Raw genomic sequence first — 56,151 nt, 5'->3', positions numbered from 1 at the left:
GATGCGCGCCAGCCGCGCGCGCGTGCACCTGTGCCGCATTTCCTCAAGCGCGGGCCTGGAACTGATCCGCGCCGCCAAGGCCGAAGGCTTGCCCGTCACCTGCGACGTGGGCGTGCACCACGTGCACCTGACGGACGCCGACATCGGCTTTTTCGATCCGAATGCGCGCGTTACGCCGCCGTTCCGCAGCCAGCGCGACCGCGATGCGATCCGCGCCGGCCTGTTGGATGGCACGGTCGACGCCATGTGCTCGGACCATACGCCCGTCGACGACGATGAAAAACTGCTGCCGTTCGGCGAAGCGTCGCCCGGTGCCACCGGCCTGGAACTGCTGCTGTCCCTGGCCCTGAAGTGGGCCGAGGACTATGCGCTGGGCCAGCCACAGGCGGGCGCCCGTCCGCTGGCGCGCGCCGTGGCCAAGGTCACGTCCGAGGCGGCCCGTGTCGCCGGCATCCCGGCCGGCAGCCTGGCCGTGGGCGAAGCGGCCGACATCTGCGTCTTCGATCCCGCCGCGCGCTGGACGGTGTCGTCGGCGTCGCTGGCCAGCCAGGGCAAGCACACGCCTTTCCTCGGCTATGAGCTGAGCGGCATCGTCAAGGCGACCATCGTGGCTGGACAGGTGGCGTTTCAGCGTTAAAAAATCAGATCCATGGGCCGGGGCATGCCGCCCCGGCATCCCTTGTCTGCTTCCGGATTTCGGTTCTGGTTTATTTGTTGGTGACATTTGAAACTTCTGCTTACCTGGCGCCTCGCGCGCATCGCCATGCACCTGAGCTGCGGCATGGCCAAGAGCGCCGTGCTTTTTCCCTGGCTGGACCTGGAAGGGCGCAACCGGCGCATCCGCCGCTGGTCGACGCAGCTGCTCGATATCTGCGGCGTGCATGTGGCGCAGCCGGCAGACAGCGTGCCGGCTCTCGACCATGCGATGGTGGTGGCGAACCACGTGTCGTGGCTCGACATCTTCGTCATCAATGCCGTCCACCCCTGCCGTTTCGTCGCCAAGGCGGAAATCCGCGCGTGGCCTATCCTGGGCTGGCTGGCGGGACGCGCCGGCACCATCTTCATTTCGCGCGGCAGCAAGCGCGACCTGCGCCTGATTTTCCAGGGCCTGGTGGATAAATTGACGGCGGGCGAACGCATTGCGTTCTTCCCCGAAGGCACGACCGCCGCGCAAGGGCGGATCCTGCCGTTTCACGCCAACCTGTTCGAGGCGGCCATCGACGCGCAAGTGCCGGTGCAGCCGTTTGCGCTCGTGTACGTGGATGACAAGGGAGCGCTGCATCACGCCGTCGACTTCATCGGCGAGATGAGCTTTGCGCAGAGCATGGTGGCGATCCTGAGCGGCCCGCCGATCACGGCGCGCCTGACCTGCCTGGCGCCAGTGGCGACGGCCGACGCGCACCGGCGCGAACTGGCGGCGGCAACGCAGGCGGCGGTGGCCGCCGCGCTGCCGCTGGAAAAGGCCGCTTAGCGCATTGGCTTAGGTCTTCACGTGCAGCCAGCGCGCATGCGCGGCGCGGGCCAGGTAGTCGAGGATGAAACCTAACATCCCGATCAGCACGATGGCAGCCATCAGCTCCGAATACGCGAGGCGGTCGCGCGTGTCGAGGATGAAGTAGCCGAGGCCTGCCGACACGCCCAGCATTTCGGCCGGCACCAGCACGATCCAGATGATGCCGATGGCCAGGCGCACGCCCGTCAGGATATCGGCCGTGATGCCCGGCAAAATCACCTTGAAGACGATCTCGCTGCGCGTAGCCGACAGGCTGCGTGCCAGCAGCAGCCAGTTCGGGTCGAGCCGCGCCACGCCGGCCGCCGTATTGAGCAAAATCGGCCAGACGGCCGCGAACGCCAGCAGGAAGTATACGGGCGCGTCGCCCACGCCCAGCACCATCACGGCGATCGGCATCCACGACAGCGGCGAAATCATGCGCAGCAGTTGGAACAGCGGCATGGCCGCGCCGGAAAAGCGCTTCGACATGGCCACCAGCACGCCGAGCGGCACGCCGATGACGATCGCCAGCCCCAGGCCCACGGCCACCCTTTGCAGGCTCAAGACCACGTGCAGCCAGATATCGGCACCGCCCACCATCTCCCTGAACGCCAGCGCCGTGGGCAAGGGCGCGAAGGCGGTGGCGATGGGCGTGGATTTCTCCAGCGCCGCCACGCCCATGGACCACAGCAGCAAGGCACAGGCCAGCCCCACCAGGGGCAGGCCGAATTTCGTGAACAACTTGCTTGCCATCGTCAGACCGCCACGGTTTCGCTGCGCAGCAGGTTGGCCGGCAAGCCGAAGGCGGCCGGGCCGCCGACTGCCGTGATGGCCTTGCGCACGAAGCGGTCGTCAACCAGGTCGCGCGCGGCAAATTTCGGATCGAGATTCGCCAGGAAGCGCGTATCGCCTTCGACCTTGGTGCGGCCGATGGCGCGCACCAGTTCTTCCGTGTACGAGGCAAACGGATACGGCTGGAAGTCGATGCGGCGCTGCTGCCAGTTCTTGTGCACGATCAGGCCCTGCTTTTCATAGCCGGCGTAGTCGGTGGTGGCCAGCACCTTGGTCAGCACCTGCAGCGGATGCGGCGTGTAGCGGTGCTCGCCCACGTTCGACAGCAGCTTGGCCGTGTCGACCTGGTTCGTGCGCGTCCACAGCTGCGCCTTGACGATGGCGTTGGTGACCTTTTGCGCCCATTCCGGGCGCGTATTGATGTCGCGCTCGGACAGGAAGGTGACGCAGCACGCATGGTTTTTCCACACGTCGCCCGAGAAGCGCAGGATCTTGCCGATGCCGGCGTTTTCCGCCGCCGCATTGAACGGCTCGGCCACGATGTAGCCGGCGATCGACTTGGCGGCCAGGGCCGAGACCATTTCGGCCGGCGCCAGCACGATCAGGTTGACTTCATTCGGCTTGATGGCCGCGTTGCGCGCGCGCGTGACCGGGGTCAGGCCGTTCGAGGACAGGATCTGCTGCAGCAGGATGTTGTGGATCGAGTACCAGAACGGGATCGCGACCGTGCGCCCGCCCAGGTCGGAAACCTTGTTGATTTCGTTGGCCACGGTCAGCGCGGAACCGTTGATGTGGTTCCAGGCGACGACCTTCGCCGGGAACTTGGCGCCGTAGCGCACCCACAGGGTGGCCGGCGACAGCAGGTGGATGACGTTCACCTGGCCGGCAACGAAGGCTTCGATGATCTGCGCCCAGCTGCGGAACAGGCGCGGCGTTTCCGCCTGCAAGCCTTCCGCCTCGAACAGCTTGCGCGCGTGAGCGACGAGCAGCGGAGTGGCGTCGGTAATCGGCAGGTAGCCGATCTTTACGGGCTGGTCATCGCCTTTCGGATCTTGCTGGGCCATGGCGTCGCCGGCGAACAGCAGGGGGGAGGCGACGCTGGCCGTGGCCAGGGCCGACATGCGCAGGAAGTCGCGCCGCGTCAGGCCGCAGTCGCAATCGGAGGAGGCGCAGATATGCAGGGGTTTGTTATCGTGTGGGAGGGACATGAAGGTTCCAGTAAAGTGCATTAGTGGGCGGCGTGGGCCTGATCTTGCTGTTGCAGCGCTTGCAGGGCGTCGAGGATGTCCATCTTGAGGGCGATCACGTCGGCGCTGTGGCCGATGCGGGGCTGGTCGATGGCGACGGACCATTCGCGCACGATGTTGCCCGGCTTGCCGCCCATGAGCAGGATGCGGTCGGCGACGAGGATGGCTTCGTCGATATCGTGCGTCACCAGCAGCACGGCCGTGTGCCAGCGGTGCACCACGTCGACCAGCAGCGACTGCATCTCGGCGCGGGTAATGGCGTCGAGCGCGGAAAACGGTTCGTCGGCGAACAGCAGTTCCGGTTCGCGCGCCAGCGCGCGGGCCAGCGCCACGCGCTGCGCCATGCCGCCCGACAGGGCGGACGGATACAGTTTTTCGCGCCCCTTCAGGCCCACCGCTTCGATGGCTTGCGCCACGCGCGCCTCGTGCGCTGCGCGCGTGAGCTGCGGCTGGTGCTTGAAGTCCAGGCCGAAGCCCGCGTTGCCCGTGACGTTCAGCCAGGGCAAAAGGCTCGCTTGCTGGAACACGAGGGCGCTGCGCGGGTCCGGTTCGCGCATGGGCGCATCGAGGAATTGAATGGCGCCCGTCGATGGCGGCTGCAAGCCGGCCAGCACCCGCAGCAGGCTCGATTTGCCGCAGCCGCTGCCGCCCAGCAGGCAGACGATCTCGCGTTTGCGCACGCCCAGCGAGACGTGCTGGAACACGGGCGCGCTGCCCGCATAGGAAAAGCTTAGGTCCTGCGCCTGCAAGGCCCAATCAGCAACGCTCATGCCGATGCTCCCGCCGCTTTCGCCGCCTGCTGGCTGTCGAACAGTTGCAAGGCCGCCTGCAACTGCGTCAGGCTGGGGGTGACGATGGGGATGAAAGACGATTCGCGCCAGCGGCGGGCGAAGCCCTGCTGCTCGGCGTTCAGGTAGGCGCGCCCGCCCATGGCTTGCAGTTCCAGCATCAGCGCCTGCTGCAGCACATCGGCCAGCTGTATGCGCAGGCGGAACATGGCCGGCGCCTGCGTCTTGAAGCGGCCATCGTGCACGCCGGCCAGCAGGGTGGCGACGGCGCCTTCCAGTGTCGTTTGCAGCGTTTCGATGCGCGGCGTGAGCTGGTTGCGCGAGCCGGCGGAAATCTGCGCCGCCTTTGCCAGGCTGGCGCGTGCCAGGCCGATCGACAGGCCGCACTGCATGCCGAGGAACGACGGGCGCACCTGCGGCAGCCAGGCTGGCGCATTGTCGCTGATGATGTCCGCGGCGGGGATGTGCACCTGCGCCAGCTTGACGGAAGCCGTATTGCTGCCGCGCAGGGCGATCAGGTCCAGGTCGTCGCTGCGCTGCACGCCCGCCGTGCCGCTGTCGAAGGCGACGATGACGGGCGGCGCGCCGTCGTTGGGCGCCACGGCCGCCGCCGCGACAAAGCCGGCCTTGCGCAGGTTGGTCACCCAGGCCAGGCCGCCGTCGACCAGCAAGCCGTCATCGTGGCGCGCGCCCGTGATTTGCAGCTGTTCGATGCCGGACAAGAATTTCATCGCGTTCGACAAACCGCTGGCTCCTGCCTGCGTGCCGGCCAGCAGGCCGGGCAAGCGGCGCTCGGCCAGCGCGCGGTTCTCGCTTTGCAGCAGGAATTCGATGAAGCAGCGCTGGCCCCAGAAGACAAAGGCCGCCGTCACCGATTGCTCGGCCACTTTGGCGATGGCCTCGATGGCGTCGCGCACGTCGCCGCCCGCGCCGCCGTGTTCCTGCGGCACGCCGATGGCCAGCAGCTTGTCGCCGGCCAATGCCGGTAATACGGTTTCAGCCAGCTCCGACGATTGATCGAGTTGGTCGGCATGCATGTGCAGCCAGTGAGTGAGGTTCGCCATGTCAGACGGCGCCAGGCAGGTAGGGCGTCAATTGTGGATTGACCGGCGTGCCGGCCAGGCTGTTGGAGAAATTGCACAGGGTGGCCAGGCTGATGCCCAGCACGACTTCCAGCGCCTGTTGCTCGTTATAGCCGGCGGCCAGGAAGGCTTGATAGTCGCTGTCGGCGACGGCGCCGCGCGTGGCGATGACGGCCGTGGCGAAGGCGGCGACGGCATCGAGCTTCGTATCGCCCGTCGGCTGGCCGTGCTGCAGGGCGCGCACCGTGTCCGGTGTCTGGCCCGCTTTTTTCAGCGAGATGGCGCTATGGCCGGCGATGCAGAAATCGCAGCCATGGATGCGCGCGGCCGTGATCTGCACCACTTCGCGTTCCATCAGGCTCAAGCTGGCGCGCGCATTGATGCCGGAGACGGTCAGATAGGTTTCCAGTGCCAGCGGGGCATTGGCCAGCACGCCGATCAGGTTGGGCAGGAAGCCATTGTTGGCGATGGCTTTTTCCACGAAGGGGCGGCTGTCGGCCGGGGCGGTATCGAGAGTGTGCAGCGTCAGACGGGACATGGGGTACCTTGCTAAGTTAGTAAGTCACCCGGTCATTATATCGGCCATGCCGTGCACGCAACAGACGTCAGCGTCGTCCTTTTGTGCTCGTTCGTCTGCGATTGTGGAATGCTTGACGTCAGCTGGCGAGCTGACGCTGGCGCTGGTCGCGCCGGTAGGCGCCCGGCTGCTCGCCCGTGACCCGCTTGAAGGCGCGCGTAAAGGCGGCGTGCGAGCGGTAGCCCACCAGTTCGGCCGCGCGTTCGACGGAGACGCCGTCGTGCAGGCGCCGCGCGGCGATCTTCATGCGCAGCAGGAGCAGGAACTGGGCCGGCGAGTGGCCGCTGGCGCTGGCGAAATGCTTGCAGAAGCTGGCGCGCGACATGCACGCTGCCTTGGCCATGTTCTCGATCGACCAGTCGTCGGCAGGGGCGTCGAGCATGCGTTCGAGCAGCGGCGAAAACGCGGGCTGGTGCAGCAGCGACAGCAGGCCGGCCGCCACCTGTTCGCCCTGCGCCACATGGCGGATCAGGTAAAAGAACAGCAGCTCGACCAGGCGCGCGATGAGCGGTGACGGTTGCTCCGGATCGCCGCCGGCCTCAAGCAGGATCAAGTCGAACAGCGCGGCGGCGGCGCTGAAGGCGGGCGCGTCGCCGCGTATCAGCAGATACGGCGGGAAGGAGTCGACGATCAGCGCGGAGAGGGCGCCGCGAAATTGAAAGAAGCCGCAGGCCAGCGCCGTCGCTGGCTGCTGCGTGGGCGTTTGCAGCGGCAGCATCGCTTGCGCACTCACCGCCTGCAGCGGATCGCTGTGGGGACTGAGGAAGTGCGGCAAGTCGCGCAGCAGGAAGACGCCGTCGCGCGGGCCGAGCGCGATCGGTGCCGCGCCGTCGAGGTGCAAGTAGCAATGGCCGTCGAGCACCAGGTGAAAGCTGCCCAGTTCCCGGCCCGCCGTGGAAGCGCGCCAGCGGCCGCAGTACTGGCCCACATGCAGGACGGCGGTGTCGAGTTCCAGGCTGCCGAGCAGCCAGCGCGCCAGTCTGTCGGTATCAGGATGCATGGGATCGCAAAGGCAAAAGCTGCATCATACGGGCCAGACGCGGCAAGGCCAACGACCGATTTCGACTAAGCATATGCGCGCCAAGCTTGACGCTTACTGCTTGCCGCTGTGCTGCCGGAAGGCGGGACAATCGACTTGCAGCAAGGAGCGGTCTTCCAGGCACACGGCCGAGAGTTTTCCGCCCCAGACGCAGCCGCTATCGAGCCCGATCAGGTGCGGCCGTAGTAGCAGTCCCAGCGCCGACCAGTGGCCGAAGACGATGGTGTCGCCGGCGCTGCGCCGGCCTGGCACGTCGAACCAGGGCAGCAGGCCGGAGCCTGGCGGCGGGCTGCCGCTTTCCTTCACCTTGAAATCCATCACGCCGTCCGGCGTGCAAAAGCGCAGCCGCGTCATGGCGTTGACGATGCAGCGCAGCCGGTCGGCACCCTGCAGGTCGTCGCGCCAGGCGGCCGGCTCGTTGCCGTACATGGTGCGCAGGAACGCCACCCAATCGTCGCTGCGCAGCATGGCGGACACCTCCCCGCTCAGGGACAGGGCCTGGACCGCGCTCCATTGCGGCAGCAAACCCGCATGCACGAGCACATGGCCATCGTGTTCCAGGGCCAGTGGCCGCTGGCGCAGCCAGGTGATCAATTCCTCGCGGTCGGGCGCATCGAGGATGTCGGCGAGGGTGTCGGACGCATGCTCGGGCCGGATGCCGTTGGCCACGGCCAGCAAGTGCAAGTCATGGTTGCCCAGGACGCTGTCGGCCAGGCCTTGCCGCGCCAGTGCGTGCACGTGGCGCAGGGTGGCCAGCGAGGCCGGGCCGCGATTGATCAAGTCCCCCGCGAACAGCAGGCGGTACGGACCGCCCGCTGCCGCCTGGATCCGTTCGATCAATTCGACGGTTTGTGCATGACAGCCTTGCAGATCGCCGATAAAGTAAGTTTTCATATGTGCCGGGGTGAGGTGAACTACGCGCCTGTATTATAAGCATGCCCGCTCTTTGGCGTTGGGGCATTTCTGGCAGGTATCCGATTGCGCGCATGGCCGGCGGGAAGAAAAACGCGGGCGCCGATTATGCTGCATGGGAATTTGATTCAGCGGTATGTCACGCTGCCGTATAGCGATCATAATCGGCCGGCATGCCGGTCAGGCACGCGGGAATGCCATTTTATTCATGGTTATTCATTTTTCATGCGTGCTTCCGGATATTCTTCATTTAATCTTAATGTTGGCCCGCCAAATAAATCGAGGGCCGTGATTCAATTGATGATGGATTATGCGTTGGTGCACAGATATTTATGCAATGTAGTATATTCCACGTGATTTTATTATTTAAATGAATATAAAGGATGTACCAATGGATCTGTCTACGATGACGATGCTGGAATTGCGCAAACTGGAAGATAATGTCAAACAGGAATTGAAAAGCCGCGAGCGCCAAGACTTGAATAAAGCACGCGAACAGATCATGGCCATCGCGCAGCAAGCTGGCATTCCGCTGAAACAGCTGATACTCGATGGCTTGCACCCGCGCACGGGCAAAGTCGCGGTGCGTTACCGCCATCCTGAGAATGCGACCGAGCAATGGACAGGCCGTGGCCGCCAGCCGCTGTGGGTCAAGCAGTGGGTGGAATCGGGCAAGTCGATCGATCTGCTGCGCGTATAATTCGGTATACTCTTGGCACCGTGGCAAGCCGCCAGCCGCGCGCTGCACCTTGCCAGGTACCTTATTGACCCTACTTATACCGGCCACACCATGCTCCCATTGTCCAGAACGATCTTCAAGGCCTACGATATTCGCGGCATCATCGCTAAAACCCTCGATGCCGGCGTGGCATACAAGATCGGTCAGGCATTTGGCCAGGCCGCCTTGGCCAAGGGCGAGCAGCGGGTCGTGATCGGCCGCGATGGCCGTCTGTCGGGACCGGAACTGACGGCGGCGCTGGCGCAGGGCTTGCAAGCGGCCGGCGTCGACGTCATCGACCTGGGCGTGGTGGCCACGCCGATGGTCTATTTCGGCACGAATGTGCTCGACACGCGCTCCGGCATCATGGTCACGGGCAGCCACAATCCCCCCGACTACAACGGCTTCAAGATGGTGCTGGCCGGTGAGGCGATCCACGGCGAAGCGATCCAGGCGCTGTACCACAGCATTATGGCCCACGACGGCAGCGCCAGCGTCAACCGGGGCAGCTATGCCACGCACGATATCCGCGCCGCCTACCTGGAGCGCATCCTGGGCGACGTCAAGCTGGCGCGCCCGATCAAGATCGCCGTCGACTGCGGCAATGGCGTGGCCGGCGCGTTCGCGGGCGACCTGTTCCGCGGCATGGGCTGCGAAGTCATTGAACTGTTCTGCGACGTCGACGGCAATTTCCCGAACCACCATCCGGACCCGGCGCACCCGGAAAACCTGCAGGATCTGATCCGCTGCCTGGCCGAGACGGATGCCGAAATCGGCATCGCCTTCGACGGCGACGGCGACCGCCTGGGCGTGGTCACCAAGGATGGCCAGATCATCTATCCTGACCGCCAGATGATGCTGTTCGCCGCCGACGTGCTGACCCGCCACCCTGGCGCGCAGATTTTGTACGACGTCAAATGCACGCGCCACCTGGCGCCGTGGATCAGCAAGCATGGCGGCGTGCCGCTGATGTACAAGACGGGCCACTCGCTGGTAAAAGCCAAGCTGCGCGAAACGGGTGCGCCGCTGGGCGGCGAAATGAGCGGCCATATCTTCTTCAAGGACCGCTGGTACGGTTTCGACGACGGCCTGTATTCGGCCGCGCGCCTGCTGGAAATTCTCACGCGGGAAGCCGATCCTTCAGCTTTGCTCAATTCCCTGCCGCAGTCAGACAGCACGCCGGAACTGCACCTGGAACTGAAGGAGGGCGAGAACGTCGCGCTGATGGACATGTTGCGCCGCGACGCCGTCTTCCCCGGCAATGAACAGATCATCACCATCGACGGCTTGCGCGTGGAATACGCGGACGGTTTCGGCCTGGCCCGCTCGTCGAACACCACGCCGGTGATCGTCATGCGCTTCGAAGCGGAAACGCCGGCAGCCCTGGCGCGCATCCAGGGGCAGTTCAAGAGCGTGATCCTGGCCGCCAAGCCAGACGCGGTCCTGCCGTTCTGACAGCATGGCCGCTCAACCTGGCGCACAGGCGCCCTTGAAAATCCTGCTGGTGCGCGTGTCCTCGCTGGGCGACGTGCTGCATAACCTGCCGATGGTGGCGGACATCGCCCGCCATTATCCGGATGCGACCATCGACTGGGTGGTTGAAGAGGGCTACACCAGCCTGGTGCGCCTGAACGCGCGTGTCAATACCATTTTCCCGTTCGCGCTGCGGCGCTGGCGCAAGAGCCTGGGCAAGAAAGAGACGCGCGCGGAAATCGCCGCCTTCTTCCGCAGCCTGCGCCAGACGCGCTACGATTATGTGTTCGATACCCAGGGCTTGCTCAAGACGGGCATCATCATGGGCGCCGCGCGCCTGGCGCCGGGCGGACAGAAGGTCGGCCTGGCCAATGGCAGCGAAGGCTCCGGTTACGAAGGTATCTCGCGCCTGTTCCACACCAAAAGCATTCCGCTCGACCCGCGCACGCATGCGGTAGCGCGCGGCCGCCTGGTGGCTGCCGCCGCACTGGGCTACATGGTCGACACGCCGGCCGATTTCGGCTTGCCGGACGTCTCGCGCAGCGAACCGCGCCCGGACTGGATGGGCGAGGCGCCCTACTGCGTGTATTTCCACGGCACGGCGCGCGACGCCAAGAAATGGGCGCCGGAAAACTGGATCGCCCTGGGGCAGGCGCTGGCGCCCATGCCGATTTTGCTGCCCTGGGGTTCGCCCAGGGAAAAGGCGGAAGCCGAGCAACTGGCGGCCGGCCTGCCGAATGCGCGCGTGCTGCCGAAACTGTCGATGGGCGACGCCACCCTGCTGGCGCGCCACGCGGCGCTGGTGATCGGCGTCGATACGGGTCTCACGCATATCGCCGCCGCCTTCGTGCGCCCGACGGTGGAAATCTATGCCGATTCGCCGCGCTGGAAAACGGAAGGCAACTGGTCGCCGAACATCATCAACCTGGGCGACAAGGGCGCGCCGCCCGGCGTGCCGGAAGTGCTGGCCGCGGCACAACGCCTGCTGACCGAACATCCTCCTGCCTGACTTTAACATTCAACAACCATGCGACTTCTTTATACCCTTGCCTGGTGGCTGGCCTTGCCCCTGGTGCTGGCGCGGCTGTGGCTGCGCGGACGCCAGGAACCCGGCTACCGCCAGCACTGGGGCGAGCGCCTGGGCTTTTACGGCCGCCAGCAGACAACGGCTACAGACACCATCTGGCTGCACGCCGTCTCCGTCGGCGAGACGCGCGCGGCCGAGCCGCTGATCGATGCGCTGCTGGCCGCTTGGCCCGATTGCCGCATCGTCCTCACGCACATGACGCCGACGGGGCGCGCGACGGGCAAGGCGCTGTTCGCCAAACACGGCGCGCGTCTCGTGCAAAGCTATCTGCCTTACGACACGGGCGCCATGCCGGCGCGTTTCATCCGTCACTTTGCGCCGCGCATCTGCATTCTGATGGAGACGGAAGTGTGGCCGAATCTGATCCATCAATGCAATCGCTACAAAGTGCCCGTGGTGTTGGCCAATGCGCGCTTGTCGCAGCGGTCGCTGGGCAAGGCGCAGCGTCTGGGCACGCTCATTGCCGACGCGGCGCGCGGCATCACCCTGGTGGCGGCGCAGACGCAGGACGATGCCGACCGCGTGCGCCAGCTGGGTGTGCAGGACGTGGTGGTCACGGGCAGCATCAAGTTCGATGTCGTCGTGCCCGATGCTGCGCTGGCGACGGGGGCGGCGCTGCGCGCCGCGATAGGAGCACGTCCCGTGCTGCTGTGCGCCAGCACGCGCGAAGGCGAAGAGCAGCTGATCCTCGATGCGTATATCCGCGCCAGCTTGCCGGCGAATGCGTTGCTGCTGATCGTGCCGCGTCATCCGCAGCGCTTCGACGAGGTGGAAAAATTGATCGCGGCGCAAGGCCTGGCCGTGCGGCGCAGGTCCGGCCTGGCGCAGGACGATGCCGTGGCGCAGGGCACGCAGGTGCTGCTGGGCGACTCGATGGGCGAGATGTTTGCGTACTACGCGGCCTGCGATTGCGCCTTCGTCGGCGGCAGCCTGCTGCCGCTGGGGGGGCAAAACCTGATCGAGCCGGCGGCCCTGGGCAAGCCCGTGCTGATCGGTCCGCACACCTTCAATTTCGCGCTGGTGACCGAGCAGGCGATTGCCGCCGGCGGCGCCTCGCGGGTGGCGGACGCCGATGCGCTGATGGCGCAGGCGTCGGCCCTGCTGCAGGAGCCGGCGCGTTTATCGTCGATGGGTCAAAAGGCGCTGGCCTTTGCCAACCAGCACCGGGGGGCCACGCCACGCACCATCGCGGCTATCAAACCGCTGCTGGCGTGATGGATGCGCGGCCAACAATGGTGTCGGATTACGGCCTAATCTGGTGATGGAGGTAGGTCGGATTAGCGCAGGGCGCGTAATCCGACAGTGGTGGCCAACAATATTGTTTAGGCGAACAGCACCGGCAGCTCCTGCGAGCGTTTCCTGAGCGCCTGCTTGGCGCCATCGTAATCGGGATAGATCGATTCCACGGTGGCCCAGAAGCGGGGGCTGTGGTTCATTTCCAGCAGGTGCGACAGTTCGTGCGCCACGACGTAGTCGATCAGTGGCAGGGCGAAGTGGATCAAGCGCCAGTTCAGGCGGATCTTGCGCTCGATGGTGCAGCTGCCCCAGCGCGTGCCGGCCGACGACAGCGACAGCGAGTCGTAGCGCACGCCCAGCTTGGCCGCATAGACGTCCAGGCGCGCCTCGAACAGCTGGCGCGCCTCGTGCTGGAACCAGCCCTTTACTTTTTCCTTCAGTTGCTGCTCGCTGCCCGTGGGCGTGACCCATACGTGCAGCTCATTGGTGTCGCGCTGAAAGCTGGCGCGGTGGCGCGGCGCCTGGTGCAATCGCAGGGTGATGTCGCCGCCCAGATAGGGCAGCACGGCGCCATCGACCCAGGCCACGGGCGGGCGCTGCTGGCGCTGCACCTTGCGCTCGCCCCGTTCCAGCAGCTTCGAGACGATCCAGCCTTGCTTGGCGCGGATGGCGTTGTCGATCTCGGCCAGCGTGACGCGTTTGGGGGCCGTGACGCGCAAGCCGTTATCGTCGATCATGAAGCCGATGGAACGGCGCGTGGAACGGCGCAGGGCGAATTCGACGAGGTGGCTGCCCAGCTGCAGCTGGCGCAGCGGCGGGCCGTCGGCGGTGCGCGGCGGGGAAGGCAGGGGAGGCGGGGCGGGGCGAACGATGTGCGGCGCGGGCGCCACTACCGGCGGCGCCACGGGCGGCGCTGGCGGTGCCGTGGGGCGCACCGCCGGGGGCGTGCTGGTCGAGACGTCATGCGCGAACAAATCCAGTTGCTGGTCGCCGACCTTGATGGTCTTCATCTGCTGGCGCAGGGTCGGCTCCTGGATGACCGCGCTGATGCCGTCTAGCCAGCGCTGTAGGCGTGAGGCGAAATGACGCGCATTTCTGATTCTATCCAATTTTCCACCTGTTGCATCATGCTGTCCGGGGTTTGCCCTTCCGGCGAAATCGGTTTGCCTATCGAGACGGTGATCAGTCCCGGGCGTTTGAGGAACGACTGCTTGGGCCAGCACTCGCCTGAATTGTGCGCGATCGGCACCACCACGGCGCCCGTAGCGATGGCCAGACGCGTGCCGCCGCTCTTGTACTTGCCCGTCTGGCCCACGGGAATGCGCGTGCCTTCCGGGAACATGATAATCCATTGGCCATCGGCCAGGCGGCGCTTGCCATGCGCGACCACGCTCTTGAACGCATGTTTGCCCTGCTTGCGGTCGATGGGGATCATGCGCAGCAGCGCCATGGCCCAGCCGAAGAAGGGGATGTACAGGATCTCCTTCTTGAACACATACACGAGCGGACGGGGCAGGCTGGGCAGCAAGAAGATGGTTTCCCATGCCGACTGGTGCTTCGACAGCACGATGGCCGGCGCATCGGGGAAGTTCTCGGCGCCCTTGACTTCATAGCGGATGCCGCAAATGACCTTGGCGCACCACAGGATAAACACATTCCAGCGCGAGGTGACCCAATAGCGCTTGTTGTAGCTCAATGGCGCGGCAAAAAAACACACGCAGGCCCAGACGATGGTGGCCACGATCATGATGATCATGAACAGCAGGGATCGCAGGAACAGGGAAATATTACGCAATGCGGTTCTCCGAAGATTAGATACTGAATGCCACTGCGGGCGCCGCGACGGCGGGCGCCTTGAGCAGGTGGCTGACGACGGCGGCCAGGTCGGGGAAGACCTGGGTGCCGGGCGGCAGGCCGCCTGTTTCGTCGGTTTTTTCGCCCTTGCCCGTCAACACCAGGTAGGGCACGCAGCCGCTGATGAAGCCGGCCTGCAGGTCGCGCAGCGAATCGCCGACCGTGGGCACGCCTTTCAGGCTGGTGTTGTAGCGCTGCGAAATTTCATGGAACATGCCCGGTTTCGGCTTGCGGCAGTCGCAATTGTCCGCGCCCGCGTGCGGGCAAAAGAAGATGGCGTCGATATCGGCGCCCACCTGCTGCGCCAGCGTATGCATCTTCTGGTGGATCGCGTTCAGCACCGTCATGTCGAAGTATTCGCGCGCGATGCCCGACTGGTTCGAGGCGATGACGACGCGATAGCCGGCCTGGTTCAGGCGGGCGATCGCTTCGAGCGAACCGGGGATGGGCAGCCATTCGGCCGGCGACTTGATGAAGTCCGGCGAGTCATGATTAATGACGCCGTCGCGGTCGAGAATAATCAGTTTCAGCGCCGGAGTGCCCATTATGCCGCCAGCTTGGAAATGTCGGCCACGCGGTTCATCATGCCGTGCAAGGACGACAGCAGGGCCAGTCGGTTGTTGCGCAGGGCGACATCCTCGGCCATCACCATCACGTCGTTGAAGAAGCCGTCGACATCATCGCGCAGCTGCGCCAGCGTTTGCAGGGTGCCGGTGAAGTCGCCCTTGGCAAAGGCCGCGTCGACTTCCGGCTGCACGCGCGAGACGGCGGCGGCGAGTTTTTTCTCCGCTTCGTCCTGCAGCAGCGCCACGTTGACGCCGCCGGCGGCGACCTGGCTCACGGCTTCCTCGTTCTTTTTCAGGATGTTCGTGATGCGCTTGTTGGCCGCTGCCAGCGAGGCGCTTTCCGGCAGCGCGGCAAACGCCTGCACGGCTTCCAGGCGCTGCACGATGTCGTCCAGACGGTCCGGATTCTGTGCCACGACGGCTTCGATTTCATTCGGCGAGAAACCGCGCTCGCGCAGGATACCGCGCAGGCGGTCCAGCATGAAGGTGGTCACGTCCGCGACCGGGTCCTTGAAGCCGGGAACGGTTGCGAACTGCGCGGCGGCGTCCGCCAGCAAGCCCGCGATGGACAGCGGCAGGCGTTTTTCCAGCAGCATGCGCAGCACGCCCAGGGCGTGGCGGCGCAGCGCGAACGGGTCCTTGTCGCCCGTCGGCGCCAGGCCGATGGCCCAGATGCCGACCAGGGTTTCGAGCTTGTCGGCCAGCGCCACGGCGGTGCCGGTGGCGGTGGACGGCAGGCTGTCGCCGGCAAAGCGCGGCTGGTAGTGTTCGGAGGCGGCCAGCGCCACTTCTTCCGCTTCGCCGTCATGGCGCGCGTAGTATGTGCCCATGATGCCTTGCAGCTCGGGGAATTCGCCCACCATGTCGGTCAGCAGATCGGCCTTGGCCAGCAGGGCGCCGCGTTCGGCCAGGGCCACGTCGTAGTTCAATTTGGCGGCGATGGCGCCGGCCAGCGCCTTGACGCGCTCTGTGCGGGCAGCTTGCGTGCCCAGCTTGTTGTGGTAGACGACGTTGGCCAGCAGCGGCAGGCGCGATGCCAGCGTCTTCTTCTTGTCTTGCTCGAAGAAGAACTTGGCGTCGGACAGGCGCGGGCGCACGACGCGCTCGTTGCCGCCGATGATGTGCTCGGGCGTGTCCGTCTCGATGTTCGAGACGATCAAAAAGCGCGAGCGCAGCTTGCCGTCGCTGTCCGTCAGGGCGAAGTATTTCTGGTTCGTCTGCATGGTGAGGATCAGGCATTCCTGCGGCACGGCCAGGAATTCTTCTTCGAAGTGGCACTCATATACGACCGGCCATTCGACCAGGGCCGTGACTTCATCGAGCAGCGCTTCGGGCATCAGCACCTGGTCGGCGCCGGCCTTGTCCAGCAGCTGGGCGCGGATGCGCTCCTTGCGCTCCTCGTTGCTGGCGATGACGCTGGCGTTGAGAATCAGCGACGGCGCATAGTTTTCCGCGTGGGCGATGGCGATCGGCGCGCCGTCGGTGAGGAAGCGGTGGCCCAGGGTGGTGCGGCCGGCGTTCAAGCCCAGCAGGGTCAAGGGCAGGATATTGATGCCATGCAGGGCGATCAGGCTGTGGGCCGGACGCACGAATTGCACGGTGGTGCCGTCCGGGCGCTGATAGCTCATCAGTTTTGGAATCGGCAGCTTGGCGCAGGACTCGGTCAAGGCGGCTTGCGCGCCCGTGGCGAGCTGGCTGCCGGGCGCCGTGTAGGTGTAGAAGAAGCTTTCCGCCTTGCCGTCAACGGCGCGTTCCAGGTCGGCGACCGTCAGGTCGGGGAAGCCCAGCGCGGCCAGTTTCTTGGCCAGCGGCGGCGTGCCGTTGCCGTTCGCGTCCAGCGCCACGGAGACGGGCAGGACTTTTTCGCGGATCGATTTATCGGGCGAGACTTCGCGCACGTTGGTGATGGAGACGGCCAGGCGGCGCGGCGAGGCGTAGCTGGTGGCGACGCTGTCGGCTTCCAGGAAGTCGCGCGCTTTCAGGCCGTTGACGATGCCGGCCGTGAAGGCGGCGCCCAGTTTGGCCAGCGCTTTCGGCGGCAGTTCTTCGGTCAGCAGTTCGATGAGCAGTGTTTGGTTCATGGTGTTCTTGTCAGGTACGGCGGTGTAGAGGCTCGAATTAGGCGGCGGCTTGGTCTGCGGCGGGCAGCATCGGGAAACCGAGGCGCTCGCGCGAGTCGTAGTACGCTTGCGCCACCAGGCGCGACAGGGTGCGCACGCGGCCGATGTAGGCGGCGCGTTCCGTCACCGAGATGGCGCCGCGCGCATCGAGCATGTTGAAGCTGTGCGAGGCCTTCATGATTTTCTCGTAGGCGGGCAGGGTCAGTTGCAGCTCGATCAAACGCTTCGCTTCCGCTTCGTAGTTGCCGAACTGTTCGAACAGCAGGTCCGTGTTCGCGTGCTCGAAGTTGTAGGTCGATTGCTCCACCTCGTTCTGGTGGAAGACGTCGCCGTAGGTCAGTTTTTTCGTAATACCGTTTTCTTCCCACTCGGTCCACACCAGGTCATACACGTTTTCCACGCCTTGCAGGTACATGGCCAGGCGTTCGATGCCGTAGGTGATCTCGCCCAGCACGGGCTTGCAATCGAGGCCGCCCACTTGCTGGAAGTAGGTAAATTGGGTCACTTCCATGCCGTTCAGCCAGACTTCCCAGCCCAGGCCCCAGGCGCCCAGGGTCGGGCTTTCCCAGTCGTCTTCGACGAAGCGCACGTCATTCTGTTTCAAGTCCAGGCCCAGCGCGGCCAGCGACCCCAGATACAGGTCGAGGATGTTTTCCGGTGCCGGCTTCAACACCACCTGGTACTGGTAGTAGTGCTGCATGCGGTTCGGGTTTTCGCCATAGCGGCCGTCTTTCGGGCGGCGCGACGGCTGCACATACGCGGCGCGCCACGGTTCCGGGCCGATCGCGCGCAGGAAGGTACCGGTGTGGAAGGTGCCGGCGCCGACTTCCATGTCGTATGGCTGGAGCAGGGCGCAACCTTGCTTGTCCCAATAGGTTTGCAAGGTCAGGATAATTTGTTGAAATGTGAGCATCGTATGAGTTCGCCGCGCGGGAGACTGCGCGCTGTTAAGGTTTGCTTGAAGCCCGCACGCTGCTAACAAGCGCGTCCGGGCCGGGGTTTTGCTAATTTTAGCGGTTTTTACGGGCCCACTGTGACTCTTCGGGCAATATCGGCCGCTTATTGCTGCGCGGCGCGGCCACGGCGCGCGGCGCGCGACAGCAGGAAGGCCGTCAGCAGGGCCAGCGCGGCCAGGGCCAGCACCAGTTTGTTGCCGTACAGAATGTATGGCGTCATGCCGCCCATGCCCTGCACTTTGGCCGCCAGGGTCGCTTGCTGCTCCGGCGGCAGCAGGCTTTGCACCACGCCCTTGCCGTCGATGACGGCGGTGGCGCCCGTGTTCGTCGAGCGCAGCATGGGGCGGCCCGTTTCCAGGCTGCGCATCTGCGAAATCTGCAGATGCTGGGGGATGGCGATCGAGTCGCCGAACCAGGCCAGGTTCGAGATATTGAGCAGCACGGATGCCGACTGCTTGCCATGGCGGTGGGCGCTGGCCAGCTGGCCGGCGATTTCCTCGCCAAACAAATCTTCGTAGCAGATATTCGGCAGCACCAGCTGGTCGCGTACCTGCAGCGGCGCCTGCACTTCGGCGCCGCGGCCCATGTCGCCCAGCGGGATGGCCATCATGGCGACGAACCAGTGCAGGCCGGGCGGCACGAATTCGCCGAACGGCACCAGATGATGCTTGCGGTACTGGTAGTACGGTCCCGGTGTGCCGTTGGGCGTGATGCCCACGGCCGCATTGTAGAAGCGCTGCTGCTCGTCGAGCACGGGCATGCCGAGCAAAATCGTGCTGCCCGTCTGCTGCGCATATGTCGCCAGGCTATCCAGATAGCCGGGCGGCAGCTGGTGCGGCAGCACGGTGACGGCCGTTTCCGGCGTGGCGATCAGGTCGGCCGGCGCGCTGGTGATGGCGCTCTGGTACATCTGCAGGGCGCCCAGCACGAAGCCGGGGTCGAATTTCTGCTGCTGCGGCACGTTCCCCTGCAGCAGGCGCACCGTGATCGGGCGCCCGACCGGGTGGGTCCAGCTCACGTATTGCAAGCCAACGCCGGCCGCATACAGCGCGATCACGCCGCCGAGCGCGCGCCAGCGCGTGCGGTGCGTGAGCAAGAGCAGGGCGCCGGCGGACAGCGCCGCCAGCCAGCCCAGGCCGTACGATCCGACGATGGGGGCAAAGCCGCCCAGCGGACTGGCATTGTGGGCGTAGCCGGTGGCCAGCCACGGAAAACCCGTAAACAGCCAGCCGCGCGTCCATTCGAACAGGGTCCACGTGGCCGGCAATACCAGCAGGGTCATGACGGGCAGGGACAGCACCCAGCGCTGGCGCAGCCAGGCGGCCGCGCCCATGGCCAAGGCCACATAAATGGCCATCAACAGGGCCAGCAGGGCCACGGCGATGGCGGCGATCGGCGCGGCCATGTCGCCATAGCGGTGCATGGAGATATACAGCCAGTGCGTGCCGGCCGCGCACCAGCCAAAGCCGTAGGCCCAGCCGATCAGCGCGCCGGCCTTGACGTTCGATGCGCGCAGCACCTGGTAGAACAGCACGCCCAGGCTGAGGATTTGCAGCGGCCAGTAGCCGAAAGGGGCGAACGCCAGCACGGCGACGGCGCCGGCGATGGCGGCAGTCAGCATGCGCGCCCAGGTGCTGCGGGGCGGTTTGGCGGGGGCGTTGGGGTCGGCGCGTCTGAAACGCATTTACAGCACGCGCATGTCAGAGTTCCAGTTCCGGCACGTTGGGCAGGCGCTCGACGAGCAGCACGTGCACCTGGCGCGCATCGGCGCGCAGCACCTCGAAGCGCAGATTGCCCAGGTCGAAAATATCGCCCTTGTGCGCCATGCGGCCCAGGTACTTCGAGACGAGGCCGCCGATGGTGTCGACGTCGTCGTCCACCAGGTGGCTGCCCACTTCTTCGTTGAACTGTTCGATCTCGGTCAGCGCCTTGACGCGCCAGCGGGGGCCGAACTGGCCTTCCTTGAGCGAGAGGATATTGTCCTCGGCTTCGTCGAAGTCGTATTCGTCCTCGATATCGCCGACGATCTGTTCCAGCACGTCTTCGATGGTGATCAGGCCGGCGACGCCGCTGTATTCATCGACGACGATGGCCATGTGATTGTGGTTCGCGCGGAAATCGCGCAGCAGCACATTCAGGCGTTTCGATTCGGGGATGAAGATGGCGGGGCGCAGCATGTCGCGCACGTCGAAAGTTTCCTCGGCGTAGTAACGCAGCAAGTCTTTCGCCAGCAGGATGCCGATGACCTTGTCGCGTTCGCCTTCGATCGCGGGGAAGCGCGAGTGGGCGGTGGACAGGACTTCCGGCATCCATTCCTCGATCGGCTTGCTGATGTCGATGACATCCATCTGCGAACGGGGAATCATGATGTCGCGCGCACAGAGATCCGACACCTGGAACACGCCTTCGATCATCGACAGGGCGTCGGCGTCGATCAGCTTGCGTTCATGCGCATCGTGTAGAACTTCGAGCAATTCTGCACGGTTCTCTGGCTCGGGGGAAATGAGTGCGGTCAGGCGTTCAAACAGTGACCGGTGGGGCTTGACGTCAGTTCTGACGCCACTAGGGTGCTCGGGCATAGGAGGCGTGAGCCGTTGTTGCGAAGGGATATAGGATACACCAAAAGTGGGGGAATACCGGATTTCCCCGCTTTTGATGCAAATTTAATACGTTGAAGTGCGCCGTTGCGCGATCTTTTACGCCGCTTCCGGACCCAGCACGCGCGCGCGCAAGTGCGCCACGTCGGCCTGCCAGTCGGCAAAGTGCTCGCTGTCCTGCCACAGCTGGCGCAGCTCGGACGCGTCCGACAAAATGCGCTCGAAGGCCAGGCGTGCCTTGTCCAGCAGTGGCGGCGTGACTTTCTTCTTGCAGGCGGCCACCCATTCGTCCACCTCGGCGGTGGCGGGATCGGGTGCGCCCGGCCGGCCTTGCAGGCGCGCGATCACGTCCAGCGCGGCCAGCGCTTCGGCGGCGAATGGCGCTTCCAGTTCGTCTTCGGTGCTGTCGATCACGTTGTCGAGCGTGGTCTCGACCAGTTCCAGCGTTTTGTATTCCTGCAGGTCCTGCGCCCAGTCCATGGCGTAGTCGTTGCCGAAGGCGTCAAGTGCCCAGGTGCCCATATGTGTCCTTGCTGTATTGATGTAAGGCAGGCATGTTGCCATGCCTGCCCGGGACCTGCACGATTATTCGCGCAGGAGCGGTGCAGCCAGCAAGGCTTGCTGCATCTTGAGTACGGCGTCTTCCACCGCGCGCCTGCCCGTGATCGACGCGTCTTTCTTGAATTCGCTGAATTCAGCCGCGCCTATGCCCACCACCTTTTTCGAGACGACTTCCTTGCCGCCGGCATCGCTGACGATGCATGTCAGGTCGACGCTGAAATGCGTTGGTGGCCAGGTCAGCGCACTGCTCGACGAAGAAGTGGTTGATATCTGTGGTGTGATCAGATAAACGATCTTCGTGGCAGCAAGTGCGTCCTTGTCGAGCGGGTTTTTCAGGCGGGTCACCTCGCCAAAGACATTCGACAGCATTTTGTACAAGGCCAATTCCATATCGCGATACGGGAAATAGCTGACCTTGTCGCCACCGCCGCCACCCGATGTCACTTCGGTCTGCAGCATCGTATCGCTGATGTAGTAAGCGACATGCTTGTGCATGGCTTGCGCGGTATCTGGCAGCGCGATCTTGCTGAGGTCCGGATTGATACCCATCGGATGCGCGCAGCCAGCCAGTGTCAATATCACGGCAATGGTTGCGAGAATTTTTGCTAGTGCCATATGCGTGCTTTCGTCATGAACAAAAAAGCCGCTTATTGCAGGCTATTGCTGAATTGCTTATCCTGGTACAGGTCGGCAAGCAGCTTTTGTACGACGACCGTATATTCCTGCATCGCGCGCGGCAGCGCAATGGCGCCGACAAATGACGATGGCCATTCATGACTGGCGGTTTTCACTTGATCATAGCGTACCTGTCCGGCTTTTTTGACGATAAAGCGCACGTCGATCTTCGCCGTGCCGGTGCTGAAGCCCGACGCGTCAAAATCATTTTTCAGCAAGATGCCGGAAATTTCGATATCGGCGTCAGGCGCCAGTTTATTTGCAAGCGACAATTCCTGTTTCAATGCCTCGGCGATATACGCGGCATATGACTTGGCATACGGCGAATCGAGCGAGGTGCCGCGCATGGACAAGGAAGCATCGGCCGGCTTGTCTGCAGTAAAGGCGCCTACCCTGGCTTTGGCATCGCCAGTGTTTTTCAGTGTCTGCACATTATCCATGGCAGGTGCATACGGCGGCGCGACGGTGGAACATGCGGACAATGCAAGAGCCGAGCAAAATGCAAACAAGATTTTGAAACTACGCATGCTGAGAACTCCCTGATTTTATTGACATTATTATTCACGACGCGTGAATGACATGCGCATTGCATTGACCATGCTCCCTATGGGAAAGGTAAAAGAAATGCGCATGCAATTATAGCGTCAATATTGCCAATATAATATTTCTCAAGGGGATTATTTCAGGGCAGGCCTTGATGTCTGGCCGCTTATTGCCGATACGGGTCGGCGATGCCCAGCCTGGCCAGTATCCCGGTTTCCAGCCCTTCCATCTCGGCCGCTTCCTCGTCATCCATGTGGTCGTAGCCCTGCGCATGCAGCACCCCGTGCACGATCAGATGCGCCGTGTGCTCTTCCACGCTCTTTTTCTGTTCGGCCGCTTCCTTTTCCAGCACGTCCGTGCACAGGATGATGTCGGCGCGCGTCGGCTCGTCGTCGCTCAACTCTTCGCCTTCGTTGTAGGCGAAGGTCAGCACGTTGGTGGCGTAGTCCTTTTCGCGGTAGTCGCGGTTCAGGCTGCGGCCTTCTTCCGCGTCGACGAAGCGGATGGTGAATTCGGCCGGGGCGAACAGGGCCGCATTGACCCAGCGGCGCACTTTCGGGCGCGTGATCAGGGTTTCCAGACGGGCATCCGGGTATTGCACGGACAAGGACAGTTTATTTTTTTCGGACATTTTTGGCGCTAGCTGGTTTCAATAAGGAGGGCAGGTGGGCGGCGTCGGCATTGGCCGCCTGCGCCGTTTCATACGCGTCGACGATGCGCGCGACCAGCGGATGGCGCACCACGTCGGTGCTGTTAAATTGCGTGAAGCCGATGCCGCGCACGTCTTTCAATACGTGCACGGCGTCGATCAGGCCACTCGTCTGGCTCTTGTGCAGGTCGACTTGCGTGACGTCGCCCGTCACCACGGCCTTGCTGCCAAAGCCGATGCGCGTCAAAAACATCTTCATCTGTTCGACGGTGGTGTTCTGCGCCTCGTCGAGGATGACGAAGGCGTGGTTCAGGGTGCGCCCGCGCATATAGGCCAGCGGGGCGATCTCGATCACCTGTTTTTCAAACAGCTTCTGCGTGCGGTCAAAGCCCAGCAAATCGTACAGCGCGTCGTACAGGGGGCGCAGGTAGGGATCGACCTTTTGCGCCAGGTCGCCCGGCAAAAAGCCCAGGCGTTCGCCCGCTTCGACGGCGGGACGCGTGAGGATGATGCGCTTGACGGCGTCGCGCTCGAGCGCGTCGACGGCACAGGCGACGGCCAGATAGGTCTTGCCCGTGCCGGCCGGGCCCACGCCGAAGCTGATGTCGTGTTCGAGGATGTCGCGCAGGTAGGCGATCTGGTGCGGCGTGCGTCCGCGCAGGTCGGAGCGCCGCGTTTTCAGCACGGGGCTGGCGATGTCCGGCTCGACGAAGGTGCTGATGGGCGCGTTGGCGTGGTGTTCCGAGGCGGCGGACAGGCCCGCGCGCTGTTCCACCAGGGCCAGCTGCACTTCTTCCAGCGGCACGACCTTGTTGGCGATGGCGTAGAACTGTTCCAGGATTTCCACGGCGCGTTCGGCATTGCTGCCGCCGACGATGAATTTCTCGCCGCGGCGGAAAATCGTCACGTCGAGGGCGGCGGAAATCTGGCGCAGGTTTTCATCGAGCGGTCCGCACAAATGCGCCAGGCGCGTGTTGTCCAGCGGCTCGGGGATGAAGTAATGCGGCTGTATCGGGGCTTTGGTTTTCAACTGGCTCTTTTCAATGCGGGTGCGCTGGCGACGAGTTCGCCGCGCAGGGTGTAGGAATGGCTCTCGGTGATGCGCACGTCGACCAGCTGGCCGATCAATTGCAAGCCGTCGGCGCCGGCGTCGAAGTTGACCACGCGGTTGTTTTCGGTGCGGCCCTGCAGTTCGCGATCAATCGTATCCTTTTTTGACCGGCCTTCGACGAGGATGGTTTGTACGCTGCCCACCATGGCCAGGCTGTATTTGCGCGTGTTGGCGTCGATGGCCGCCTGCAGCTGCTGCAGCCGGGCCAGCTTGACGTCATGCGGCGTGTCGTCTTCCAGGTTGGCGGCCGGCGTGCCGGGGCGCTTGCTGAAGATGAAGCTGTAGCTGTTGTCGAAGCCGACGTCCGCGATCAGCTTCATCATGGCGTCGAAGTCGGCCTGCGTCTCGCCGGGGAAACCGACGATGAAGTCGGAGGAAATGGCCATGTTCGGGCGTACGGCGCGGATGCGGCGGATGATGGACTTGTATTCGAGGCCCGTGTAGCCGCGCTTCATGGCGCCGAGGATCTTGTCGGAACCGTGCTGTGCCGGCAAATACAAATGATCGACCAGTTGCGGGATCTTCGCGTAGGCGTCGATCAGGCGCTGCGTGAATTCCTTCGGGTGGCTGGTGACGAAACGCATGCGCTCAATGCCGGGAATGTCGGCCACGTATTCGAGCAGCAGGGCGAAGTCGGCAATGTCTCCGCCTTCCATCGCGCCGCGGTAGGCGTTCACGTTTTGCCCCAGCAGGGTGATTTCCTTGACGCCCTGGGCGGCCAGGCCCGCCACTTCCGTCAGCACGTCCTCGAAGCGGCGCGAGACTTCCTCGCCGCGCGTGTAGGGCACGACGCAGTAGCTGCAATATTTGCTGCAGCCTTCCATGATGGAGACGAACGCCGAAGCGCCTTCCACCTTGGCCGGCGGCATGTGGTCGAACTTTTCGATTTCCGGGAAGCTGATGTCCACTTGCGCATCGCCGCTGGCGCGGCGCAGTTCGATCATCTGCGGCAGGCGGTGCAAGGTTTGCGGGCCGAACACCATGTCGACATACGGCGCGCGCTTGACGATGGCGTCGCCTTCCTGCGACGCCACGCAGCCGCCCACGCCGATCAGCAGGTTTGGATTGGCCAGCTTCAGTTCGCGCAGGCGGCCCAGGTCGGAAAACACTTTTTCCTGCGCCTTTTCGCGCACGGAGCAGGTGTTGAGCAGGATGACGTCGGCGTCTTCCGGCGTGTCGGTGCGCACCAGGCCATCGGAGGCGCCCAGCACGTCGGCCATCTTGTCCGAGTCATACTCGTTCATCTGGCAGCCGAAGGTTTTAATGAATACTTTTTTCTGCATGGAGTCGGGCGCTTATCGGTAAATGTGGCGGCAAACAAGATGGGTGGGCAGGATGCTGCGGCGCAGGGGGGCGCTCAGGGTTGGGCGCGGTGGATGACCGGCCGGGCGCCTCTGGCTGCCCGGTGGCAGGCTCGCTGCAAGTTCAGGCCATAGTTTAGCGTAAATCGCCGGGACGGGCCATGTCGTGCTGATCTTGCAGGCAAGGTTGCGGTGCGAACAAGGCGCCCGAAACGATGATGCTGAAAAGCATTTATTGCTGTGCGGCACCATTGATTTGTAACAAGTTGCTGCAAAGCCTTGTGTGCGCCCGCCGGCATCCTAATGTGTTGAAATAGCATCGTTGCCAAGCCAACCAGCAGCTTGATTGATATTTAACAATCAGGAAGTTTGCGCGAGGCGCAGATGCCGCGTATTTGGACTAGTATATTGTCTTATATGCAATTCATTTTGGTGGGTTGCAGTGCTTTTACTCACGCGGCAACTTGAGTACGTTGGCTGGGCGTGGCTGTGCGAGTCCTGTGCGGGCAGTGCGATAAGAAAAAGGCGGGGGAAGGCTGAATAAGTTGAAAAGACGTTTATTTAAACACTCTAAGCCAGCCTTAAGTTCGTATCGGCATTATTTTCTACATTCACCAGACGAGGAAAAATCATGGCACATCATGCATTAGCATCGCAAGAGAGTTACAACCCGAACCACCTGCTGGATATTCTGCTGAGCAAGATGCAGCTGAAGAACGATGCAGCCCTGTCGCGCCTGCTTGAAGTGGCGCCACCGGTCATCAGCAAGATCCGCCACCACCGCTTGCCGGTCGGCGCCTCGCTGCTGATCCGCATGCACGAAGTGACGGGCATGAGCATCCGCGACCTGCGCGACTTGATGGGCGACCGCCGCACCAAGTATCGTCTGTCCGACGCCCAGGGCCGCCCCAAAGCGGAAGACCGCGGCGATGCGCAAGAATCGAATTACGCGCACTGATGTGGCGGTTGCGCGCTGACTGTGCCGCTTGCGTAGCTGCTGGCGGCGACAGGCTGGCGTGGACCGGGCAGCTTGGACCGGGTAACATGGATGTATCGCAGTACCCATGACGGCTTTCGCTTCGCAGCGAGGGCCGTTTGCGTTTGCGGCCTTGTGAGGATCTTGATTAGCTCAGCAGTGCCGAGGTAATTTCGTCGTAGCGCAGTTCCGTTTCGCGGAATAGCTGCAGATACGCGTCTTCGCCCAGGCCCAGCGCATCCCAGGCCACCGGCGAGACGCGCGGCACCATGTCGTCGCCCGCCTGCGCCAGGTCGAGCGCACAGACGACGGCATTGGCCACATGGATCAGTGCCGCCAGGAAACCGGCGCCTGGCGCTTCCGGCTGCAGGTAGTTGCCCAGCGCCAGGCGCATGGTGTCGGAAAAATTCCAGTGTTCGGCCAGGGCCACGGCCGCCTGCACGTGGTCCACGCCCAGCACGGCTTGCTCCGCTTCGAGCAGGCTGCAATCGTGCGCGGCCTGGTGTGCGATGACTTGCGCGTAGTGCGCGGGAAAGCTGCTGACCAGCACCAGCCGTCCGATGTTGTGCAGCAAGCCAGCCGTGAATGCGTAATCCTGGTTGAAGCGGAGCTGCCGCGCCAGCACCTTGGCGCAGGCGGCCGTCGCCACCGAATGGCGCCAGAAGGCCTTGTCGTCGAAACCGGGGCAGCGTCCTTCCGGGAAGCAGCCCGTGATGGCGGCCGAGGTGATCAGGCTGCGCGTGGTCTGGAAGCCCAGATACGTGATCGCCTGCTGGATGGTGGTGGCTTTCACTTGCAGGCCATAGTGCGATGAGTTGGCCAGCCGCAGGGTTTTTGCCGTCAGCGCCTGGTCATACGACACTTTTTTGGCCAGCACGGAAATATCCACGTCTTCCTGGTCTATGCTGTTGAGCAGTTCCATGACGACGGCGGGCAGCGAAGGCAAGTCATCGAGGTGGGCGACGATATCGTCGAGCGTCAGCTGGGTGCTCATGCGGCCTCTCCCGTGCCCAGGCGGTATTGCGTGACATAGTTGCGCAGCAAGGTGGTGGCCGCATCGAGGGGATCGTCCGGGTCATGCTTGCGGAACAGGTAGGCCAGCCGTTCGCTGTCGACCGCTTGCTGCGCGGCGATTGCCTCCGGCGACGGGGGCGGCGCCTGGATCGGCAGCATGTCGATGTTGTGGCGAGGCATCAGAGCCAGCATGTTTTCCGTCAAAACCGCACCTTGCGGCAGCAGCACTTGTCCATGCGCATCGAGCAAGACATCAGACAAGATCATGCCGGGACGAACTTGTTCTAGGGGTAGATGTTGATGCGTGACCGCCATGACGACTCCTTAGATGATTGCGGGATATTACCATTGCCATGACGCAATGTCTCAACCTGCATCAAAGTCTCTATCGAAACTGGGAATGCTGTAAATCTTGCCAATAAGCATGTCATACCGTACATTTGAATCAGGCCCTTGCATTGCTGACGTATCTGCGCCCGCGCCGCGGGCTGGCGGCTGGCCTGGCCCGGGGAGTGTTGATTGATGGTGAGTATCCAAGTCCGGCTGACCCTGCTTTTTGTCGTGATCGTCACCTTGGTGCTGGGCATTTCCGGCAGCTATACCCAATATACCTTGAGCAAGGAACTCGAATCGGGCAGCGCGCGCCTGCGCAGCGGCGTGCTCACGCGCTTGCAGACCAGCTTGCCGTCCGCCCTGTGGGACCTCGACAAATCCAAGGTCGACAGCATCGTGGCGGCCGAAATGCTGCCGCCGGAACTGGTCGGCATCCGCGTCTATGACGCCTCGGTCGGTTTGTTCGCCGGCGAAGTGCGCGATGCGGCCGGCACCCTGGTGCCGCTTGAGGCGGACGTGGCCATGGGTGGCACGCCCGTCGAGGCGCCGCTGGTGTTCCGCGACGCCGTGGCGGCCGCCACGGGCGGCAAGCCGGTGATCGTGGGCAAGGTCATCGTCAATTTCAGCCGCGCGCAGATCGATGCTGCCCTGCGCGGCGAAGTGCGGCGCAAGGTGGTGGAAGTGTTGCTGCTTGACATCATCCTCGTGGGCGCCCTGGCGCTGAGCCTGCGCATCGTCTTCGGGCCCCTGAAACAGTTGCGCGACGGCTTGTTCGACCTGGCCACGCGCGGCAGCGACGAGGTCGAAGAGCTGCCGGAAAACCGGCGCGACGAACTCGGCGATGTGATCCGCGGCTTCAATGCCGTGCAGCGCAAGCTCAAGTCCATCATCGAGGGCAGCCGCGAGGCGGAGGACATGGCGCGCCGTTCGCAGCAGGCAACGGCGCAGGCCATGGACGAGCTGCGCCGCGCGCAGGAATCGTTGCTGCAGGCGGAACGCCTGGCCTCGCTGGGCAGCCTGGTGGCCGGCGTGGCGCATGAAATCAACACCCCGGTCGGCATCGCCCTGACCAGCGCCTCGGTGCTGAAGGAAGCCACCGATGACATCAGCGCGGCGGTGGCAGGCGGCAGCGTGAAGAAGACCGACATCGTGCGCTACCTGGAAACGGCCGGCGAAAGCGCGCGGCTGATCATGAACAATGCCTACCGCGCCGCACACCTGATCCACAGCTTCAAGCAGATCGCCGTTGACCAGGTCAGCGAGGCGCGCCGTTTGTTCGAATTGCGCGACTATATCGGCGAGGTGATCTCGAGCCTGCAGCCCACCCTGAAAAAGACGCGCATCAGCATCGATATCGATTGCCCGCCTGACATCATGCTCGACAGCTATCCGGGTGCGCTGGCGCAGGTGCTGACCAACCTGGTCTTGAACTGTGTCGAGCACGCCTTCGATGCGGACACGGCGGGTAATATCCATATCGGCGTGCGCCGCGACGGCGACGCGATCGCCATGCAGGTGCGCGACAACGGCCGCGGCATCGCGCCCGACATGCTCGACCGCGTGTTCGATCCGTTTGTCACCACGCGGCGCGGGCAGGGCGGCACGGGACTGGGCTTGAATATCGTGTTCAACTTGATTGCCAAGCAGTTTGGCGGCACCATCACGGTCAGCAGCACCTTGGGGCAGGGCGCGACGTTCCTGCTGCGCCTGCCCACGGTGACGCCGTTACCGGAAAGCACCAGCAGCCAGGCATAGTCAAGGAGATGACATGGCACAGATAGAAAACAGTCAGCAAGTGGCGCTTTTGCGCGGGATCAATGTGGGTCGCGCCAAGCGCGTGGCCATGGCCGACCTGCGCAAGCTGCTGGGCGACCTCGGTTTTGCGCAGGTGCGTACGGTCCTCAATAGCGGCAACGTCGTGTATGACGGCGGGGCGGTGGCGCCGGCCGAGGCCGCCGCCCGCATCGAGGAAGCGCTGGTGCTGAAACTGGGTGTGGCGGCCAGAGTGACGGTGCTGTCGGCCAGCCAGTTTGCCGAACTGGTCGAGCAAAACACCCTGGCGCCGGCGACCGATGCGGCACGCCTGCTGACCTTGGTGCTGAACAATCCGGCCGACGTGCAGCGCCTGACGCCGCTCTTGCAGCAGTCGTGGCAGCCCGAAGCGCTGGCGCTGGGCCGCTGGGCCGCGTATGCCTGGTGTCCCGATGGCGTGCTGGCCAGCAAGGTGGTGGCGGCGCTGGGTGTGCTGCTGGGCGACGGCGTCACCTCGCGCAACTGGGCCACCATGCAGAAATTGCATGCGCTGCTGAACGGAGCGGATGCGGCCGCCTCATCGGCCAAGGAGTAATGATGCCTGCCATTGCGACGCCATGAACTGGGATATCGTCAAGGGCGTATTGATCGTGCTCGTCGCCATCAGCGTGGTGGTGACGGCCTTCGTACTCCTGTCCGCCTCGGGCCCGGACAAGGCGGGCTGCATCGCGCGGGCCCTGAAGTCGGGCACGCCGGTGGGCAATATCGAACGGGTCTGCCGCCTGCTCGATAAATGAGGACGCCATAAAAAAAACATTCCGCACCAGGCGGAATGTTTTGCAGCAGCGCACTTGCCAGCGCAGGCGCCGTCAGTTGTCGAATTTTTCCTGTTTTTCGCCGTGCAGGCTCAGGGCCACCAGGCCCAATCCCACCAGCAGCATCGAGTACATGCTCGCTTCCGGCACGGCGGCCGTTACGCTGGTTTGCTGTGCGCTCGCGGCCGTCACGGGTCTGGGCGGCGCCAGGGCCGCATGGCGCGCGCCACTGCTGCTCCAGTGCGGTGCCGCCGTCGCGGTGCTGTTGGCCAGCAGGCGTGCATACGGCAAATCCGGCGTTTCCCAGCCAGGATTGTTATTCAAGCTGATGCTTTCATCGATCGTCACGCGTTCGCCGGCTTCCTGCTTGCCGGCCGTCGTGTCGCTGACTGCCGCCATGCTCCCCGTGCTGGCCGACAGCGCCAGCAAGGCCACGCATAGCGGCTGATAGATTCTCATCGTGCTCTCCCTGTTGTTCACCGCGCGGCGCAGCCGAAACCGGCTGGCGCATGGACGGACAATTCGCCTGTACGGGGGCGTATCATGATTTTTCTGCTGTTCTCCCATTACAGCATAAATCGTGACAATTTTGATACGTTTATTTCATGTTTATTACGAATATTTGTCATTTTGATAGCGTAAACATGATCGTTGCCGCACACTTTACATAAGCACGCTATCGCCAAAAACACTGTTGTTTTTTGTGCGAATCGCCAGCAGGAAAACAATATATTGATTAGTATATTGTTTATCGCACGCTATACAACATGACCGCCTGTGGGAGGGCACGATGGAGACAGTCGCAACACAACACGCCGAATACAACCTCGACGCCATGCGTGGCTCGGCCTACAAGGCCAGCTCGCTGCTCAAGGCCATGGGCAACGCCGACCGTTTGATGCTGCTGTGCCAGCTGTCGCAGGGCGAGCATTGCGTCAGCGACCTCGAGCAAAAAGTGGGCATCGGCCAGCCGACCCTCTCGCAGCAGCTGGGTGTGCTGCGCGAAGAAATGCTGGTGGCCACGCGGCGCGACGGCAAGCAGATCTATTACCGCGTCGCCAGCGCGCCCGTGCTGGCCGTGCTGCAAGTGCTGTACGCGCAATTTTGCGCGCCGCGCCCCACGTTCAACGACGAAGCCGACTGAGCCACCCATGACTATCGACTGGCAGCACTTCACGCCATGGACCTCGCTGGCCGGCGGCATGCTGATCGGCCTGGCGGCTGCGTTATTGATCCTGTTTAATGGCCGCATCGCCGGCATCAGCGGCATCCTCGGCGGCGTGTTGCGCCCGCGCAGTGGCGACCTGGGCTGGCGCATCGCCTTTCTTGCCGGCCTGATCGGCACGCCCCTGCTGTGGCAGTTGTGGCAAGCCTTGCCGCCCGTGCAGGTCGACGCCGGTACACCGGCCCTGATCGCGGCGGGCCTGCTGGTGGGCGTGGGCGTGCGCTATGGCGCCGGCTGCACCAGCGGCCACGGCGTGTGCGGCCTGTCGCGCCTGTCACCCCGTTCGCTGGCGGCCACGTGTGCCTTCATGGCGGCCGGTTTCCTCACCGTATATCTGTTGCGCCACCTATGAGTAAACTACTCCTTTCCCTGTTGAGCGGCCTCGTCTTTGGACTGGGCCTGATCGTCTCCGGCATGGCCAACCCGGCCAAGGTCATCGGTTTCCTCGACCTGGCCGGCGCCTGGGACCCGTCGCTGATGCTGGTGATGGGCGGCGCCATCGGCGTGGCCCTGCCCGCCTTCTGGCTGGCGCGGCGGCGCAGCAAGTCGCTGCTGGGCGATTCCATGCAGTTGCCCACGTCGCGGCGCATCGACCGGCGCTTGCTGCTGGGCAGCCTGGCCTTTGGCGCGGGCTGGGGCATCGCCGGTTTCTGTCCCGGCCCCGCCCTCGTGTCGCTGCTGGCCGGCCAGCCGAAGGCATGGCTGTTTGTGATCGCGATGCTGGTCGGCATGGCCCTGTTTGAAGTACTGGAGCGCCGCAAGGCACCCGCGCCAGCCTGAGACGGTACAATCTGGCGCATCGCCACTTTGGATACCGCTTACATGAAGACCGTGATTTTCCGTGCCGGCGCGCGCGCCGCTCTGCTGTGCAGCGTGCTGGCGCTGGCCGCCTGCGGCAGCTTGAGCTTGCTGAAGAAGGAAGCCCCGCCCGCTCCCGCGCCCGTGGCCGACACCTTGCCCAATCCGCAAGTGCTGCTGCTCGGTGAAGTACCCGACAATGCGCAAGGCCAGCGCCTGAGGATCGCGGAATTGCAGCGCCGGCTGGCCGCCGGCTGGCGTCCCGTGATCGTCATGGAGCAGTTCGACCGCGAAAACCAGGCCTTGCTGACGCGCGCCGCGCGCGAATGCGCCGACCCCGATTGCATCATCCGCGTGATGGAACAGCCGCGCTGGGACTGGAGCTTGTACCGGCCCGTGCTGGACCTCGTCATCAGCTATCAGCTGAACCTGGTCGCCGGCAACCTGTCGCCGGCCGATGCCTCGCGCATCGCGCGCGACGGCATCCAGTGGTCCATGCCGCCCGCCATGGTGGCCACGTATCTGGCCGCGCCCGTGCCGGCCGATATCCTGGAAGGGCAGCGGAAGGAAGTCCAGGCGGCCCGCTGCAACATGCTGCCCGACATGATGGTGACAGGCGTCGTCAACGCCCAGGTGGCGCGCGATATCTGGATGGCCAAGCTGATCCGCGACCAGGCGCCGCGCGACGTGGTGCTGATCGCCGGCAATGTGCATGTGCGCAAGGATATCGGCGTGCCCCGCTGGCTGAAGCTGGCCGACCCGCAACTGAATGTGCGCAGCATCGGCTACCTGGAACAGGGCGTTGGCGGCTACCAGGGCACGTTCGACCTGACGCAAACGATGGCGGCGCAGCCGCGCCCGGACTTGTGCTTGAAGTTTAAAAAATAAGGTTCAAGAATTAAGCGTTACTGCTGCACCCGCACCAGGGCGCTGACCCGGCTGGCCGTGTCGAGCAGTTTCGGCAGGCTGTGTTCCAGCAGATGCGCCACGGACGGCCCCGCCGTCTGGCCGCTGACGTTGATCGCCGCCACCACCTTGCCGGCCCGGTCGAACACGGGCGCGGCCAGGGCGATCAAGCCCTGTTCCAGCTCTTCCTGCACCAGGCACCAGCCCTGGCGCCGCACTTGCGCGATCTCTTCCATCAAGACCTCGATATCGACCTTGGTCGCCGGCGTGATTTTCAGCAGCGCCATCTTCGACAGCCGTTCGCGCAGCGCCTCGGGCGCCAGGCCCGACAGCAACACCCTGCCCATCGAGGTGCAGTAGGCGGGCAACCGGCTGCCGATGCCCAGGTTGATCGACATGGTGCGGTGCGCGGACAGGCGCACGACATACACGATGTCGTCGCCGTCGAGCACGGTGGCCGAGCACGACTGACGCAAGGCCTGCATCAATTCTTCCAGCAGCGGCTGCGCCTGCGTCCACACGGGCAACGATGACAGATAGGCGTAACCGAGGTCGAGCACCTTGGGCGTCAGGCGGAACAAGCGTCCGTCCGCCTCCACATAGCCCAGATGCAGCAAGGTGAGCAGGATGCGCCGCGCGCCCGCGCGTGTCAGCTGCGCCCGTTCCGCCACTTCACTCAGGGTCTGTTGCGGCGCGTCCGCGCCAAAACTGCGCAAGACGGCCAGTCCGCGCGCGAACGATTGCACATAGCTGTCGCCGGGACGCGGCGCGCCGTCGGCATCGAGGGTTTCGTCGGCGGAAAGGGGGGTGCTGCTGCGTGCGGTCATGGCGATTCCAAAGGATCAAGGTGGCAATTATAGCCATGGCGCTGGCCAAAACGGCAAATTGACAAGCGCCCCGATCAGGCATATTCTCACGAATAAGTTCTAAATACGAATATTTGTTCGATATGCGAACAAATCGGCCGTGAGTTTGATTGGGAGGAGACAGGCAATGATCGATAAACTGCGTTCCAGCGTGCTTGATGCGCTGGCCGATATCCACGATGGCGCTACCGTCATGATTGGCGGCTTTGGCGGCGCGGGCCAGCCGGCCGAGCTGATCGACGGCCTGATCGCCCAGGGCGCGCGCGACCTCGTCATCGTCAACAACAATGCGGGCAATGGCGACACGGGCCTGGCCGCCCTGCTGAAAAACGGGCAAGTGCGCAAGATCATCTGCTCGTTCCCGCGCCAGGCCGATTCCCACGTCTTCGACGCCCTGTACCGCGCGGGCAAGCTGGAGCTGGAACTGGTGCCGCAGGGAAATCTGGCCGAGCGCATCCGCGCCGCCGGCGCCGGCATCGGCGGCTTTTTTACGCCCACGGGCTATGGCACGGACTTGGCCAAGGGCAAGGAAACGCGCGAGATCGACGGCCGCATGTATGTGTTCGAGTCGCCCATCCACGCGGACTTCGCCCTGATCAAGGCGGAGCAGGGCGACCGCTGGGGCAACCTGACCTACCGCAAGACGGCGCGCAACTTCGGCCCCATCATGGCCATGGCCGCCAAGGTCAGCATTGCCTCCGTGCATGAAGTTGCTGAGCTGGGCAGCATCGATCCCGAACACGTCATCACGCCGGGCCTGTTCGTGCAGCGCATCGTGCAAGTGCCGCGCACGGCCACCGGCCCCGCCGGCTTCAAAGCGGCCGCTTGAGAAAGAAATCACATGAATAAATGGAATCGAGACCAGATGGCGGCCAAGGTGGCGGCCGACATCCATGAGGGTGCCGTGGTGAACCTGGGCATCGGCTTGCCCACTCTGGTGGCGAATCACTTGCCGGCCGGCGCGGAGATCATCCTGCACAGCGAAAACGGCGTGATCGGCATGGGCCCCGCGCCCGCGCCGGGCGAGGAAGACTACGACCTGATCAACGCGGGCAAGCAGCCCGTCACCCTGCTGGCCGGCGGCAGCTATTTCCACCATGCCGACAGCTTCGCCATGATGCGCGGCGGCCACCTCGATATCTGCGTGCTGGGCGCCTTCCAGGTGTCCGCCACGGGCGACCTGGCCAACTGGCACACGGGCGCGCCCGACGCCATCCCCGCCGTGGGCGGGGCCATGGATTTGGCCATCGGCGCGAAAAAAACCTGGGTCATGATGGAATTGCTGACGAAGACAGGTGAAAGCAAGCTGGTGCAGGCCTGCACCTATCCGCTCACGGGTATCGGGTGCGTCAGCCGTATCTACAGCGACCTGGCCGTGCTCGACCTGGGACCGGAAGGCGCGACGGTCGTCGAACTGGTCAATGGCTTGAGTCTGGAACAGCTGCAAGCCCTGACGCCGGTGCCGTTGCTGGATGGACGTTAATTTAATACATTTTCTTGGAGGAAAATAACATGACTGCAGCTTTTATCTGCGACGCCCAGCGTACCCCCTTCGGCCGCTACGGCGGCGGACTGTCCGGCGTGCGCGCCGACGACCTGGGCGCCGTGCCCATCCGTGCCTTGATGGCGCGCAACCCGAACGTGGACTGGGCTGCCGTCACCGACGTGCTGTACGGCTGCGCCAACCAGGCGGGCGAGGACAACCGCAACGTGGCGCGCATGGCGGCCCTGCTGGCGGGCTTGCCCGACAGCGTGCCGGGCGCCACCCTGAACCGCCTGTGCGGCTCGGGCCTGGACGCCATCGGCAGCGCCGCGCGCTTCATCAAGAGCGGCGAAGCGGGCTTGCTGATCGCCGGCGGCGTGGAAAGCATGAGCCGCGCGCCATTCGTCATGGGCAAGGCCGACAGCGCCTTTGCGCGCGGCATGAAAATGGAAGACACGACCATCGGCTGGCGCTTCATCAATCCGCTGATGAAGGCGCAGTACGGTGTCGATTCGATGCCGGAAACGGCGGAAAACGTGGCATCCGATTTCGGCATCAGCCGTCTTGATCAGGATGCGTTCGCCCTGGCCAGCCAGGTCAAGGCGCTGGCGGCGCAGCAGGCGGGCGTGTTCGACAGCGAAATCTGTCCCGTCAGCATCGCGCAGAAGAAGGGCGATCCCATCATCGTTGCCCGCGACGAGCACCCGCGCGCCACCACCCTGGAGACCCTGGCCAAATTGAAACCCGTCGTGCGCGCGGACGGCACGATCACGGCCGGCAACGCGTCCGGCGTCAACGATGGCGCGGCGGCCCTGCTGCTGGCCGACGAGGCGAATGCGGCCCGCTTTGGCCTCACGCCCCGCGCGCGCGTCGTCGCCATGGCGACGGCCGGCGTGGCGCCGCGCATCATGGGCATCGGCCCCGCGCCCGCCACCCTGAAAGTGCTGGCCATGACGGGTTTGACGATGGCCGACTTCGACGTCATCGAGCTGAACGAAGCGTTCGCCGCGCAAGGCCTGGCCGTGCTGCGCCAGCTGGGTGTGCGCGACGACGATGCGCGCGTCAACCCGAACGGCGGCGCCATCGCCCTGGGCCACCCGCTGGGCGCGTCCGGTGCGCGCCTGGCCATGACGGCCGTGAATCAATTGCACCGCACGGGCGGGCGCTATGCGCTGTGCACCATGTGCATCGGCGTGGGCCAGGGTATCGCGCTGGTGCTGGAACGGGTCTGATCCTGCGCGCCCGCAGGTGAAAAAAATTGCCGGCGATACGTATTAACGCGTATGCCGGGCGGCTTTTTGACCCGGATCAAGGGCGTATGATGCAAAACCAGCCCGGGCAACCTGGCTGGCGTTGGCTTTTTCACACGAACAAGAAGATTGATATGACATCCCACGATACTCCGCATGACGTTGCGCAGCTGACTTCCCGGCAGCGCATCAAGGCCATCATTGGCGCTTCCTCCGGTAACCTGGTCGAATGGTTCGACTTCTACATTTACTCGTTCTGCGCGCTGTACTTCTCGCACGCCTTCTTCCCTTCCGGTAACCCGACCACGCAGCTGCTGCAGACGGCCGGCATCTTTGCCGCCGGCTTCCTCATGCGTCCCGTGGGCGGCTGGCTGTTCGGCCGCATCGCCGACAAATACGGCCGCCGCCAGTCGATGATGATTTCCGTGCTGATGATGTGCGGCGGCTCGCTGATGATCGCCGTCATGCCGACGTATGACACCATCGGCGCCTTCGCCCCGTTCCTGCTGCTGGTGGCGCGCCTGTTCCAGGGCCTGTCCGTGGGCGGCGAATACGGCACCAGCGCCACCTACATGAGCGAAGTGTCGGAGTCGGGCAAGCGCGGCTTCTTTGCCTCGTTCCAGTACGTGACCCTGATCGGCGGCCAGTTGCTGGCCTTGCTGGTGCTGGTGGTCTTGCAGCAACTGTTGACCCTGGAAGAGCTGCGCGCCTGGGGCTGGCGCATCCCGTTCGTCTTTGGCGCCCTGGCGGCCCTCGTGTCGCTGAACCTGCGTAAATCCCTGACGGAAACGACCACCGCCAGCGAGCGCAAGGACAAGGATGCGGGCAGCCTGCGCGGTTTGCTCAAGCATAAGCGCGCATTTATCACGGTACTCGGCTTTACGGCCGGCGGCTCGCTCGTGTTCTACACGTTCACCACCTACATGCAGAAATACCTGGTCAACACGGCCGGCATGGATACCAAGACGGCCAGCGCCGTCATGACCTGCGCGCTGTTGGTGTACATGATTCTGCAACCGGTGTTCGGCGCCTTGTCCGACCGCATCGGCCGCCGCACCTCGATGCTGTTCTTTGGCGGCCTGGCCACCCTGTGCGTGCTGCCCATCATGCATGCCTTGAAGGATATTTCCAGCCCGTACGCGGCGTTCGGCCTGATCATCATCGCGCTGGCCATCATCAGCTTCTACACGTCGATCAGCGGCCTGATCAAGGCGGAAATGTTCCCCGTCGAAGTGCGCGCGCTGGGCGTGGGCCTGTCGTACGCGGTGGCCAACGCCATGTTCGGCGGTTCGGCCGAATATGTGGCGCTGCAGTTCAAGGCCTTGCACGTGGAAGAGTATTTCTATTGGTACGTGACCATCATGTGCCTGATTTCCTTCATCGTCGCCATCCGCATGCCGGACCCGAGCCGCTCGGGACTGCTGAAGTAACGTTGTCGTAAAATGGGGGACACTGCGGTGTCCCTTTTTTATCGCCGCCTTTTTATCGTGCCGATCAGGAGTTTTCATGTCGTATGTCATTCCCGCAGCCATCCAGCCCAGCGTTCCCGTCACCGGTAGCGTTGATACTTTTCCTGTCCACCGCATCTATTGCGTAGGCCGCAACTATGTCGACCACGCCAAGGAAATGGGCCATACGGGCCGCGAGGCGCCGTTTTTCTTCATGAAGCCAAACGATGCCGTGCTGCCCGTGCCAGCCGGAACGACGGGCGAGCTGCCGTATCCGGCGCAAACGCAGGATTTCCAGCACGAGATGGAACTGGTGGTGGCCATCGGCAAGGGCGGCAGCGACATCGCCGCCGAGGACGCTATGGGCCACGTGTGGGGTTATGCGATCGGCCTGGACATGACGCGCCGCGACGTGCAGGGCGCGGCAAAAAAACTGGGCCGTCCGTGGGAGACGGGCAAGGCCTTCGAACACTCGGCCCCCATCGGCCCCATCACCCCGGCTGCGCAGGCGGGCGACGTCCAGCATGCCGCCATCACGCTGCACGTGAATGGTGAACTGCGTCAAAGCAGCACTATCGATATGCTGATCTGGAACGTGGCCGAAACCATCGCCGACCTGTCGACCTATTTCACCTTGCAGCCAGGCGACCTGATCTACACGGGCACGCCGGCCGGCGTGGCGGCCGTGCAGCGCGGCGACGAGCTGGTGGGTGCCATCGACGGCCTGGGCGAATTGCGCGTGAAAGTGGTCTGAGCGGACAAGGAGGGCGGCATGATGAACGATACATATTCCTTAGCACAACCCACGCGCGCCGAGATCGACGCCCTGGCGGGCCCGGCCCTGCTGGAATTCGGCACGGGCTGGTGCGGCCATTGCCGCGCCACCAAGGCGCCGCTGGCCGCCGCGTTGGCGCAGTACCCCGGGGTAGCGCATCTGCGCGTGGAGGACGGCCCCGGCCGTGCCCTGGGCCGCTCCTTCAAGGTCAAGCTGTGGCCGACCCTGATTTTTCTGAAAGATGGCCAGGAAGTGGCGCGCCTCGTGCGCCCGCTCGACAGCCGCGAGATCGAGCAGACGTTTGCATTGATTGCTGCGTAGGCCGGCGCAGGTCGGCGTAGGTCGGCTTAGCGCAGCGTAAGCCGACACCACCCCAGCGCCGACACCACCGCACATGCTCCCGCACAACTTCTTGCCGCACCGCAGCACTCCGCGTATGATAAGCCGCTTACAGCAAGATCAACCGCATCCTTCGTGATGCAGCGCGATCATCGCCGGCCCGCTCCACCCGGAGGGGCCGCAGGCAAGGATTCACCACAAATGACCGATGCCGCGATGCCGACGCGCGGGTCTGGTACGGAATGCCTGGCGATACGCCGGGCCTGATACACGTCGCCCATCCCCTGACGCCTTTCCTGCCGTGCCCCGGATAAACCGGATGGCGCACGACCGTTGTTTTTCTAATTCAGCACTGATCACAGCGCGATGGCGCGCGTTGCCGGTAGTTCACTACGGCAACAAAGACCGTTGTTTTTTGTTTGCAAATTTAATAGCAAATGCGCAGCAAATGCATGCGCGCAAGGCTATGATATGTGAACGACACGGAGACAACGTGCTGTGCTGCTGCCTGAAAAAACATCCAGAGAATGGCCTTTAGACACCCTCCCCAAGGAGCGCAGTAAATGAGCAAGCCCCCGAGCACCTCCCCCAAGAAAAATTCCCCCGGCACGGTGCTGTTCGCCAGCCTGATCGGCACCACCATCGAGTTCTTTGACTTCTACATCTACGCCACCGCCGCCGTGCTGGTGTTCCCGAAATTGTTCTTCCCCGCCGGCGACCCGTCGGCCGCCGTGCTGCAATCGCTGGCCACGTTCGCCATCGCCTTCTTCGCCCGCCCCATCGGTTCGGCCGTGTTCGGCCACTTCGGCGACCGCATCGGCCGCAAGGCCACTCTCGTGGCGGCCTTGCTGACCATGGGTATCTCCACCGTCATCATCGGCTTGCTGCCGACGTATGCCGCCATCGGCACCCTGGCGCCGCTGCTGCTGGCGCTGTGCCGTTTCGGCCAGGGCCTGGGCCTGGGCGGCGAGTGGGGCGGCGCGGTGCTGCTGGCAACCGAGAACGCGCCACCGGGCAAACGCGCCTGGTACGGCATGTTCCCGCAGCTGGGCGCGCCGATCGGTTTCTTCCTGTCGGGCGGCATCTTCCTGCTGCTGAGCGAAACCATGACCGATGAGCAGTTCTTCAGCTACGGCTGGCGCATCCCGTTCCTGGCCAGCGCGCTGCTGGTCATCGTCGGCCTGTACGTGCGCCTGAAAATCACGGAAACGCCGGACTTCCAGAAAGTCATCGACAAGAACGAAGTCGTCAAGCTGCCCGTGGCCACCGTGTTCCGCCAGCATGGCCGCATGTTGTTCCTGGGCACCATCATCGCCCTGGCCACCTTCGTGCTGTTCTACCTGATGACGGTGTTCGCGCTGAGCTGGGGCACGACCAAGCTGGGCTTCACGCGCAAGGAATTCCTCGTCGTGCAACTGTTTGCCGTGCTGTTCTTCGCCTTGACGATACCGTTGTCGGCCGTGCTGGCCGACCGCCGCGGCCGCCGCGCCACCCTGATCTGGGTCTCCGTCGCCATCGCCATCTTCGGCCTGGTGCTCGCGCCCATGTTCGGCTCGGGCGTGACGTGGGAAGTGACCGTCTTCATGGCTGTCGGCCTGGGCTTGATGGGCATGACCTACGGACCGCTGGGCACGATGTTGTCCGAGCTGTTCCCGCCTGAAGTGCGCTACACGGGCGCCTCGCTCACGTTCAACCTGGCCGGCATCCTGGGCGCCTCGCTGGCGCCGTACATCGCCACCTGGCTGGCCACCAACTATGGTCTGCAATACGTGGGCTATTACCTGTCGCTGGCGGCCGTGCTGACCCTGGGCGCGCTGCTGATGGTGGGCAAGCCGCGCACGGGCAAGGAAGCCTGGCAGTAACACGCCTCGGATCCCGCAGCACCCGAAAGCCGCCAGCTGTACGCACAGCTGGCGGCTTTTTTGGCTATGTCACCGTCAAATGAGGGAACTCTCCCAGTGTTGCCTTCAATAATGTTTCTGGGGAGCGGATGCGCCCGGCGTCCAGTATCCAGCGCCACGCCAGGTAATTCGGCAAATAACGGCTGGCCACGCCATGGAAGATGCGCAGCCAGCCGCGCAAGCGGCTGTGATACGCGTTGACGTTCTGCACGTGGGCGGCGCCCTGCACGCGGATGCCGGCACGCAAGTTGACGGCCTGGTGACTGATGCCCGCTTCACGCGCGAAGGCGCGATAGGCAGCGTGGCCGTCGGTCATCAGCAAGATGTCCTTGTCGATCACGGGTGGCAGGCAAGCATGCAGCTGCGCCTTGGTCAGCGCCCCTTTTCCCGCGACGAAATCGAGGGTCTGTCCCGTGCGGTCGCGCGCCACCAGGATGCAGACTTGTTCACTGGAAATGCCGCGTTGGCAGGCATGGCCGCCACGGCGGCGCGCCGGACGCGTCAGATGCCGCGCGCCCTTTTCTGACGCCAGCACATACAGTTCGTCCGCTTCGGCGATGCCATGCAGGCAATGGGGCCGGTCCGTCTTGGTCAGGCTTAAAAACCGGTGGCGCCAGCGAAAGGCAGTGTTGCGGTGCACGCCCAGCTGGCTTGCTGCCTTGCGCACGGAAGCCGACTCGAGCAGGCAGTTGGCGTAGTCGAGCCACAAGGTCTTATGGCGCAAGCGCGCCAGCGGCGTGCCGGTGAGCGCATTGAAGGTGCGCCCGCACGGCACGCAACGCCAGCGCTGCAGTCCGTGCGCATGGCCATGCCGGTGCGCATGGCTGCTGTTGCAGGCGGGGCAGTGTAACCGCTGCCGGGCCACGCTTTCGACCAGTGCCACGGCCGCGTTCTGCGATCCTGCCCCGCGCAGCAGAGCAGTGCCCGCCAGACGCTGGCGACGGCTCAGTGCGGCGAACTGGGCGATGAAGGTTTTCCATTCGGCTGACTGCATGGAAGGCTCCCGTTTGTCTGATATGTACAGTCAGACAGCCGGGGCTGGGGAAGATTCCTTGAGTTCCCCTATTTGTCGGGGACAGAGCCGCTTTTTTTGTCGGTAAAACGCCACGCCGCACGCCTGCCGAGATTCTTGTTGACAGTCAAAATCGGCTGGTGGTAAGGTGTGCACACGTGTGCAATGCAGTGCAAGGCCTTAAAAAGCACATCCCGGGACAGTGACACCGCAAGATAGCGGTGCGGTCTGAAGTACCACAACGATAACGAACTTGGAGTGAGACGATGAAGATGCGCAATGTTGCGATTGCTATAAGCCTGGCCCTGCCGATGACGGCCATGGCCGCCGAGGAACGCCTGTCCGTGCTGTGCTCGGCCGACATGGAATGGTGCCAGCTGATGAAGAACCGCTTCGAGGCGGAAAGCAAGATCAAGGTATCGATGATCAGGAAGAGCGCCGGGGAAGCCTACGCGAAGATCCGCGCCGAAGCGTCGAACCCGAAATCGGACATCTGGTGGGGCGGCACGGGCGACCCGCACCTGCAGGCCGCCGCCGAAGGTTACACGGAAGAATACAAGTCGCCCACCCTGCCCAAGCTGCAGCCGTGGGCGCTCAAGCAGGCCGAGACGGCCAAGTACCGCACCGTCGGCATCTACATCGGCATCCTGGGCCTGGCCTACAACGAAAACGTGCTGAAGAAGAAAAACCTGCCGCCGCCCCAGTGCTGGAAAGACCTGGTCAAGCCCGCCTACAAGGGCGAGATCGAGATGGCCAACCCGAACTCCTCGGGCGCCGCCTACAACGCGCTGGCCACCGTGGTGCAGCTGTTCGGCGAAGAGGAAGCGTTCGACTTTCTGGCGAAAATGGGCCAGAACGTCAGCAAATACCCGAACGCGGGCGTGGCGCCGGGCGAGGACGTGGGCCGCGGCGAAGCGGGCGTGGCCATCGGCTTCATGCATGATCTGATGAAACTCACCGTGGCCGGCTTTCCCGTGAAAGTCTTGCCGCCCTGCGAAGGCACCGGCTACGAGATCGGCTCGATGAGCATCGTCAAGGGCGCGAAAAACATGGAACAGGCAAAGAAATTCTATGAATTCGCCCTGCGTCCCGACGTGCAGAGCGAAGCCGTCAAAGCGCTGGCCTTCCAGATCCCGTCGAACATCGCCGCCACCATTCCCGCCGCCTCGCCGCGCCTGGAAAACATCAAGACCATCAACTACGACTTCGCCAAGTATGGCGCGTCGGACACGCGCAAGCGCTTATTGCAACGCTGGACCACGCAGATTTACTCTGCCGGCAATTAACGCGCGCCAAAACTTACTGCGCGTCGCGACTTGCAGCCTGCGATGCTCACTGTGCTAGCGCACAGCTGCGCGTCTCGGCCGCAACTCACTGCCGCTCGCTACAGTTTTGGCAGGCGTTAAACCTATATCAATTGCTCAAAACGTCTGGAATACAGGGCGCACCGCGCAACAGAATTTCAGACGTTCATAGTTGGATGAAACTCATGAAAAAGATATTTTACGGCTGGCTGCTGGCCGCTTTGGCAGCGTTGTGCCTGTTGCCCTGGCAGCAGCAGGAAGCGGGCCTGTTCGCCGGCGAATGGTTGCGCGACGGCCAGTTCTTCAGTGAGCGTGGCGCGCCGGCCGTGCTGCACCTGCTGTCGTTCGGCGCCTGGCCGCTGGGCGTGTTCTTTGCCCTGATCGCCGCCAGCGCCGCGCTGGTGGCCGGCAATCCCCACCGCAAGACCCTGGGCCTGGGCCAGATCGCCCTCGGCGGCGCTGGCCTGCTGTGGCTGGCATGGCTGGGCTGGGGGCCGCTGGCCGCCGGCACCGGCCTCGGTTTCGGCGCGCTGCTGCTGGCGCTGTGCCTGCTGTTCCTGCTCACGTCGGGCGCCGCCGCCTGCGGCGTGTGCCGCGGCGACGCCTTCGTCGCCGGCGCCATCGGCCTCATCATCTGCCTCATCTCCCTGTTCGTGCTGTTCCCCGTCGCGCTGATCCTCGTCAGCGCCGGCCAGCCCCTGGACGATGGCGGCACGGGCGCCGCCGCCCTGGCGCGCCGCCTGGCGGACCCCGGCATCTGGAGCCTCAATTGCGTGGCCGGTCCCGGCCGCTGCGGCGTGGCCTGGAACACCCTGGCGCTGGCCCTGCTGACGGGCGTCTCGGCCACCTTCCTCGGCCTCGTGTTCGCCCTGCTGGTGACGCGCACCAACGGCCGCTGGGTACGCCCCATGCGCGCCATCACCATCTTGCCGATCGTCACGCCGCCGTTCGTGCTGGGCCTGGCGCTGATCCTGCTGTTCGGCCGCAACGGCGCCATCACGGGCCTGGTCGGCGAGTTGTTTGGCATCGGGCAAAGCCGCTGGCTGTACGGCATGACGGGCGTGTGGCTGTCGCAGATGCTGGCCTTTGCGCCGATCGCCTTCATGACGTTAATTGGTGTGGTGGAAGGCGTCAGCCCCTCGCTGGAAGAAGCGTCGGGCACCCTGGGCGCGAGCAGCTGGCAAACCTTCGTCCAGGTCTCCTTGCCGCTGATGCGTCCCGGCATCGCCAATGCTTTTTTGCTGTGCTTTATCGAAAGCATGGCCGACTTCGGCAACCCGATGGTTTTGGGCGGCAACTTCCACGTGCTGTCGACGGAAATCTTCTTTTCCGTGGTGGGCGCCTCGAACGACCAGGGCCGCGCGGCCACCTTGGCCATCGTGCTGCTGACCTTTGCCGTGGGTGCCTTCTTCATCCAGAACCTGTGGTTGGGCAAGAAATCGTATGTGACGGTGACGGGCAAGGCCGACCACGGCGGCCACGCCTCGCTCAACCCGCGCCTGAAAACCACCTTGTGGACCATCGCCCTGCCATGGTTCGCCTTCACGGCCCTGATCTACGGCACGGTGGTGGCGGGCGGCTTCGTGAACAACTGGGGCCAGGACAATGGCTTCACCTTGCGCCATTACATCGACGCCTTCGGCATCACGGCGGGCGCGTCCGGCTGGCACTGGACGGGCCAGGCCTGGCCGTCGCTGTTCACCACCCTGACGATTTCGGCCATCGCCGCGCCCTTGACGGCCTTTGTCGGCATCCTGTCGGCCTGGCTGCTGGTGCGTCAGCAATTCGCCCTGAAGAGCGCGTTCGAGTTCGGCACCATGCTCAGCTTTGCCATTCCCGGCACCGTCATCGGCATCAGCTACATCCTGGCGTTCAACTCGGCGCCGATCGAGTTGACGGGCACGGCGACGATTCTGATCCTGTGCTTTGTCTTCCGCAACATGCCGATGGGCTTGCGCACGGGCATCGCCGCAATGCGCCAGCTCGACGGCAGTCTGGACGAGGCGTCGATCACCCTGGGCGCCAGCAGCTGGACCACCATGCGCAAGGTCATCCTGCCGCTGCTGCGCCCGGCCATCGCCTCGGCCCTCGTGTATGGCTTCGTGCGTTCTATCACGTCGATCTCGGCCGTCGTCTTCCTCGTCAGCGCCGACTACGACATGGCCACGTCCTACATCATCGGCCTGGTGTCGAACGGCAACTACGGCACGGCCATCGCCTACGCCACGGTGCTGATCGTCATCATCCTGCTGTGCATCCAATTGATCCATTTGCTGGTCGGCAAGCGCCGCCTTCGCCGCGTCAGCGCCGAAAAAACGCTGCCGGCCGCCGTTCCCAACCTGGAAAAGAGCTACGCATGAACCACTTTACTACCCAAGCAACAGAGCTTGCCGCGCTGGAATTCGATGGTGTTACCAAGCGCTATGGCAAGGCCCTGGCCGTGAACGATGTGTCGTTCACGATCGCCCCGCGCACCATGGTCACCCTGCTGGGCCCCAGCGGCTGCGGCAAGACGTCCACCCTGCGCCTGATCGCGGGCCTGGAACGCGTCAGCGCCGGGCGCATCCTGCTGGCCGGCGAGGACGTCACCCTGACCTCCGCCGCCGAGCGCGACGTCAGCATGGTGTTTCAGAGTTATGCACTGTTTCCGCACATGACGGTGCTCGACAACGTGTGCTACGGCCTCGTCGTCTCCGGTGAAACCAAGCCGCGCGCCATCGAACGGGCACAGGAAAGCCTGCGCCTGGTGGGACTGGCCGACTTTGCCGCGCGCTTCCCGAACGAGTTGTCGGGCGGCCAGCAGCAGCGGGTCGCCGTGGCCCGCTCGCTGGTGCTGCAGCCCAAGGTCTTGCTGCTGGACGAGCCGCTGTCGAACCTCGACACGAAACTGCGCCGCCGCGTGCGCGACGAGATCCGCGACATCCAGGTCAAGCTGGGCTTGACGGCCGTGTACGTCACGCATGACCAGGAAGAGGCGCTGGCCATTTCCGACCAGATCATCGTCATGAACCGCCAGGTGATCGCGCAAAAGGGCTCGCCGCACGAGCTGTTCGAGTCGCCGGCCGACAAGTTCGTCGCCGACTTCATCTGCAACGCCAACATCGTCGATGGCGTGATCGAGTCGGTGGCCGACGGCAAGGCCGTCTGCGTCATGGGCAAGCTGCGGCTCCGGCTGCCATGCCGCAGCCAGCGCAGCGGCGAAGCGAGTTTCGCCGTGCGTCCGGAAGCGATCCTGCTGTCGCCCGCGCAGCCCGACAGCGCCATGGTGGTGCGCGTGGCGCGCGCCACTTATCTGGGACGCGAAATGCAATACACGCTCGAGACGCCGGTCGGCGAACTGTTTGCCGTCTCGCACGACTTGAGCCAGGTTTTCACGCAAGGCACATCGGTCGCCATGACCGTACACGAACATGGCGCAGCCATCATTGGAGGACAAGCATGACAGATATGACACAGGCAGCGGTACTGTCCGACGCGGCGACCCTGGAACGCTATGCCTACGCCCGGCACATCATTCGCCAGGCGGGCGGGATTGCGCTGGGCATGTTCCAGCGCCGCACGGAACTGGTGATCGAGGAAAAGGGCTTGCAGGACATGGTCAGCATCGCCGACCGCATGGTCGAGGATTTCCTGCGCGCGCAGATCGCCGAGCGCTTCCCGGACGACGCCGTGGTGGGCGAGGAGCGGGGCGGCGGCGCGTCCGGCGCGCGCTGCGTGTGGGTCATCGATCCCATCGACGGCACGGCCTGTTTTGTCAACGGCATGCTGGCCTGGTGCGTGTCGATCGGCGTGCTGGTCGACGGCCAGCCCGCCATCGGCGCCGTGTACGACCCGAATGCGGACGAGCTGTTCCACGCCTGCCTGGGGCAAGGTGCGCATGTGACGGCGAAGGCCGGCGAAACGCGGCTGCGCATCAACGACGTGGCCAGCCTGCAGGGCGGCGTGCTGGGCGTGGGCTTTTCGCACCGCGTGGGCACCGGTACTTTCCTGCCCTTTTTGCGCGACGTGCTGGAAGGGGGCGGCATGTTCATCCGCAACGGCTCCGGCGCGCTGATGATCGCCTACGTGGCGGCCGGGCGCCTGATCGGCTATTTCGAGCCGCACATCAATTCCTGGGATTGCCTGGCGGGCATCGTGCTCGTCAACGAGGCGGGCGGGCGCTGCAATGATTTCCTGGCCGATAACGGTCTGGAAAAGGGCAACCCCATCCTGGTGGGCGGGCCCCGCCTGTATCCGCAACTGGCGGCGCTGGCCTTGCCGCGTTGTGCCTGAAGACATCGACTGGAAAGGGAGGGCAGGCGTCCGGCGAGGGACGCATGTAGTGGCAACACGCTGTTGAGCATCATGAGTAATCCACCATCATAAAAACAAGCAGGAGACAACATGAAAAACGGGATGAACACCATGCAGTTGAACAAGATCGCCGCCGTATTGTTGCTGGTCGCACCAGGCTGCGTGCTGGCCGAATCGAGCGTCGTCGTGTACGGCCGCATCCACGCGGGCTTCGACCGTATCGAAACGTCGAGCTCGGCCACGGCGCCGAATGGCGAATCGGTATCGCGCGTATCGGACAATTCTTCGAAGATCGGCTTTCGTGGACGTGAAGACTTGGGCAATGGCAACACGGCCTTCTTCCAGATCGAAGGCAATGCCAAGCTCGACGATGGCACGGGCGCCATCAATAGCAAGGATACCTTTGTCGGGCTGGAAAACCCCGCCTATGGCCGCATCGCGCTGGGCCGCTTCGCCACGCCGATCCGCCAGATCAACGGCTACACCAACCGTTTCGTGGGCGAAGGCATCCAGGATGACGCCAACATTTCTCAGCTGGGCGGCGAAGGCTTCAACCGCCGCAGTTCGAACGCCGTCAGCTACCGCACGCCCGTGGTGCAAGGCTTCAGCGCGACGATTTACCGCGCCAGCGAAAACGAGGCATCGAACGGCGACCGCATCTATTCGGGCATCGTGCAATACGCAAACGGTCCCATCAAGGGCGCCGTCGGCTATGAAAAGCACAAGGACTTGCGTCCCGGCTTCAGCGAAAAGATGTTCCGCGCCGTGGGCAATTACAACTTCGGCGGCGGCGACGTGGGCGTGGCCTGGAACCGCATGGTGTATGACGTGGCCGGCGGCGACTTGCAGCGCGACTACTTCACCATCACGGGCGCCTACAAGGCGGGCGGCGGTTCCTTCATCGGCCGTTTCGGCGTGGCAGGCGACGTGTCGGGCAGCGCGCCCAACGGCAGCAGCGTGACCATCAAGGCCACCACGCTGGTGCGCGGCGACGACAGCGGCGCCAAGCAGGCGACCCTGGGCTACGAGTATTACTTGTCCAAGCGCAGCACCGTGTATGCCTATTACACGCAAACCAATAACGACAAGAACGCCAACTACACGTTTGGCGGCAATGCCTTCGCCGCCACCAAGAAGGGTGCCAAGCTCAGCGGTGTAATGCTGGGCGTCATCCACCTGTTCTAACTTTTTTTGCCCGAATTTGCACACGTGTGCAAATTCGGGCTGCCTTACCCCGACTATCAAGGAGATGGAAATGATTCAAGTGGCATTGTTCGGCGCCGGGCGCATCGGCCGCATTCACGCCGGCAATCTGGTACGCCAGCCCGGCGTGCGCCTGAAATACGTGGTCGACGTGCATGCGGGCGCGGCGGCGGAAGTGGCGGCCCTGCATGGCGCCAGCGTCGCCAGCGTGGAGGCCGTGCTGACCGACCCGGCAGTCAAGGCCGTGCTGATCGCGTCGAGCACGGATACGCATGCGGACCTGATCGTGCGCGCGGCGGCCGCCGGCAAGGCCATCTTTTGCGAAAAGCCCGTCGACCTGACTCTGGAGCGCGCGCGCGCCGCCGCCGCTGCCGTCAAGGACGCGGGCGTGCTGTGCATGATCGGCTTCCAGCGCCGCTACGACCCCACGTTTGCCGCCGTCAAGCAGCGCATCGCGGCGGGCGAGATCGGCACGCCGGAGATGCTCATCGTCACCAGCCGCGATCCGGGCCCGCCGCCCGTCAGCTACATCCAGGTCTCGGGCGGCATCTTCAAGGATATGCTGATCCACGATTTCGACATCTTCCGCTGGATACTCGACGATGAAGCCGTCAGCGTGCACGCCACGGGCAGCTGCCTCGTCGATCCGGCCATCGGCGCGGCTGGCGACCTCGATACGGCCGCCGTCACCCTCCGCACGGCCCAGGGCCGCTTGTGCCAGATCAACACCACGCGCCGCGCCGCCTACGGCTACGACCAGCGTTTCGAGGTGCTGGGCAGCGCCGGTATGCTGCAGGCGGGCAACCACAAGCCGACGGAAGTAACCGCCTATGGCGCCGCTAACGTCAGCGTGGACAAGCCGGAAGACTTTTTCCTGGAACGCTACCGCGCCGCCTACGCCAGCGAAATGGCGCACTTTTTCGATGCCTTTGCCCATGGCGCAGCGCTGCGCACCACCGTTCACGATGGCTTGAAAGCCCTGGAACTGGCCGAAGCGGCCACCGTGTCGTGGCGCGAGCAGCGCATCGTGCAACTGTCATAAGGAAACAATGCCATGAAGAATACGACTGAATTTGCCCAGGGCCGCGCGCTCGACGTGATCTGCCTGGGCCGCCTGGCGGTGGACCTGTACGCGCAGCAGATCGGCAGCTCCCTGGAAGACGCGAGCAGTTTCGCCAAATACCTGGGCGGCTCGTCGGCCAATATCGCCTTCGGCACGGCCCGGCTGGGCCTGAAGTCCGCCATGCTGTCGAAAGTGGGCGACGACCATATGGGCCGTTTCTTGACGGATACCTTGGCCAAAGAAGGCTGCGACGTCAGTCACGTCGGCATCGACCGCGAGCGGCTCACCGCCCTCGTCATGCTGGGCATCAAGGATAAAAACACGTTTCCGCTGATTTTCTACAGGGAAAATTGCGCCGACATGGCCATCGAAGCGTCCAGCGTCGACGCCGCCTTTATCGCTTCCAGCAAAGCGTTATTAATCACCGGCACGCATTTCTCGACGAGCGCCATGCATGGCGTCAGCACGCAGGCATTGAAACTGGCGCGCGCCAATAATGTACGCACCGTGCTCGACATCGATTACCGGCCCGTGCTGTGGGGCTTGTCCGGCAAGGCGGATGGCGAAACGCGTTTCGTCTCGAACGACGGCGTGACGCGCCACTTGCAGGCCATCCTGCCGCAGTTCGACCTGATCGTCGGCACGGAAGAGGAATTCATGATCGCCGGCGGCGGCGCCGACATCATGGCCAGCTTGCGCGCCGTGCGGGCCGCCACCCTGGCCACCCTCGTTGTCAAGCGCGGCTCGCTGGGCAGCGCCGTCATCGACAATGTGGTGCCGGCCAGTTTGGATGACGCGTATAACTACCGTGGCGTGCGCGTGGAAGTGCTGAACGTGCTGGGCGCGGGCGACGCTTTCCTGTCGGGATTCCTGAAAGGCTGGCTGCGCGGCGAAGATTACGAGGCCTGCTGCCGCTACGCGAACGGCTGCGGCGCCCTCGTCGTGTCGCGCCACGGCTGCGCGCCGGCCATGCCGTCGCCCGTCGAACTCGACTATTTCCTGGCCAATGCGGCGAAACTGACCCGTCCTGACCAGGACGCCACCCTGGCGCGCTTGCACCGCACGACGGTAGCGCGCAAACAGTGGAATGAGCTGTGCGTGTTTGCCTTCGATCACCGTACGCAATTCTTTGAGCTGGCCCAGCAGGGCGTGAGCGATGAAGCGCGGATTTCACAGCTCAAGCAATTGTTCGTGCAAGCCGTGGGCCAGACGGAGGCGGCGCGCGGCTTGCAGGGCGGCACGGGCGTGCTGATCGATGACCGCTATGGCGTCGATGCGCTCAACGATGCGACCGGGCGCGGCTGGTGGATAGGCCGTCCCGTCGAAATGCCGGGCTCGAACCCGCTGCAATTCGACTGGGGCCGTTCGCTGGCATCGCGGTTGACGCAGTGGCCGAAGGAACACGTGATCAAGTGCCTAGTGCAGCTGCACCCGGACGATACGCCGGAAAACCGGCTGGAGCAGGAAGCGCAAATCAAGGGCTTGTACGACGCGGCGCAGCTCACGGGTCATGAATTGCTGCTGGAAATTATCCCTGCCAAGTCACTGCCCCAGCACGACGACACCGTGTATCGCGCAGTAAAACGCTTGTACAACCTCGGCATCTATCCGGAATGGTGGAAGCTGGAAAGCATGTCAGCGCAGCAATGGCAATCCATCGATGCCCTCGTGCACGAGCGCGATCCGTATTGCCGTGGTGTCGTATTACTTGGCTTGAACGCACCCATCGCCGCCCTGGCCGACAGTTTTGAGCAGGCCAGTGCCAGCAGCACCTGCCGCGGCTTCATGGTGGGCCGCACCATCTTCCAGGAACCGAGCCGCCGCTGGCTGGCCGGCGAACTCGACGATACTGGCCTGATCGCCGCCGTGCGCGCCAATTTCGAGCAGCTTATTTCGCTGTGGCAGCGTACGCGCAACCGCCTGGAGCGTGCGGCATGAGCGCCACGATTCGTTTAACCATGGCGCAGGCGCTGGTGCGCTACTTGTCGGTATTGCGCACGGAAGAGGGCGAACCTGTGTTCGGCGGCGCCTTCGCCATCTTTGGCCACGGCAACGTCGCCGGCATGGGCGAGGCGCTATACCAGTACCGCGAGCAATTTCCCACCTACCGCGCCCACAATGGACAGGCGATGNCAGCGTACGCGCAACCGCCTGGAGCGTGCGGCATGAGCGCCACGATTCGTTTAACCATGGCGCAGGCGCTGGTGCGCTACTTGTCGGTATTGCGCACGGAAGAGGGCGAACCTGTGTTCGGCGGCGCCTTCGCCATCTTTGGCCACGGCAACGTCGCCGGCATGGGCGAGGCGCTATACCAGTACCGCGAGCAATTTCCCACCTACCGCGCCCACAATGAACAGGCGATGGCGCACTCGGCCATCGCCTACGCGAAAGCCCACATGCGCCTGCGCATGCTGGCCGTCACCACTTCCATCGGTCCCGGCGCCACCAACCTGCTGACGGCGGCCGCGCTGGCCCACGTCAACCGCTTGCCCGTGCTCTTGTTGCCCGGCGACGTGTTTGTCTCGCGCGCACCGGACCCCGTCTTGCAGCAGCTGGAAGATGGCACGGACGGCAGCGTCTCCGTCAACGATGCTTTTAAACCTTTGTCGCGCTATTTCGACCGCATCGTGTATCCGGAGCAATTGCTCACGGCCTTGCCGCGCGCGATTGCCGCCTTGACGCACCCGGCCGCCTGCGGTCCCGTGACCTTGTCCCTGCCGCAAGACGTGCAGACGATGGCCTACGATTATCCGGCCGATTTCTTCGAACCGAGGACCGTGCGCTTCCGCGCCGTGCCGCCCGTCGAGCAGGAGCTGGAAGAGGCGGCGTTGCTGTTGAAGAACGCGAAACAGCCCTTGATCGTCGCCGGTGGCGGCGTGTTGTACGGCCAGGCCGGCGCCGCCCTGCAGGCGTTTGCCGAACGGCACGGCATTCCCGTGGCGGAAACCCAGGCCGGCAAAAGTTCCTTGCCGTGGGACCATCCGCTGCAGCTGGGCGCCATCGGCGTCACCGGATCGCCCGCCGCGAACGCGCTGGCGGCGGACGCGGACGTGGTGCTGGCCGTCGGCACGCGCCTGCAGGATTTCACGACGGGGTCCAACTCCCTGTTTGCGCAGGCGCAACTGGTCAGCCTGAACGTCAACGCTTTCGATGCGCTGAAACGCCGCGGCCTGGGCGTGCAGGCGGACGCGACCCTGGGCTTGCAGGGACTGTCGCGGCTGCTGGGTGGCTGGCACAGCGCGGGCCAGTGGCTGGAGCGGGCACAGCAGGAGGCGCATGCGTGGCGCGCCACCGTGCTGGCCATTACCGGCAAACGGGAAGTGGCCGGCTTGCCATACGACGGCGAAGTCATCGGCGCCGTGCAGCGTTCCTCCAAGGATTCCACCACCCGCGACATTGTCGTCTGCGCGGNAGCAGGAGGCGCATGCGTGGCGCGCCACCGTGCTGGCCATTACCGGCAAACGGGAAGTGGCCGGCTTGCCATACGACGGCGAAGTCATCGGCGCCGTGCAGCGTTCCTCCAAGGATTCCACCACCCGCGACATTGTCGTCTGCGCGGCCGGTACCTTGCCGGCCGAGCTGCACAAGCTGTGGAGAACATCGACACCGGGCGGCTACCATATGGAATACGGCTACTCGTGCATGGGTTATGAAATCGCCGGCGGCCTGGGCGTCAAGATGGCGCAGCCTGAGTCGGAAGTCATCGTCATGGTGGGCGACGGCAGCTATCTGATGATGAATTCGGAAATCGCCACCTCCGTCATGCTCGACAAAAAACTGATCATCGTCGTGCTCGACAACCGCGGCTATGGCTGCATCAACCGCCTGCAGCAGGCGTGCGGCAATGCCTCGTTCAACAATATGTTGCCCGACAGCGCACCGCGCATCGACTTCGCCCTGCATGCGCGGTCGCTGGGCGCGCTATCCGAACACGTTGCCAACATTGGCGAACTGGAACAGGCCATGCTGCGCGCCCGCGCCGCTGCGCGCACCTATTTGATCTGCATCGACACGGACGACACGCGCACGACGCAAGAGGGCGGTTGCTGGTGGGAAGTGGCCGTGCCCGAAGTGTCGACTCAGCCCGGCGTGCAAGCTGCGCGTGCCCGTTATGAAAATGATCGCCTGAAACAAAGGAATTGAAATGACTACCTGGAATGTACGCATCGGCATCAACCCGATCTCGTGGATGCACGACGATCGCCTGAAACAAAGGAATTGAAATGACTACCTGGAATGTACGCATCGGCATCAACCCGATCTCGTGGATGAACGACGATTTGCCCAGCCTGGGCGGCGAGACCCCGCTGGAAACGGCGTTGAAAGAGGGCGCCGAGATCGGCTATGTAGGCTTTGAACTGGGCAACAAGTTTCCGAAAGATGCCCCGGCCCTGAACGCCGTGCTGGGCAAGTATGGTCTGGCATGTGTCTCCGGCTGGTATTCGGGCCGCCTGGCGCACCGCTCGGTGGAAGAGGAGATCGCCTCCGTGGCATCGCATTTACGCTTGCTGGCCGACAGCGGCGCCACCGTCATGGTCTACGGCGAAGTGGCCGACGCCATCCAGGGCGAAGCGCGCCCCTTGTATAAACGCCCGCGTTTCCAGTCGCAGCAGCAATGGCAGGACTACGCCGACAAATTGACGGCGTTTGCCGCCCACTTGCTGGCGCATGGCGTGCGCCTGGCCTATCACCACCACATGGGCGCCTACGTGGAAACGCCGGCCGACGTGGATCAATTGATGGCCCTGACGGGAACCGAGGTCGGCTTGCTGTTCGACACGGGCCACATCACCTTTGCCGGCGGCGACGCCTTGGCGGTTTTAAATAAGCATATCGACAGGATTTGCCACGTGCATTGCAAGGACGTGCGGCCCAACGTGGTGAAACTGGCCCGCAATGGCCACTGGAGTTTCTTGCAGGCCGTCATCAATGGCGCCTTCAGCGTGCCCGGCGATGGCAGCATCGACTTCCCCGCGATTTTGACGCGGCTGTATCTGCACGGCTACGCAGGCTGGCTGGTGGTGGAAGCGGAGCAAGACCCGGCCGTGGCCCCCAGCTATCAATACGCGAAGATGGGCCACGATTACCTGGCGCGACTGGTCGACGCGATCCCTCGCCTGGGTCGGGAGGCGGCATGAGCCCGCTGCTGGTCAAGGCAAAGTCCGGTTCCACCATCGTCGAAGTCACGCCGGCATCGGCCGGCTGGACGCACGTGGGCTTTGCCGCGCACAGGTTGCAGGACGGCGAACACATCAGCCTGGAGACGGGCCGCCGCGAACTGTGCCTCGTCGTGCTGACGGGCACGGTGACTGTCCGGGCCGGCGAACAGGAATGGCGCGCGATCGGCAAGCGTCAAAGCGTCTTCGAGGACGTCTCGCCCTACGCCGTGTATGTGCCGCTGGAAACAGCGGTCAGCATCACTGCGGAGAGCAAGGCTGAAGTGGCCCTGTGCAGCGCGCCGGCCACGACCAAGCGCCCGGCGCGCCTCATCGACCCGGCTTCCATGACGCGTTCCGTGCGCGGCCAGGGCGCGAATACCCGCTATGTGTGCGACATCCTGCCGCAGACGGAAGAGGCGGACGGCTTGCTGGTGGTCGAGGTTGTCACGCCGTCCGGCCATTCGTCCAGCTATCCGCCGCACAAGCACGACAGCGACAATGTGCCGCTGGAAAGTTCGCTGGAAGAAACCTATTACCACCGCCTCCATCCCGAACAGGGCTTTGCCTACCAGCGCGTTTATACGGATGACCGCTCCATCGATGAAGCCATGGCCGTGGAAAACCACGACGTGGTGATGGTGCCCAGGGGCTATCACCCCGTCACCGTGCCGTATGGCTACGACGGCTATTACCTGAACGTGATGGCCGGTCCCAAACGGGTCTGGCATTTTAAAAACGATCCGCCCCATGACTGGCTGATGACGAAATAACCAAGGACAAGACAATGACGACCCCGATGATCGGCCACTTTATTGGTGGCAACCCCATGGCCTCGCGCTCGGAGCGCACGAGCGAGGTGT

55 protein-coding genes and 2 pseudogenes (1 of these 57 only partly in view) are annotated in these 56,151 nt (G+C 63.9%); 32 read left to right on the top strand and 25 right to left on the bottom strand.

From position 1 onward, the window contains the following. Positions 1–637, top strand: partial view of a dihydroorotase gene (locus tag CBW66_RS03430; RefSeq protein ID WP_086137050.1) — the 3' end only. 665 nt of this gene lie to the left of the window's left edge; 637 of the gene's 1,302 nt are visible here — the last part of the coding sequence; its start codon lies beyond the left edge, outside the window; the stop codon is at positions 635–637. 87 nt (positions 638–724) lie between these two features. After that, entirely contained in the window at positions 725–1,471 is a 747-nt protein-coding gene (locus CBW66_RS03425; protein ID WP_086137049.1) for a 1-acyl-sn-glycerol-3-phosphate acyltransferase, read from the top strand. Between the two features lie 9 nt (positions 1,472–1,480). Here the strand turns inward: CBW66_RS03425 and CBW66_RS03420 are convergent, their stop codons facing one another. The 7 genes from CBW66_RS03420 to CBW66_RS03390 form a co-directional block, all read right to left on the bottom strand. After that, positions 1,481–2,245: an ABC transporter permease gene (locus tag CBW66_RS03420; RefSeq protein WP_086137048.1), complete on the bottom strand. Its 765-nt coding sequence runs from the start codon at positions 2,243–2,245 to the stop codon at positions 1,481–1,483. 2 nt (positions 2,246–2,247) lie between these two features. Beyond that, the gene (locus CBW66_RS03415; protein WP_086137047.1) at positions 2,248–3,492 is read right to left on the bottom strand and encodes an ABC transporter substrate-binding protein; all 1,245 of its coding nucleotides are present in this window, start codon (positions 3,490–3,492) and stop codon (positions 2,248–2,250) included. Positions 3,493–3,512: 20 nt separating this feature from the next. Next, positions 3,513–4,301 carry an ABC transporter ATP-binding protein gene (locus CBW66_RS03410; protein ID WP_086137046.1) on the bottom strand — a complete coding sequence of 263 codons (789 nt, stop codon included), beginning with the start codon at positions 4,299–4,301 and terminating at the stop codon, positions 3,513–3,515. Next, positions 4,298–5,383, bottom strand: coding sequence for an acyl-CoA dehydrogenase family protein (locus CBW66_RS03405; protein WP_086137045.1), 1,086 nt, complete (start codon positions 5,381–5,383; stop codon positions 4,298–4,300). The genes CBW66_RS03410 and CBW66_RS03405 overlap by 4 nt, the downstream gene beginning before the upstream one ends. Position 5,384: 1 nt before the next feature. Further along, entirely contained in the window at positions 5,385–5,939 is a 555-nt protein-coding gene (locus CBW66_RS03400; RefSeq protein ID WP_086137044.1) for a carboxymuconolactone decarboxylase family protein, read from the bottom strand. 118 nt (positions 5,940–6,057) lie between these two features. Then, positions 6,058–6,978 carry an AraC family transcriptional regulator gene (locus tag CBW66_RS03395; RefSeq protein ID WP_086137043.1) on the bottom strand — a complete coding sequence of 307 codons (921 nt, stop codon included), beginning with the start codon at positions 6,976–6,978 and terminating at the stop codon, positions 6,058–6,060. Between the two features lie 93 nt (positions 6,979–7,071). Continuing rightward, entirely contained in the window at positions 7,072–7,911 is an 840-nt protein-coding gene (locus CBW66_RS03390) for a symmetrical bis(5'-nucleosyl)-tetraphosphatase (RefSeq protein WP_086137042.1), read from the bottom strand. 409 nt (positions 7,912–8,320) lie between these two features. Here CBW66_RS03390 and CBW66_RS03385 point away from each other — a divergent pair, with 409 nt between their 5' ends. The 4 genes from CBW66_RS03385 (at position 8,321) to waaA (ending at position 12,422) form a co-directional block, all read left to right on the top strand. Beyond that, complete coding sequence (locus CBW66_RS03385) at positions 8,321–8,629, top strand: H-NS family nucleoid-associated regulatory protein (RefSeq protein WP_086137041.1); 309 nt, start codon at positions 8,321–8,323, stop codon at positions 8,627–8,629. Positions 8,630–8,719: 90 nt separating this feature from the next. After that, positions 8,720–10,102: a phosphomannomutase/phosphoglucomutase gene (locus tag CBW66_RS03380; protein ID WP_086137040.1), complete on the top strand. Its 1,383-nt coding sequence runs from the start codon at positions 8,720–8,722 to the stop codon at positions 10,100–10,102. A 4-nt stretch (positions 10,103–10,106) separates the two neighbouring features. Next, positions 10,107–11,129 carry a lipopolysaccharide heptosyltransferase I gene (waaC, locus tag CBW66_RS03375; protein ID WP_086137039.1) on the top strand — a complete coding sequence of 341 codons (1,023 nt, stop codon included), beginning with the start codon at positions 10,107–10,109 and terminating at the stop codon, positions 11,127–11,129. A gap of 18 nt (positions 11,130–11,147) precedes the next feature. Beyond that, positions 11,148–12,422 (top strand): lipid IV(A) 3-deoxy-D-manno-octulosonic acid transferase, encoded by a 1,275-nt coding sequence (waaA, locus tag CBW66_RS03370; RefSeq protein WP_086137038.1) that lies wholly within the window; start codon positions 11,148–11,150, stop codon positions 12,420–12,422. 107 nt (positions 12,423–12,529) lie between these two features. Here waaA and CBW66_RS03365 read toward each other — a convergent pair whose 3' ends face one another. The 13 genes from CBW66_RS03365 to miaB all read right to left on the bottom strand — a co-directional run bounded on the left by CBW66_RS03365 (position 12,530) and on the right by miaB (position 25,358). Further along, entirely contained in the window at positions 12,530–13,453 is a 924-nt protein-coding gene (locus tag CBW66_RS03365; protein WP_086137037.1) for a M48 family metallopeptidase, read from the bottom strand. A 44-nt stretch (positions 13,454–13,497) separates the two neighbouring features. Next, positions 13,498–14,238, bottom strand: coding sequence for a 1-acyl-sn-glycerol-3-phosphate acyltransferase (locus CBW66_RS03360; protein ID WP_086137036.1), 741 nt, complete (start codon positions 14,236–14,238; stop codon positions 13,498–13,500). Positions 14,239–14,254: 16 nt separating this feature from the next. After that, positions 14,255–14,842 carry a D-glycero-beta-D-manno-heptose 1,7-bisphosphate 7-phosphatase gene (gmhB, locus tag CBW66_RS03355; protein WP_086137035.1) on the bottom strand — a complete coding sequence of 196 codons (588 nt, stop codon included), beginning with the start codon at positions 14,840–14,842 and terminating at the stop codon, positions 14,255–14,257. Continuing rightward, positions 14,842–16,944, bottom strand: a complete 2,103-nt coding sequence (glyS, locus tag CBW66_RS03350; RefSeq protein ID WP_086137034.1) for a glycine--tRNA ligase subunit beta — start codon at positions 16,942–16,944, stop codon at positions 14,842–14,844. Before glyS ends, gmhB begins: the two co-directional genes overlap by 1 nt. A gap of 37 nt (positions 16,945–16,981) precedes the next feature. Beyond that, on the bottom strand, positions 16,982–17,896 hold the full coding sequence (gene glyQ, locus CBW66_RS03345) for a glycine--tRNA ligase subunit alpha (RefSeq protein ID WP_070290459.1): 915 nt from the start codon (positions 17,894–17,896) through the stop codon (positions 16,982–16,984). 146 nt (positions 17,897–18,042) lie between these two features. Next, positions 18,043–19,623, bottom strand: a complete 1,581-nt coding sequence (lnt, locus tag CBW66_RS03340; protein WP_230492104.1) for an apolipoprotein N-acyltransferase — start codon at positions 19,621–19,623, stop codon at positions 18,043–18,045. Positions 19,624–19,639: 16 nt separating this feature from the next. After that, positions 19,640–20,518 carry an HlyC/CorC family transporter gene (locus tag CBW66_RS03335; RefSeq protein ID WP_034746750.1) on the bottom strand — a complete coding sequence of 293 codons (879 nt, stop codon included), beginning with the start codon at positions 20,516–20,518 and terminating at the stop codon, positions 19,640–19,642. Between the two features lie 117 nt (positions 20,519–20,635). After that, complete coding sequence (locus CBW66_RS03330) at positions 20,636–21,058, bottom strand: DUF4259 domain-containing protein (RefSeq protein WP_086137033.1); 423 nt, start codon at positions 21,056–21,058, stop codon at positions 20,636–20,638. A 63-nt stretch (positions 21,059–21,121) separates the two neighbouring features. Next, positions 21,122–21,712, bottom strand: coding sequence for a hypothetical protein (locus CBW66_RS03325; RefSeq protein WP_139841568.1), 591 nt, complete (start codon positions 21,710–21,712; stop codon positions 21,122–21,124). Between the two features lie 32 nt (positions 21,713–21,744). Next, the gene (locus CBW66_RS03320; RefSeq protein WP_230492105.1) at positions 21,745–22,212 is read right to left on the bottom strand and encodes a hypothetical protein; all 468 of its coding nucleotides are present in this window, start codon (positions 22,210–22,212) and stop codon (positions 21,745–21,747) included. 269 nt (positions 22,213–22,481) lie between these two features. Continuing rightward, a complete protein-coding gene (ybeY, locus tag CBW66_RS03315) occupies positions 22,482–22,946 on the bottom strand; it encodes an rRNA maturation RNase YbeY (RefSeq protein WP_086137030.1) in 465 nt (154 codons plus the stop codon). After that, complete coding sequence (locus CBW66_RS03310) at positions 22,930–23,994, bottom strand: PhoH family protein (RefSeq protein WP_086137029.1); 1,065 nt, start codon at positions 23,992–23,994, stop codon at positions 22,930–22,932. The genes ybeY and CBW66_RS03310 overlap by 17 nt, the downstream gene beginning before the upstream one ends. Then, on the bottom strand, positions 23,991–25,358 hold the full coding sequence (miaB, locus tag CBW66_RS03305; protein WP_086137028.1) for a tRNA (N6-isopentenyl adenosine(37)-C2)-methylthiotransferase MiaB: 1,368 nt from the start codon (positions 25,356–25,358) through the stop codon (positions 23,991–23,993). Before miaB ends, CBW66_RS03310 begins: the two co-directional genes overlap by 4 nt. A gap of 649 nt (positions 25,359–26,007) precedes the next feature. On the opposite strand from miaB, the gene CBW66_RS03300 reads away from it, so the two are divergent. Then, positions 26,008–26,334: a hypothetical protein gene (locus tag CBW66_RS03300; protein ID WP_034746769.1), complete on the top strand. Its 327-nt coding sequence runs from the start codon at positions 26,008–26,010 to the stop codon at positions 26,332–26,334. 166 nt (positions 26,335–26,500) lie between these two features. Here the strand turns inward: CBW66_RS03300 and CBW66_RS03295 are convergent, their stop codons facing one another. Both CBW66_RS03295 and CBW66_RS03290 read right to left on the bottom strand, forming a co-directional pair. Then, positions 26,501–27,346 carry an HDOD domain-containing protein gene (locus CBW66_RS03295; protein ID WP_086137027.1) on the bottom strand — a complete coding sequence of 282 codons (846 nt, stop codon included), beginning with the start codon at positions 27,344–27,346 and terminating at the stop codon, positions 26,501–26,503. Continuing rightward, a complete protein-coding gene (locus CBW66_RS03290) occupies positions 27,343–27,633 on the bottom strand; it encodes a hypothetical protein (protein WP_086137026.1) in 291 nt (96 codons plus the stop codon). Before CBW66_RS03290 ends, CBW66_RS03295 begins: the two co-directional genes overlap by 4 nt. A gap of 255 nt (positions 27,634–27,888) precedes the next feature. Between CBW66_RS03290 and CBW66_RS03285 the strand changes: the two genes are divergently transcribed. The 3 genes from CBW66_RS03285 to CBW66_RS03275 are packed head-to-tail and all read left to right on the top strand — an operon-like array spanning position 27,889 to position 30,248. Beyond that, positions 27,889–29,454 carry a sensor histidine kinase gene (locus CBW66_RS03285; RefSeq protein WP_086137025.1) on the top strand — a complete coding sequence of 522 codons (1,566 nt, stop codon included), beginning with the start codon at positions 27,889–27,891 and terminating at the stop codon, positions 29,452–29,454. 13 nt (positions 29,455–29,467) lie between these two features. After that, entirely contained in the window at positions 29,468–30,046 is a 579-nt protein-coding gene (locus tag CBW66_RS03280; RefSeq protein WP_086137024.1) for a DUF1697 domain-containing protein, read from the top strand. Positions 30,047–30,068: 22 nt separating this feature from the next. Continuing rightward, the gene (locus tag CBW66_RS03275; protein WP_086137023.1) at positions 30,069–30,248 is read left to right on the top strand and encodes a hypothetical protein; all 180 of its coding nucleotides are present in this window, start codon (positions 30,069–30,071) and stop codon (positions 30,246–30,248) included. Between the two features lie 72 nt (positions 30,249–30,320). Here the strand turns inward: CBW66_RS03275 and CBW66_RS03270 are convergent, their stop codons facing one another. Next, positions 30,321–30,725: a PEP-CTERM sorting domain-containing protein gene (locus CBW66_RS03270; RefSeq protein WP_139841567.1), complete on the bottom strand. Its 405-nt coding sequence runs from the start codon at positions 30,723–30,725 to the stop codon at positions 30,321–30,323. Between the two features lie 331 nt (positions 30,726–31,056). Between CBW66_RS03270 and CBW66_RS03265 the strand changes: the two genes are divergently transcribed. The 4 genes from CBW66_RS03265 to CBW66_RS03250 are packed head-to-tail and all read left to right on the top strand — an operon-like array spanning position 31,057 to position 33,177. Continuing rightward, entirely contained in the window at positions 31,057–31,410 is a 354-nt protein-coding gene (locus CBW66_RS03265) for a helix-turn-helix transcriptional regulator (protein WP_035822023.1), read from the top strand. Between the two features lie 7 nt (positions 31,411–31,417). Beyond that, entirely contained in the window at positions 31,418–31,843 is a 426-nt protein-coding gene (locus tag CBW66_RS03260) for a YeeE/YedE family protein (protein WP_086137021.1), read from the top strand. Further along, on the top strand, positions 31,840–32,271 hold the full coding sequence (locus CBW66_RS03255; protein WP_086137020.1) for a YeeE/YedE family protein: 432 nt from the start codon (positions 31,840–31,842) through the stop codon (positions 32,269–32,271). Before CBW66_RS03260 ends, CBW66_RS03255 begins: the two co-directional genes overlap by 4 nt. A 42-nt stretch (positions 32,272–32,313) precedes the next feature. Beyond that, positions 32,314–33,177 carry a ChaN family lipoprotein gene (locus tag CBW66_RS03250; protein ID WP_086137019.1) on the top strand — a complete coding sequence of 288 codons (864 nt, stop codon included), beginning with the start codon at positions 32,314–32,316 and terminating at the stop codon, positions 33,175–33,177. 17 nt (positions 33,178–33,194) lie between these two features. On the opposite strand, the gene CBW66_RS03245 is transcribed toward CBW66_RS03250, so the two are convergent. Next, positions 33,195–34,022, bottom strand: a complete 828-nt coding sequence (locus CBW66_RS03245) for an IclR family transcriptional regulator C-terminal domain-containing protein (protein WP_086137018.1) — start codon at positions 34,020–34,022, stop codon at positions 33,195–33,197. Between the two features lie 166 nt (positions 34,023–34,188). On the opposite strand from CBW66_RS03245, the gene CBW66_RS03240 reads away from it, so the two are divergent. The 7 genes from CBW66_RS03240 to CBW66_RS03210 all read left to right on the top strand — a co-directional run bounded on the left by CBW66_RS03240 (position 34,189) and on the right by CBW66_RS03210 (position 41,218). Then, positions 34,189–34,890 (top strand): 3-oxoacid CoA-transferase subunit A, encoded by a 702-nt coding sequence (locus CBW66_RS03240; protein WP_086137017.1) that lies wholly within the window; start codon positions 34,189–34,191, stop codon positions 34,888–34,890. 12 nt (positions 34,891–34,902) lie between these two features. Continuing rightward, positions 34,903–35,544, top strand: a complete 642-nt coding sequence (locus CBW66_RS03235; protein ID WP_086137016.1) for a 3-oxoacid CoA-transferase subunit B — start codon at positions 34,903–34,905, stop codon at positions 35,542–35,544. 29 nt (positions 35,545–35,573) lie between these two features. Continuing rightward, a complete protein-coding gene (gene pcaF / locus CBW66_RS03230) occupies positions 35,574–36,776 on the top strand; it encodes a 3-oxoadipyl-CoA thiolase (RefSeq protein WP_086137015.1) in 1,203 nt (400 codons plus the stop codon). A 152-nt stretch (positions 36,777–36,928) separates the two neighbouring features. Further along, complete coding sequence (locus CBW66_RS03225) at positions 36,929–38,224, top strand: MFS family transporter (protein ID WP_086137220.1); 1,296 nt, start codon at positions 36,929–36,931, stop codon at positions 38,222–38,224. Between the two features lie 76 nt (positions 38,225–38,300). Further along, complete coding sequence (locus tag CBW66_RS03220; RefSeq protein ID WP_086137014.1) at positions 38,301–38,996, top strand: fumarylacetoacetate hydrolase family protein; 696 nt, start codon at positions 38,301–38,303, stop codon at positions 38,994–38,996. Positions 38,997–39,014: 18 nt separating this feature from the next. Next, positions 39,015–39,338, top strand: a complete 324-nt coding sequence (locus CBW66_RS03215; protein ID WP_086137013.1) for a thioredoxin family protein — start codon at positions 39,015–39,017, stop codon at positions 39,336–39,338. Positions 39,339–39,919: 581 nt separating this feature from the next. Then, positions 39,920–41,218 carry an MFS transporter gene (locus CBW66_RS03210; RefSeq protein ID WP_086137012.1) on the top strand — a complete coding sequence of 433 codons (1,299 nt, stop codon included), beginning with the start codon at positions 39,920–39,922 and terminating at the stop codon, positions 41,216–41,218. Positions 41,219–41,282: 64 nt separating this feature from the next. Here CBW66_RS03210 and CBW66_RS03205 read toward each other — a convergent pair whose 3' ends face one another. Continuing rightward, a complete protein-coding gene (locus tag CBW66_RS03205) occupies positions 41,283–42,251 on the bottom strand; it encodes an IS1595 family transposase (protein WP_086137011.1) in 969 nt (322 codons plus the stop codon). 284 nt (positions 42,252–42,535) lie between these two features. On the opposite strand from CBW66_RS03205, the gene CBW66_RS03200 reads away from it, so the two are divergent. The 11 genes and pseudogenes from CBW66_RS03200 to iolB all read left to right on the top strand — a co-directional run bounded on the left by CBW66_RS03200 (position 42,536) and on the right by iolB (position 56,061). Further along, positions 42,536–43,555, top strand: a complete 1,020-nt coding sequence (locus CBW66_RS03200; protein ID WP_086137010.1) for an ABC transporter substrate-binding protein — start codon at positions 42,536–42,538, stop codon at positions 43,553–43,555. Positions 43,556–43,758: 203 nt separating this feature from the next. Next, complete coding sequence (locus tag CBW66_RS03195; RefSeq protein WP_230492106.1) at positions 43,759–45,933, top strand: iron ABC transporter permease; 2,175 nt, start codon at positions 43,759–43,761, stop codon at positions 45,931–45,933. Beyond that, complete coding sequence (locus tag CBW66_RS03190; RefSeq protein ID WP_086137008.1) at positions 45,930–47,015, top strand: ABC transporter ATP-binding protein; 1,086 nt, start codon at positions 45,930–45,932, stop codon at positions 47,013–47,015. Before CBW66_RS03195 ends, CBW66_RS03190 begins: the two co-directional genes overlap by 4 nt. Further along, the gene (locus tag CBW66_RS03185; RefSeq protein WP_086137007.1) at positions 47,012–47,845 is read left to right on the top strand and encodes an inositol monophosphatase; all 834 of its coding nucleotides are present in this window, start codon (positions 47,012–47,014) and stop codon (positions 47,843–47,845) included. The genes CBW66_RS03190 and CBW66_RS03185 overlap by 4 nt, the downstream gene beginning before the upstream one ends. 111 nt (positions 47,846–47,956) lie before the next feature. Beyond that, a complete protein-coding gene (locus CBW66_RS03180) occupies positions 47,957–49,051 on the top strand; it encodes a porin (RefSeq protein WP_086137006.1) in 1,095 nt (364 codons plus the stop codon). Positions 49,052–49,121: 70 nt separating this feature from the next. Next, positions 49,122–50,111 carry an inositol 2-dehydrogenase gene (gene iolG / locus CBW66_RS03175; RefSeq protein ID WP_086137005.1) on the top strand — a complete coding sequence of 330 codons (990 nt, stop codon included), beginning with the start codon at positions 49,122–49,124 and terminating at the stop codon, positions 50,109–50,111. Between the two features lie 12 nt (positions 50,112–50,123). Beyond that, positions 50,124–52,070 (top strand): 5-dehydro-2-deoxygluconokinase, encoded by a 1,947-nt coding sequence (iolC, locus tag CBW66_RS03170; RefSeq protein ID WP_086137004.1) that lies wholly within the window; start codon positions 50,124–50,126, stop codon positions 52,068–52,070. Then, positions 52,067–53,542, top strand: a pseudogene (locus CBW66_RS03165) (thiamine pyrophosphate-binding protein); the annotation flags it as partial. The gene iolC and the pseudogene CBW66_RS03165, both read left to right, overlap by 4 nt. Positions 53,543–53,609: 67 nt before the next feature. After that, positions 53,610–54,275, top strand: a pseudogene (locus CBW66_RS03160) (thiamine pyrophosphate-dependent enzyme); the annotation flags it as partial. 80 nt (positions 54,276–54,355) lie between these two features. After that, on the top strand, positions 54,356–55,270 hold the full coding sequence (gene iolE, locus CBW66_RS03155) for a myo-inosose-2 dehydratase (protein ID WP_086137003.1): 915 nt from the start codon (positions 54,356–54,358) through the stop codon (positions 55,268–55,270). Further along, entirely contained in the window at positions 55,267–56,061 is a 795-nt protein-coding gene (gene iolB, locus CBW66_RS03150; RefSeq protein ID WP_086137002.1) for a 5-deoxy-glucuronate isomerase, read from the top strand. The genes iolE and iolB overlap by 4 nt, the downstream gene beginning before the upstream one ends. Positions 56,062–56,151: the final 90 nt, after the last annotated feature.

Origin of the sequence: Janthinobacterium sp. GW456P, assembly GCF_002127655.1 — a bacterium.
GTDB lineage: Bacteria > Pseudomonadota > Gammaproteobacteria > Burkholderiales > Burkholderiaceae_D > Janthinobacterium.
This window is presented reverse-complemented; position numbering and strand designations above follow the sequence as displayed.

Coding starts and splice junctions, on each gene's coding strand:
- CBW66_RS03395 (WP_086137043.1), bottom strand. CDS start 6,978: ATGCATCCTGATACCGACAGACTGGCGCGCTGGCTGCTCGGCAGCCTG.
- glyQ (WP_070290459.1), bottom strand. CDS start 17,896: ATGCTCACATTTCAACAAATTATCCTGACCTTGCAAACCTATTGGGAC.
- iolE (WP_086137003.1), top strand. CDS start 54,356: ATGACTACCTGGAATGTACGCATCGGCATCAACCCGATCTCGTGGATG.
- CBW66_RS03195 (WP_230492106.1), top strand. CDS start 43,759: ATGAAAAAGATATTTTACGGCTGGCTGCTGGCCGCTTTGGCAGCGTTG.
- CBW66_RS03205 (WP_086137011.1), bottom strand. CDS start 42,251: ATGCAGTCAGCCGAATGGAAAACCTTCATCGCCCAGTTCGCCGCACTG.
- CBW66_RS03220 (WP_086137014.1), top strand. CDS start 38,301: ATGTCGTATGTCATTCCCGCAGCCATCCAGCCCAGCGTTCCCGTCACC.
- glyS (WP_086137034.1), bottom strand. CDS start 16,944: ATGAACCAAACACTGCTCATCGAACTGCTGACCGAAGAACTGCCGCCG.
- CBW66_RS03300 (WP_034746769.1), top strand. CDS start 26,008: ATGGCACATCATGCATTAGCATCGCAAGAGAGTTACAACCCGAACCAC.
- CBW66_RS03255 (WP_086137020.1), top strand. CDS start 31,840: ATGAGTAAACTACTCCTTTCCCTGTTGAGCGGCCTCGTCTTTGGACTG.
- CBW66_RS03275 (WP_086137023.1), top strand. CDS start 30,069: ATGAACTGGGATATCGTCAAGGGCGTATTGATCGTGCTCGTCGCCATC.
- CBW66_RS03385 (WP_086137041.1), top strand. CDS start 8,321: ATGGATCTGTCTACGATGACGATGCTGGAATTGCGCAAACTGGAAGAT.
- CBW66_RS03265 (WP_035822023.1), top strand. CDS start 31,057: ATGGAGACAGTCGCAACACAACACGCCGAATACAACCTCGACGCCATG.
- CBW66_RS03200 (WP_086137010.1), top strand. CDS start 42,536: ATGAAGATGCGCAATGTTGCGATTGCTATAAGCCTGGCCCTGCCGATG.
- lnt (WP_230492104.1), bottom strand. CDS start 19,623: ATGCGTTTCAGACGCGCCGACCCCAACGCCCCCGCCAAACCGCCCCGC.
- iolG (WP_086137005.1), top strand. CDS start 49,122: ATGATTCAAGTGGCATTGTTCGGCGCCGGGCGCATCGGCCGCATTCAC.
- CBW66_RS03260 (WP_086137021.1), top strand. CDS start 31,418: ATGACTATCGACTGGCAGCACTTCACGCCATGGACCTCGCTGGCCGGC.
- waaC (WP_086137039.1), top strand. CDS start 10,107: ATGGCCGCTCAACCTGGCGCACAGGCGCCCTTGAAAATCCTGCTGGTG.
- CBW66_RS03330 (WP_086137033.1), bottom strand. CDS start 21,058: ATGGGCACCTGGGCACTTGACGCCTTCGGCAACGACTACGCCATGGAC.
- CBW66_RS03215 (WP_086137013.1), top strand. CDS start 39,015: ATGATGAACGATACATATTCCTTAGCACAACCCACGCGCGCCGAGATC.
- iolB (WP_086137002.1), top strand. CDS start 55,267: ATGAGCCCGCTGCTGGTCAAGGCAAAGTCCGGTTCCACCATCGTCGAA.
- gmhB (WP_086137035.1), bottom strand. CDS start 14,842: ATGGGCACTCCGGCGCTGAAACTGATTATTCTCGACCGCGACGGCGTC.
- CBW66_RS03365 (WP_086137037.1), bottom strand. CDS start 13,453: ATGAAGACCATCAAGGTCGGCGACCAGCAACTGGATTTGTTCGCGCAT.
- CBW66_RS03270 (WP_139841567.1), bottom strand. CDS start 30,725: ATGAGAATCTATCAGCCGCTATGCGTGGCCTTGCTGGCGCTGTCGGCC.
- CBW66_RS03235 (WP_086137016.1), top strand. CDS start 34,903: ATGAATAAATGGAATCGAGACCAGATGGCGGCCAAGGTGGCGGCCGAC.
- miaB (WP_086137028.1), bottom strand. CDS start 25,358: ATGCAGAAAAAAGTATTCATTAAAACCTTCGGCTGCCAGATGAACGAG.
- CBW66_RS03390 (WP_086137042.1), bottom strand. CDS start 7,911: ATGAAAACTTACTTTATCGGCGATCTGCAAGGCTGTCATGCACAAACC.
- CBW66_RS03280 (WP_086137024.1), top strand. CDS start 29,468: ATGGCACAGATAGAAAACAGTCAGCAAGTGGCGCTTTTGCGCGGGATC.
- CBW66_RS03185 (WP_086137007.1), top strand. CDS start 47,012: ATGACAGATATGACACAGGCAGCGGTACTGTCCGACGCGGCGACCCTG.
- CBW66_RS03190 (WP_086137008.1), top strand. CDS start 45,930: ATGAACCACTTTACTACCCAAGCAACAGAGCTTGCCGCGCTGGAATTC.
- CBW66_RS03180 (WP_086137006.1), top strand. CDS start 47,957: ATGAAAAACGGGATGAACACCATGCAGTTGAACAAGATCGCCGCCGTA.
- iolC (WP_086137004.1), top strand. CDS start 50,124: ATGAAGAATACGACTGAATTTGCCCAGGGCCGCGCGCTCGACGTGATC.
- waaA (WP_086137038.1), top strand. CDS start 11,148: ATGCGACTTCTTTATACCCTTGCCTGGTGGCTGGCCTTGCCCCTGGTG.
- CBW66_RS03380 (WP_086137040.1), top strand. CDS start 8,720: ATGCTCCCATTGTCCAGAACGATCTTCAAGGCCTACGATATTCGCGGC.
- ybeY (WP_086137030.1), bottom strand. CDS start 22,946: ATGTCCGAAAAAAATAAACTGTCCTTGTCCGTGCAATACCCGGATGCC.
- CBW66_RS03415 (WP_086137047.1), bottom strand. CDS start 3,492: ATGTCCCTCCCACACGATAACAAACCCCTGCATATCTGCGCCTCCTCC.
- CBW66_RS03285 (WP_086137025.1), top strand. CDS start 27,889: ATGGTGAGTATCCAAGTCCGGCTGACCCTGCTTTTTGTCGTGATCGTC.
- CBW66_RS03405 (WP_086137045.1), bottom strand. CDS start 5,383: ATGGCGAACCTCACTCACTGGCTGCACATGCATGCCGACCAACTCGAT.
- CBW66_RS03320 (WP_230492105.1), bottom strand. CDS start 22,212: ATGGATAATGTGCAGACACTGAAAAACACTGGCGATGCCAAAGCCAGG.
- CBW66_RS03210 (WP_086137012.1), top strand. CDS start 39,920: ATGAGCAAGCCCCCGAGCACCTCCCCCAAGAAAAATTCCCCCGGCACG.
- CBW66_RS03335 (WP_034746750.1), bottom strand. CDS start 20,518: ATGCCCGAGCACCCTAGTGGCGTCAGAACTGACGTCAAGCCCCACCGG.
- CBW66_RS03250 (WP_086137019.1), top strand. CDS start 32,314: ATGAAGACCGTGATTTTCCGTGCCGGCGCGCGCGCCGCTCTGCTGTGC.
- CBW66_RS03240 (WP_086137017.1), top strand. CDS start 34,189: ATGATCGATAAACTGCGTTCCAGCGTGCTTGATGCGCTGGCCGATATC.
- CBW66_RS03325 (WP_139841568.1), bottom strand. CDS start 21,712: ATGGCACTAGCAAAAATTCTCGCAACCATTGCCGTGATATTGACACTG.
- CBW66_RS03295 (WP_086137027.1), bottom strand. CDS start 27,346: ATGAGCACCCAGCTGACGCTCGACGATATCGTCGCCCACCTCGATGAC.
- CBW66_RS03225 (WP_086137220.1), top strand. CDS start 36,929: ATGACATCCCACGATACTCCGCATGACGTTGCGCAGCTGACTTCCCGG.
- CBW66_RS03400 (WP_086137044.1), bottom strand. CDS start 5,939: ATGTCCCGTCTGACGCTGCACACTCTCGATACCGCCCCGGCCGACAGC.
- CBW66_RS03420 (WP_086137048.1), bottom strand. CDS start 2,245: ATGGCAAGCAAGTTGTTCACGAAATTCGGCCTGCCCCTGGTGGGGCTG.
- pcaF (WP_086137015.1), top strand. CDS start 35,574: ATGACTGCAGCTTTTATCTGCGACGCCCAGCGTACCCCCTTCGGCCGC.
- CBW66_RS03410 (WP_086137046.1), bottom strand. CDS start 4,301: ATGAGCGTTGCTGATTGGGCCTTGCAGGCGCAGGACCTAAGCTTTTCC.
- CBW66_RS03290 (WP_086137026.1), bottom strand. CDS start 27,633: ATGATCTTGTCTGATGTCTTGCTCGATGCGCATGGACAAGTGCTGCTG.
- CBW66_RS03245 (WP_086137018.1), bottom strand. CDS start 34,022: ATGACCGCACGCAGCAGCACCCCCCTTTCCGCCGACGAAACCCTCGAT.